Genomic DNA, 55,932 nt, shown 5'->3' on the forward strand with positions numbered 1-55,932 from the left:
CCCGCCCAGTTCGGCACCCGCCTCGGCCAGCGTGACATGGTGGCCGCGTTCGGCCGCAAGGCCCGCCACCTCCATCCCCGCAGGGCCGCCGCCGATCACCAGCACACGGCGCGCGGCCGCCACACGCGCGGGTTCGGGGTGAACCGTCTCGCGCCCGGTGCGGGGGGTGCCGACACAGCTGATGTGCCGCCCGCGGTAAAGCCGGCCGAAGCAGGCCTGCTCACAGCCGATGCAGGGGGTGATCTCTGCGGCCTGTCCCAGCCGCGCCTTGCGCGCCATATGCGGATCGGCAATCAGCGCGCGGGCGATCCCTGCCATGTCGGCATCGCCCGCAGCCAGCATCTCTTCGGCGAATTCGGCGGTATGGATGCGGGTGCCGTGGATCACCGGCACATCCACCACATCGCGGATGCGCCGCGCCACCGGGCGATAGGGGCCGGGCGGCAGGCCCATTGGCGGCTCATGCAGCATGTTGGACACCAGATCGCCGTCGGTTCCCGCGCTGACATCGACGTAATCCAGCGCCCCGGCCGTTACCAGAAGCGGCACGATGGCCGCCATATCCCCGCTGGTCAGCCCGCCAGGCACCAGCTCATCGCCCGAGCAGCGGATGCCCAGCGGAATATCCGGCCCGATGGCGCGGCGCACGGCAGACAGGATTTCCATGGCAAAGCGGGCGCGGTTTTCCGGCGGCCCGCCATAGGCATCGGTGCGGAAATTCGTCAGCGGGGACAGGAACTGCTGCACCAGAAGACCATGGCCGCAATGGACCTCGATCCCGTCCAGCCCGGCCTCAATGCAGCGGCGGGCGGCATCGGCATGGGCCTGCACGATGATCTGAATCTCCTCATGCGTCATCGCATGGGCCACCTCGGCATATTTCCCCTCGAACGTGGCCGAGGCCGACCAGAGCGGCACCGGCCGGGCCGAGGTGGCCAGCCCCATATGCGACAGATAGCCAAAGACCCGCGTGCCATGCGCCTGCACCCGCCGCGCCAGCCGTGACAGGCCCGGGATGATGCGGTCGTCATAGTTGCACAGCAACCCGGTGATGCCGGGGCTGGACGGATGCACCTGCTGCGAGCCCAGCATGATCAGCCCGGTCTCGCCCTTCGCGCGCTCTTCGTAATAGGCGATCAGCTGGTCATTCGGCGTGCCGTCCCGCGGCATGCCGGTGCCGTGCCCGGTCAGCACCACACGGTTGCGGATCTCGACCTTGCCCAGGCGGATGGGGGATAGGAGGTTGGGAAAGGCGTTCATCTCAGGCCACCGCAAGGATGGGGGCAGAGTGGAACCGCGCCAGCGCGTCCGGGTCCGTGGCATCCAGACGGTGCGGATCGAACGGCGCCAGCAGCGGGTGCCCGCCACGGGCCACATCCTCGGCCACCGCCGCCCCCACGGCGGGCGAGATCTGGAAGCCGTGGTTCGAAAACCCCGCCGCCAGATACAGGCCCGGCATCGACATGCGCCCGACCAGCGGGTTGCCGTCGGGCGATTGCGCCTCGGCCCCGGCCCAGACCTGCACCATGCGCTGCCGGGCCAGCCGCGGCATCACCGCCACGCCGGTTGACCATTGTTCCGACATATGCGTATCCACCGGCAGCGCCTGCAGACCCTGCCCCGTGGGGCGCGACATCCAGTTGCCGCCCAGCATGAACTGGCCCGACCGCAATTGCTTCAGCGACAGATTCCGCCCCACGGCGGTGACCGTGGGGGCCAGAAGCCCGGGCACCGCCATGTCCGACAGCAGCATGGTCAGCGCGCGCCAGCGCAGGGGAAGCGTCAGGCCCAGCCCGGCCAGCAGCTCAAGGCTCCATGCCCCGGCAGCCACGATCGTCAGCGGCGCCTCCAGCGCGTCGGGGCCCGTGGTGATGCCGGTCACGCCTGCTGCGCCTCGGGTCAGCCGCACCGGGGCGCCAAGCCGCGCCTCTCCGCCCGCGCGGCGAAAGGCGGCCAGCGCCGCGCGCGCCACGCGGCCCGGATGGGCCTGGCCATCGCCCGGCGTCCACGCCCCGCCCAGCGCGCGGGGGGTGACTTCGGGCGCGATCTCGCGCAGATGCGCGCCTTCGACCAGTTCGATGTCCAGCCCGGCGGCCCGGTCCGTGGCCACCCGGGCGCGGATTACCTCCAGCCCCGCTTCGGTTTCGGTCAAATGCAGGTGGCCGCCAAGGCTGACCTCCAGATCGGCGTCCAGCTCTGCCTCCATCCCGGGCCAGCGGGCGGCGGCGATCCGGGTCAGCGGCTGGTCGGCGGCGCTGCGGCCCTGACGGCGCAATCCGCCCGCACTGGCCCATGTGGCACTGCTGGCGCTGGCGGGCTGCTGGGCCGGATCGGCCAGCACGACGCGCGCGCCGTTTCGCACCAGATGCCAGGCGATCATGGTGCCGATGATCCCGGCCCCGGCGACGATCACATCCGGGCGGGTCATGCCGCCACCTCGGCATCCGCGGCCTGATCGGCAAGGATGCCGTCCGCCGCGCGCAGGGACAGCGCAAGGATCGTCAGCGCCGGATTCACCGGCGGCAGCGAGACGAAGCTGGACCCGCCCACCACCACCAGACCGGGCGTATCATGGACCCGCCCGAACCCGTCGGTGACCGAGGTTTCGGGGTCATCCCCCATTCTTGTGCCGCCGGTGTCATGGGTGCTGATCGGCCCGGTCAACACAGGACGGCGCCAGATCCGGACCGCCCCCATCTTCTCGGCGATCTGCACGGCGCGATCCTGCACATAGGGGATCATCTTCTTCTCGTTCTCGCCCACGTCAAAGGTGATGCGCACAACCGGGCGGCCATGGGCGTCCTTCACCTCGGGGTCCAGATCCAGCCGGTTGTTTCCGGAGGGCAGGATTTCCGGGTCGATGAACAGCATGGCCGTGCGGGCATAGGCGGCCACAAAGAAATCGCGCCAGGCCCGGCCATAGCGCGGCACATCCGGCGGCAGCACACCCGAAGCCTCGATCGGCAGATACTGGTTGAAGGCGGCGATCCGGCCGCCGCGAATGAAGCCAAGGCCGGTGTGGTCAAAATGATCGCAGGAGAGATCGGCCACCGCCATCGCCTGCGCGGTCGGCCCGATAAAGCGGTTGACCGGCGTGTCGAAGACCGCATGGACGGACGGCTGCTGCCGCGTCAGGTAGTGACGACCCACCTGTCCATGCGTGTTGCCAAGGCCCTGCGGATGCGCATCATCCCGGGACAACAGCAGAAGGCGCGTGTTCTCAAAGGCATAGGTTGCCACCACCACCGTCCGTGCCTTTTGCACATGGCGCTGACCGTCGCGACTGAGAAAGGCCACGCCGCTGGCCCGGCCCTCCTCGGTCAGGATTTCCATCACCCGCGCGCCGGTCAGCACGGTCAGCCGCCCGCTGGCCAGCGCCTTGGGCAGCACGGTGTTCTGGGCCGAGGCCTTGGCATCCACATGGCAGCCGAACCGCGAACAGAAACTGCAATAGGTGCAGGCGTGCCGCCCTTCATAGGGCGCGGTCAGGATCGCGGCGGGCAGCGGAAACGGATGGTAGCCGCAGCTTTCGGCAGCATCGGCGAACATCTGGCCCAGGCCGGATGTCCGCAGCGCGGGCATGGCATAGGGGCGGCTGCGCGGCGCCTCGAACGGGTTGCCGCGGTTGCGGCGGCCGAAGGCCGCCTTGCCCCCGGCATGACCCGACACGCCGAGCAGGCGTTCCGCCGTGTCGTAATAGGGTTCCAGATCGGCATAGGACATCGGCCAGTCCGCCAATGTGCTGTCCGCCGGGATGCTGTCCTCGCCATATTTCGCCACCGTGGCGGACCGGACGCGGAAATCGTCTTCATAGAACCGCATCGCCACCGCCCCCCAGGCGATGGAATTGCCGCCAAGCGCGGTTTCCAGACCCTGGCTCATCACCGCGCGGCGGGCGGGCTGGCCGGGGCGCAGGCGCCAGGTCGGCACCTCGTCATTGAACTTCTCGGCGCCCCCGACGTTGCGGAAAGCGGTGGCGGATAACTCGTCCATCGCATGTTCCCGGCCGGAGCGGCGGCCTCCCGCCTCAAGGATCACCACGGTCTTGCCCGCCTGCACCAGACGGTGCGCCATGAAGCTGCCCACGGCGCCGCCACCCACGATCAGCACATCGGGCGCCTCGACCGGGCCGGTGGCATCGGTGGTTTCGGGAGCATCGGGCAGCCGGGCATCCTGCGGCAGTTGCGCCATGGGTTGCGGGGCGCGGGTGATCGTGCGCCCGGCCTGTTGATCTTCGGCGGTATAGCCGAATTGCGCGCCCGGAAAGCCGATCAGCGCCCAACCCGCCGCATTGCGGTTGCCGCCATGGGCGGGATCGCAGAACAGCCCTTCGCGCAGATGCCGCCAGATCAGGTCAAACGCGCTGCGGTCCGGGTTCTGCGGCAGGCCGGGTAGGGTGCCGGCCTCGAAGGCTGCCAGAATGTCATCCTGCACCGCCTCTGCGGCCGCCGCATAATCACCCGCGGCCGCGGCATCCAGTGCGGACAGGACTGCGCGATATTCCGCAACGAACCCGACATAGGGTCCGGCCAGTGCCGCACAGACGTAATCCGCCGCGCCGATCTTTACCGCGCCGGGGGTTCCGTCCCGGCCCGGCGGAAAAATCCGGTCGAACAAAGCATCAAGCGTGCGGCGTTCGGCGGGGGAAAGCGGCCCCGCCTCCGGCAGGCTGGCATCCGTCATCAAGAGGTCCTCAGCAGTCTTTTCAGGAAGGCCTGGCTGCGCGGATGCTGCGGATTGCGCAGCACCTCGGCCGTCGGGCCCTGTTCGACGATGCGGCCCTGATCGAAGACCACGATCCGGTCGGCCACATCGCGGGCGAATTGCATCTCATGCGTCACGACCAGCATGGTCATCCCCTGCGCCGCCAGATTGCGCATGACGTTCAGCACCTCTTCCACCAGTTCGGGGTCCAGTGCCGAGGTCGGCTCGTCAAACAGCATCACCTGCGGTTCCATCGCCAGCGCCCGGGCAATCGCCACCCGCTGCTGCTGTCCGCCCGACAGCTCCGAGGGGAAGCGCGCTTCCTTGTCGGCCAGCCCGACCTGCGCCAGCAGATCGCGGGCGCGGGCGGTGGCCTCTTTGCGCGACAGGCCACGCACGGCCATCGGCGCCTCGATCAGGTTCTGCAGCACGGTGAAATGCGGGAACAGGTTGAACTGCTGGAACACCATGCCGATGTCGGCGCGGCGGCGGCGCAGGGCACGTTCGCCCAAAGCAGCGCCCATCTGGCGGCCATCCACGATCACCTCGCCCGAATCCGGGGGATCCAGGAAGTTCAGGCAGCGCAGCAGCGTGGATTTGCCCGAGCCGGAGCCGCCGACGATGGCCAGCACCTCGCCCTTGCGGACGGACAGGCTGACATCTTCCAGCGCGACATAGGTGCCGTAGGTCTTTTTCAGGTTGATGGCCTGAACCATCAGCCGCTCTTCCACATGATGAGGAACATGCGTCATTCAGCGCCCTCCGGGCGTCAGGCGGTAGCGCCGCCGCAGATGTCGTTCCGCCCAGGCCTGAAACAGCACCAGCGCCCCGCTGATGATCAGATACAGCGCCCCGGCGAAGAGGATGAAGGTGAACGGATCATAGGTGATGGACGAGGCCCGGCTGGCCGCGGCGGTCAGCTCCCCGACCGCCACCATCGAGGCCAGCGAGGATCCTTTCACCATGATGATCGCCCGCGTCATATAGGGCGGCACGATCAGCGGAATGGCCTGCGGAATGATGATGCGGCAGAAGATCCGCGCGGGCGACAGGCCAAGCGCGCGGGCCGCCTGATACTGGCCGCGGTCCACCGCGGACAGGCCCGCCCGGATATCCTCGCTCATATAGGCGGCGCCCATCACCGATAGGCCGATGATCGCCGCAGCCATGGGCGACAGGCTCAGCCCCAGCTGCGGGCCGCCGTAGAAGACGAAGAACAGCACGATCACCGCAGGCAGCAGACGCACTGCATTGACCGCAACGATCAGCAGGGCATTCACCACCGGCACCCGCGCCTCGCGCAGGATGGCGATCAGCAGTGCCACCGGGGTGGCAAGGATCAGCGTCGCGGCCGAAATCTGCAGGGTGACGAGCAGCCCCTCCCACAGTTGCGGCCAGTATTCGATCAGACGGGCGGGGTTCATGTGCGGCCCCCCCGGCGGCGCCGGGCGGCCCAACGTTCCCCGGCCATCTGCAGGATCAGCAGGATTGCATCCAGCACGGCGTAGATCGCCGCCGCCACGATCAGGATTTCCAGCGGCCGGTAGGTGACCACGAAGACCCGCTTCGCGGCCGAGGCCAGCTCCGGCACGGCCACCGCCGCGGCCAGGGCGGTGCCCTTCAGGATCTCGGTCGCGTGGCTGATATAGGGGGGCAGCGCGGCGGGAATGGTCTGCGGCAGGATCACCCGGATCAGCGTCCGCGTGGGCGACAGGCCAAGGGCGCGGGCCGCCTGCCACTGCCCGGCCGGGACAGAGTTCAGCCCTGCCGTGAAGGCTTCGGCAAAGTAGAAGGCCATGTAACTGGACATCGCCACGATGGCCGAGGGCAGTGGGTTCAGCTTCAGCCCGATCAGCGGCAGCGCGAAGAAGGCGAAGAACAGGATCAGCAGCGGCGGGATACCGCGGAAGATCCAGCTGAGTGTCATCAGAATGCCGCGCACCGGGGCCGAGCGGGCATTGCGCAGCAACGCCAGAACGCAGCCGATGGGTGTCGCGATCAGCAGGACGGCGACGGTCAGCTGCAGCGTGACCAGCGCCCCGCGAAGAAGCGCTGGCCAGACGGTCGGCACGCCGCTGAAATCAAGCTCCATGCCGACGCAGCCCTCAGTAACCGATGCGGTTCAGCAGGTCGACTTCGGCGGTCGAGGTGGCATGCTTGCCCACCAGTTCCGCCAGCGTGCCATCGGCGCGGTAATTGCCCAGCAGCGTGTTCACGGCCACCAGCAGGTCCGGCTCGTTCGGGTTCACGCACAGGCTTTGGGCAAAGACCTCCAGCGCGGGGCCGATCATCACCAGATCATCCTTGTTCGGCGCCGATTCCAGCGTGGACAGGGCGTTCGACAGGTTCATCACGATGACCTGTGCCTGCCCGTTCTGCAGCCCCAGCAGCGATTCCTGCAGTCCGGGAAATTCGATGGATTCAGCTTCGGGCAGCTTGGTCTTTGCGCCTTCGAAATAGATTTCGCCGCGCACGCCGCCCAGGGTAAAGCCGCCCTGATCGAAGGTGCTGATGCCCGAGGATTTCAGCGTGATCCCGACCGTGGCATTCAGCCCGGTGGGCGAGGTCATGAGAAACTGGTCCGACCCCAGACGCTCGGCATTCCAGGAGGCGCCGTCGCAGGCGATGTCAAAGCGGCCCGCGGCCAGACCGGGCAGGATGCCCGCCCATTCCAGCTGCACGAATTCGACTTCCAGTCCCAGATCCTCGGCCAGCTTGCCGAAAAGCTCGACATAGGATCCGCTCAGCTCACCCGAGACCGGATCGACGAAGGTCCGGGGCGGAGAGGCGCCGGTGGTGCCGACCGTCAGGACGCCATCCTTGATCAGATGCTTCAGCGGCCAGGGCTTGGGGTAGTTCAGGAACGGCTGCGGTGCGCCGATCGCGTCTTCAAAGGCGGTCGTGGCGGCGGACTCCTGCGCCTTTGCGGGCAGGGCGGTCAGCCCGGCCGCAAGGGCCGCGGCCGAGATCAGGGCTTTGGTCGTCTGCGCGATCATTTGTTGAAACTCCCGGTTGGTGTTTTTGTCTGGTCTTCTTCGGTGCGGGTCAGCCCGGCAAAAGCCCGGCCAGCCCCAGATGGCTGCGGTACCAGTCCCATTCGCGGTCAAGGAATGCGCGGAAGCCGGGGCCGGGCAGATAGGCATCGGCCTGCCCGTTGCGGGCCAGATAGTCCGCCCAGGCCCGGGTGCCGCGGACCTTTTCGATGATGGCATGCCAGCGGGCTTGCGCCTCAGGCGACACGCCGGGTGGTGCCATCAGCCCGCGCCACAGCTGGAACGTCACCGGCACGCCCGCCTCGCCCAGCGTGGGCACGTCGGGAAAGGCGGGCAGGCGTGCGTCATCCAGCGCGGCCAGCACCCGCAATGTGCCCGCCTCGACATGCGGCAGGATTTCGGCGGCCACGCCGCAACCCCAGTCCAGCGTGCCCTCGATCAGGCCGTTCCAGACCGCGGGTTCGCTGGGAACCACGATGAATTCCACATCCGCCCCGGCGCCCTTTGCGATGGACAGCGACAGGAGGTGGTTGATCCCGCCCAGAAAATACCCGCCCGTCCGGGTGGTGCGGCGGCCGATGTCGCGCAGGAAATCCGCCGCATCGGCCCAGGGCGCATCGGCGCGGCAGACCAGAAAGAAGCGGTCCGCCACCAGCCGCGCCACCGGCGTCAGGTCCCGGTGCGTCAGTGCCATGCCACGCAGCAGCGGGGCCTGTATGAACACGGGCGTGCAGGTCGAGATCATGGTCTCTGCCCCCGGCCTGGTGATCATCAGGTTCATGGAATCGACTCCGGGATCGTCGCCCCGCGGCACGAATTGCCAGCTGCGGTCATCCGCGGCGGCCTCTGCCACGCCGGCGGCAAAGGCCTCGGCCAGGACGGGCGGGGCCGATCCGGGCGGTCCGTGGATGATGAATTCGACAGTCTCGGGGGGCGTCATCAGCGGTCTTCCGGCAGTTCAGATTTCTTGTGATGTTACGTCTGATATTTCTTACGTCAATCCAAGAGATGCCTTTTCCCCGCCTGCTGTTCTGGCAAACGGCGCCGAAATGCGCATAAAGATGCATCTCTGTGGAAAGATTTCTGACCGGCCCGGCCATATGCCCGAAATGCGGCAATCAGCCCGGCGGCTGCCGCTTCCGCAGGCCGGCGTAACGCCCGAAAAACCGGAATCACCCGGCGGGCGGGGCCTTTGCCGTTAGAGGCTGATGCTGCCGAAGGCGCGGCTGCTGGTCAGGGCCTGCATCAGCCCCTGCCGCGTCTGGTCGTTGTGGCGGATCATGATCTGCCGCGCCTGCACCGGATCGCGCCGGGACAGCACCTCGACAATCTCATGGTGGGAGATGGTGGTTTCGCTGCTGACATCGCGCAGCTGTGCGCCAAGATAGAAGAACCGCTCCAGCGCGTCGATCTGGCGCGACAGCAGATCCTCCAGCCGCCCGTTGCCCGAGGCGCGGGCGATGGCGAGGTGGAATTCGCGGTTCGCGCTGACGAAGGGGCCAAGGCTGGGCTGTTCGCCGCGGTCATAGGCCACATCCGCCAGCTTGTTCAGCTGGTCGATCTGTTCGGCCGTCACGCGCATGCAGGCCATTTCGGCGGCCCCCGCCTCCAGAATCGTGCGGATGTCGAAAAGCTCGTTCATGTCGCCGAAGGTGATCGGCGTGATCTGATAGCCGCGGCGGGGGAAGGTGCGGACCAGCCCCTCCTGCCGCAGGTTCGACAGCGCCTCGCGCACCGGGGTTTTCGAGATCTTGAACCGTTCGGCCAGCTCGGCCTCGTTGATTTCCTGTCCGGGCTGCAGGGCGCAGGTCAGGATTTCGGACCGGAGCATTTCATAGACCTTTCCGGTCAGCGAGACGGGCTTTGCCGTCTTCTTCTGGCGCGGTTTCCTGCTTGCGGCGGCGTCCAAGGCGATCCCCCTCCCCCGGGGTGCGGTTTCAGCGTGACAGAACAGCCGTGCGGGACGGATGCGGTCTGTGACCAGACTATCTGATATTCCAGGAATATATCAAGCTTCCCTCGCAAATCCCGTGCAGATTCATCGCGGAATCCCGATATTCCCGATCTGCCGCCCCTGCCCGAGCCAGGCGCTCTGGCTTTGGCGCAGCACGATGCCGCCCGCCGGCGCGGCAATCGGCCGGGGCGGCCCGGCGGGCCCGTTCAGCACATGCAGAAGCGCGATCGTCTGCCCCGCGTCCACCCGGGCGCCCAAGGGCACGACATGTTCCACCACGCCGCGGGCGGGGGCATGGATCTGCGCGCATTCCGGTACGTCGAATTCGATCCCGTCAAAGGCGGGCACCGTCCCGGCCATCACGCCGCAGGCCACCAGCCCGTTCAGAATGCCCCCCGTCATGACCTCCAGCGCATCGCTGCGCAGGGCACCGCCGCCGCCCTCCACCTCGACCGAGGCCAGACCGTCCTGCAATGCCGCATGGCAGATCGTACCGGGAACGCAGTCCATATGCTGCACGAAGCGGTAGCCCCAGCCGTGCAGGATCGGGCGCAGCGCCTCTGGCCCGATGCGGCATCCGGCCGAGGAAAAGCCGAAGACCATGGGCACCACAGCGACATCCCGCCCCCCGGCATGAACGTCGATCAGCAGATCGGCGCCGGGGAACATGCGGGTGACCAGCCAGTCGGCAATCCGCTCGGTCAGGGTGCCATCGGGCTGGCCGGGGAACACCCGGTTCATGTTCTTCCCGTCTTCGGTCGCAACCCGCAGCCCCGCGCAGGCGGCCGGATGGTTGACGATGGGCACGATGCGCAGCCGGCCGTTCAGTCGTGCGGGGTCGATCCGCGCCGCCAGCTGGCGCAGCACGACCTGCGCCTCGTATTCGTCGCCGTGAACGCCGCCGGTCAGCAGGATCGTCGGGCCATCGCCCGACCCGATCTCGGTCCAGAGCGGCATCTCTGCGGAGGGCAGGGCGGATGGGGCGGCAAGGGATGCGGGCTGCGGGGACATGGCGGCTCCGGTCTGCTTCTGATATTTCAAATGAAATATGAGAAGCACCGCCCCCGTGCAACCCCAAACCCCGCACGGGGCCGAAACCCGGTCACGCCTCTGGCGAAAGCCAGCGCAGGGCGGGGCCGACCGGCACGATCCCCACCGGGTTCAGCCGCTTGATCGAATAATATCCGCGCTTGATATGGTCGATGTTCACCGTCTCACGCATCCCGGGAAGGGCCGATGTCCGTGCCAGATAGGCCGACAATGCGGGGTAGTCGGCAATCCGGCGGAGGTTGGTCTTGAGCAGCCCGTGATAGGCCGCGTCGAACCGCACCAGCGTCACGAGAAGCCGGATGTCCGCTTCGGTAATGCGTTCCGCCGTCAGCCAGGGTCCGCCCGCGGCCAGCTCCTCCTCCAGCAGGTCCAGTTCGGTGAACACATCGCGGAACGCCTCTTCATAGGCGGCCTGCGTGGTGGCGAAACCGGCCCGGTAGACGCCGTTGTTCAGCCGCGGATAGATCCGGCTGTTCAGGGCGTCGATCCGCGGGTTCCTTCGCAAACTTTGCCGAGCGTCGGCATAGCCTGATCTGCCGCGGCAGCTGCTGGTCCAGCAGGCTGCGCAGGGTGTTAACCCCGGTCGGACCCGTTCCCACCACCGCAATCCGCATAGCGTCCCGCCTCCGGCGCCGGCTGTTCGGCGCAGCAGGGGAACGCAGGCCCGGGCCCCAGGTTCCCGCGGACTAGGCGTAGGGCAGCAGCTTTTCGTAGTAGGGAAGCGCCTGATCCAGCAGCGGCCGGAACGCGGGGTCCAGATCGGGCAGCGGCGGTTCGGGATCGCCGAAGCCGGTGCTGGCATGGACGGCATTGTACCAATGCGGCGCCCAGGCGCCGTCATAGGGTTTCGGGCCGGCAGGCCAGGACAGCATGGCCTCGGTAAAGGGAATCCCCAGACGCGCGCAAAGATTTTGCAGCGATTCCCGTGGGTTGGCGCGGATCGCCGCGGCATCGGCGACAAGGGGGGCGGTGCCGGTCATCTGGGCCACCTGATCGAACAGCTCGGCCTGCTGGACAAAGCCGATATCGGCCAGCGTCGGGGCTTCACGCTTTTGCGCATAGCTGGCGATCACCCGGGCCGGATGGCGGATCAGGAACACATTGGTCAGCCCGCGCAGAAAGCCGCGGTCGAAGCCGGGGATCATGTGCAGCGTCATGTGCTTTTGGTAAAACAGGCTCTGTTCCTGCGGAATTGGCCCCAGACAGGCCGCGGCCACCTGCGCCGGATCGGTCTGCCCGGCGGCGATCACCTGATCCGCCATCGGATGGGCAATGCCCGTCGCAGCCAGATAGGCGGCATAGAAGGGTTCATCCCAGACCGCACAATCGCCCCGCGCGGCGAAACTGTACATCATCGCGGTCGAAAGGTTCCGAGGGCCGCTCCACATCGCTATTCGCATGGTCTTTTTCCCGTCTTCCTTGCGTCTCTACGCCGTCTCTACGCCGTCTCTACCGAACCGCCGGCTCAGCCGCCGACCAGCGCCTTGTACAGCCCGCGCAGCCGTTCGGTGACCGGCCCCATCTGCCCGCTGCCGATTACCCGCCCGTCGATCACGCCCACCGGGGTCTGCGCGCCGAATGTGCCGGTCAGAAAGGCCTCGTCGGCGCCATAGGTATCGACCAGGCTGAAATTGCGCTCGAACACGGGAATGCCGTTCGCGCGGCACAGGTCGATCACCTTCTGCCGCGTGATCCCGTTCATGCAATAGTCGCCGGTCGAGGTCCAAACCTGGCCCTTGCGCACGATGAAGAAGTTGCAGGCATTCGTCGTGTTCACGAAACCATGCACATCCAGCATCAGCGCCTCGTCCGCGCCGGCCTTTTGCGCCGCGATACAGGCCAGGATGCAGTTCAGCTTGGAATGCGAGTTCAGCTTGGGGTCCTGCGTCATCGGCAGGCCGCGCAGATGCGGAACGGTGGCAAGCGTGATCGGCCGCGGGATCTTGGGCCGGGAATGTTCCATGATGATCACCATGGTCGGCCCCTGCTGCGACAGGGCCGGATGCTGGAAGGGCCGCGTCTTCACCCCCCGCGTCACCATCAGCCGCGCATGGGCGTCGGTGACCATCGCATTGGCCTTCTGCGTCTCGAACACGGCGGAAATCACCTGATCGCGGGTCAGCCCGATGTCCAGATCAATGGCTTTCGCGGCCTCGAACAGCCGGTCCATATGCTCGTCCAGAAAGGTCCAGCGGCCGTTGTACAGTCGGATGCCTTCCCAGACCCCATCGCCCAGCATGAAGCCGGAATCATAGACCGAAACCACCGCCTCGGCCCGGGGCTTCAGCGCACCATTCACCCAGATCAGGATCTGCGCGTTGCGGCTGTCTTCTTCGGCCTGATGCGTGGACACATGTTCGGTCATCCCCTGCCCCCTTCAGCGTCGCTGGACTGGCGCCACGCTAGGATGCGGCCGCGCGAAGGGGAAGGGCCTGCCCGACAGGCGCGCTCAGGCGGCGCTGGGCTTTTGCTGATCGCCGGGATTTTCGGCAGGCTCTGCCGACAGGGGCGCGGCCTCGGCCGGGTCGGGCGCCGCCTCGGCCGGGGGGCCGGGCAGCAGCCGGTCCAGAATCCGGAACACGGCCGGGTTCAGCACGATCGAGACCAGCGCCCCGGCCACGACCAGATCGCGCGCCTCGGGCGGGACGATCGACAGTTTCACCCCCATCACGATCAGGATGAAGGAAAACTCGCCGATCTGGGCCAGGGCGGCGGCAATGGTCAGCGCCGTCACCCGGTCGCGCCCGAAGGCGCGGACGATCCAATAGGCCGCGGCGGATTTCACCCCCATGATGATCAGGATCGTCACCATGACCGAGAAGGGCTGCTGGATCAGGATATCGGGGTCGAACAGCATGCCGACCGAGACGAAGAACAGAACGGCAAAGGCATCGCGGAAGGGCAGCACATCCTTGGTGGCCTGGGCCGACAGGGTTGACCCGGCCATCACCATTCCGGCGAAAAACGCGCCCAGCGCGAAGGAGACACCGAAGATCGAGGCCGCGACGAAGGCCACGCCCAGCGCAATGGCCAGGACCGAAAGCCGGAACAGCTCGCGCTGGCCGGTGCGCGAGACCATTTCAAGCGCGACCGGAATGACCCTGCGCCCGACGATCAGCATCACCGCGACGAAGGCCGCCACCTTGGCCAGCGTGATCAGCAGCACCGCGCCGATCGTGCCGACGCCCAGCTGGGCGATTTCGGCGGTTTCGGGTTCGATCGGCTGGGCATCGCCGCCCAACAGGCCCGACAGCGCCGGAATGATCACCAGCGCCACCACCATGGCCAGATCCTCGACGATCAGCCAGCCCACGGCGATATGGCCCTGCGGGCTGTGATCCAGCCCCCGATCCTGCAGCGCGCGCAGCAGAACGACGGTCGAGGCGACGGACAGCGCCAGGCCGAAGATCACCCCGCCGCCCCAGCCCCAGCCCAGAACCAGCCCCAGCGCCGTGCCCATGGCGGTGGCGACGGCGATCTGCGCCAGCGCGCCGGGAATGGCGATGCCGCGCACCGCCATCAGCTCGCGCAGGGAAAAATGCATGCCGACGCCGAACATCAGCAGGATCACCCCCATCTCGGCCAGTTCGGTGGCGATGTCCTGATTGGCGACATAGCCCGGGGTGAAGGGCCCGATCAGCACGCCGGCCGCCAGATAGCCCGCGATCAGCGGCAGGCGCAGCCGATGCGCCAGCAGACCCAGAAGGCAGGCCAGGCCAAGGCCGACAGAGATCGTGGTGATCAGCGGAAGATCATGCGGCATCGGCGGTTTCGCGAAAGGGGGCAAGGATCAGGAGCGCCGCGCCGGCGCCCCTGCCCCAGATATATACCGCTTCCCCCGGTTCAAGGAACCGCGCGTCGGGCCTAGCCGATCCGGCAGGCCGCCAGCGCCGCCATGTTCAGGATGTCATTGGCGGTGGCCGAGGTCGAACAGATCTGGATCGGCTTCTTCACCCCGGTCAGGATCGGGCCGATCACCGTGGCCCCCGCCAGTTCCTGCATCAGCTTGACCGAGATCGAGGCCGAATGCCGGGCCGGCACCACCAGGATATTCGCGGGCCCGGTCAGCCGGCAGAACGGGTAATGCCGCATCTGATCCATGTTCAGCGCCACATCGACGGTCATTTCGCCTTCATATTCGAAATCGACCTGCATCCGGTCCAGCACCGCCGGGGCGCGGTGCATCTTGGTGGCGCGCTCGGACACCGGATAGCCGAAGGTCGAGAAGGACACGAAGGCCACCCGCGGCTCCAGCCCCAGATTGCGCGCGACGCCCGCGGCGCGGACGGCGATATTGGCCAGATCCTGCTCTTCGGGCCATTCATGCACCAGCGTGTCGGTGATCAGGACGATGCGCCCCTTGACCAGAAGCGCCGTCACCCCCACCGCACCATCGGCGGCCGAGGCGTCGAACACCGTGTTCATCAGGTTCAGCACATGCGCCGATTTCCGGGTGGCCCCGGTGACCAGCCCGTCGCCATGGCCATGCGCCAGCATCAGCGCGGCGAAGACATGGCGGTCGCGGGCGGCCAGGCGGTGGATGTCCTGCCGGTCATGGCCCTGGCGCTGCAGGCGCTGGTACAGGAAATCCTTGTAGGCATCGAGATGGCGCGTGTTCGCGGCATTGACAATTTCCAGCTCGCGCACCGCATCGGCCAGACCGGCGGCTTCCAGCTTTTCGCGCACATCGGCCTCGCGCCCGACGACCAGCGCCTTGCCATAGCCGCCGCGCTGATAGGCCACGGCCGCGCGCAGCACCCGCGGCTCGTCGCCTTCGGCAAAGATCATCCGGGCCTGGGCCTGGCGGGCGCGGGCATGCACGCCCTGCAGGATCGACGCCGTGGGATCCATGCGCGAGCGCAGGCTGGATTCATAGGCCTTCATGTCGATGATCGGCCGCCGCGCGACGCCGGTATCCATGCCCGCCTTGGCAACAGCCGGCGGGATCACATGGATCAGCCGGGGGTCGAAGGGCGTGGGGATGATGTAATCGCGCCCGAAAGACAGCTTGCGGCCATAGGCCATCGCCACTTCATCCGGCACATCCTCGCGCGCAAGCGCCGCAAGGGCGCGGGCACAGGCCAGCTTCATCTCGTCATTGATGGCGCGGGCGTGAATGTCCAGCGCCCCGCGGAACAGATAGGGAAAGCCCAGAACGTTGTTGACCTGGTTGGGGTAATCCGACCGGCCTGTGGCCACGATCGCATCGGGGCGCACGGCATGCGCCTCTTCCGGCGTGATCTCGGGATCGGGGTTCGCCATGGCGAAGATCACCGGGTTTTCCGCCATGGTCGAGACCATTTCGGGCGTCACCGCCCCCTTGGCCGACACGCCCAGGAACACATCGGCGCCCACCATCGCCTCTTCCAGGCTGCGCAGATCTGTCTTCACCGCATGGGCGGATTTCCACTGGTTCATCCCCTCGGTCCGGCCCTGGTAGATGACGCCCTTGGTGTCGCACATGATGCAATTCTCATGCCGCGCGCCCATGGTCTTCAACAGTTCCAGACAGGCGATCCCCGCCGCCCCCGCCCCGTTCAGGACGATCTTCACATCCTCGATCTTCTTGCCCGACAGCTCCAGCGCGTTGATCAGCCCCGCGGCACAGATCACCGCAGTGCCATGCTGGTCGTCATGGAACACCGGAATGTCCATGATCTCTTTCAGGCGCTGTTCGATGATGAAACATTCCGGCGCCTTGATGTCTTCAAGGTTGATGCCGCCGAAGGTCGGGCCCATCAGGCTGACCGCCTTGATGATCTCATCCGCGTCTTCGGTGTCCAGCTCGATGTCGATCGCATTCACATCGGCAAAGCGCTTGAACAGCACCGCCTTGCCTTCCATCACCGGCTTGCTTGCCAGCGCGCCCAGATTGCCCAGGCCCAGAATGGCGGTGCCGTTCGAGATCACCGCAACCATATTGCCCTTGACGGTATAGTCATAGGCGGTCTCGGGCCGCTCGGCGATGGCCTGCACCGGCACGGCCACGCCCGGCGAATAGGCCAGCGACAGATCGCGCTGCGTGGCCATCGGCACCGAGGCCACCACGTCGAATTTGCCAGGATAGGGTTCCAGGTGATAGGCAAGCGCCTCTTCGGGCGTGATCTTCGCGCGGGACATGCTGTCTCCTCCTCCGGGGCTTGGGTCATATCCGCTCATACGCGACCTGCAAAGCACGATTCGCGGCCTTTTCGCCGTCCGACGGGGCGGTTAGGGTCGGCGGGCCAAAGGGGGACGCATGACTGACGACGCCGTGACGCCGATGATGGCGCAGTATCTGGAGATCAAGGGCCGCAACGAAGGGGCGCTGCTGTTCTACCGGATGGGCGATTTCTACGAGATGTTCTTCGACGACGCTGTGGCGGCGGCCGAAGCGCTGGACATCGCGCTGACGAAACGCGGCTTCCATCTGGGCCAGCCGATCCCGATGTGCGGCGTGCCGGTGCATGCCGCCGAGGGCTATCTGCTGACGCTGATCCGCAAGGGGTTTCGCGTGGCGATTGCCGAGCAGATGGAAGACCCGGCCGAGGCGAAGAAGCGCGGGTCGAAATCGGTGGTCAAGCGCGATGTGGTGCGGCTGGTGACGCCGGGCACGCTGACCGAGGATTCGCTTCTGGAAGCGCGGCGGCACAATTTCCTGGCAGCTTACGCCGAGGTGCGCGACGAGGCGGCGCTGGCCTGGGCCGATATCTCGACCGGCGAATTCCGCGTCATGCCCTGCCCGCTGCCGCGGCTGGCGCCCGAACTGGCGCGACTGGCCCCGCGCGAAGTGCTGATTTCCGAAGCGCGCGACCGCGAGCTGACGGCGATCGTCAGCGAAATGGCCGCCGCCGTCACGCCGCTGGCCCGTGCCAGCTTCGATTCCGCCGGGGCGGAGAAGCGGCTTTGCGCGCTGTTCCAGGTGGGGTCGCTGGAAGGCTTCGGCACGTTTGACCGCGCCGAACTGTCGGCCATGGGCGCCTTGGTCGATTACCTTGACCTGACGCAGCGCGGCCGCCTGCCCCTGCTGCGGCCCCCGGTCAAGGAACTGGCCGGCGGCGCGATGCAGATCGACGCGGCGACGCGGCGCAATCTGGAAATCACCGCGGCTTTGGGCGGCGGCCGCGACGGCTCGCTTCTGGCGGCGGTCGACCGCACCGCAACCGCGGCCGGCGCCCGGCTGCTGGAGCGGCGGCTGTCGGCGCCCTCACGCGATCTGGGGGTGATCCGCGCCCGCCATGCCGCACTGGCCCATCTGCTGGAGCAAAGCGCGCTGCGCCACGATCTGCGCGAGGCGCTGCGCCGGGTGCCCGACATGGACCGCGCCCTGTCGCGGCTGGCGCTGGACCGGGCGGGGCCGCGCGATCTGGCGGCGATCCGCGCCGGGCTGAGCCAGGCCGCGGCCATCGCGCCCGCGCTGTCAGACGCGCCGCCGCTGCTGGCCGAGGCGGCGCGGGCGCTGACCGGGCATGAGGCGCTGATCGCGCTGCTGGACCGCGCCCTGGTGGCCGAGCCGCCGCTTCTGGCGCGCGATGGCGGTTTCATCGCGCCGGGCTACGACCCGGAACTGGACGACACCCGCCAGCTGCGCGACGAAGGCCGCGGCGTGATCGCGCGGATGCAGGCCGATTACGTCGAACGCACCGGGGTGCAGGGGCTGAAGATCAAGCACAACAACGTGCTGGGCTATTTCATCGAGGTCACCCCCACGCATGAGGAACGGCTGCGGTCGATGCCGGACCTGTTCATCCACCGCCAGACCACGGCCGGTCAGGTGCGCTTTACCACGCTGGCGCTGTCGGAACTGGAAACCCGGATCCTGAACGCCGCCAATCACGCGCTGGAGATGGAGCGGCGGCATTACGACGCGCTGAAGGGCCAGATCCTGGCCCAGGCGGCCGCCATTGGCACTGCCGCGCGGGGCCTGGCCGAGATCGACCTTGCCGCGGGCTTTGCCGATCTGGCCGCCTCGGAAGACTGGGCGGCGCCCCAGGTTGACGAGACCCGCGCCTTCCAGATCACCGCCGGCCGCCACCCGGTGGTGGAGCGCGCGCTGAAGCGCGCGGGCGAGCCCTTCGTGGCCAATGACTGTGCGCTGACCCCGGCCGAGACGCCAGCGATCTGGCTGCTGACCGGGCCGAACATGGCCGGCAAATCCACCTTCCTGCGCCAGAATGCGCTGATCGCCCTGCTGGCCCAGGCCGGCAGCTATGTGCCCGCCGCCGCTGCCCATATCGGGCTGGTGAGCCAGCTGTTCAGCCGGGTCGGCGCCAGCGACGATCTGGCCCGCGGCCGGTCGACCTTCATGGTGGAAATGGTGGAAACCGCGGCGATCCTGAACCAGGCCGACGACCGCGCCCTGGTGATCCTGGACGAAATCGGCCGCGGCACCGCGACTTATGACGGGCTGTCCATCGCCTGGGCGGTGCTGGAGCAGCTGCATGGCGTCAACCGCTGCCGCGCGCTGTTTGCCACCCATTACCACGAGATGACGGTGCTGGCCGGCAAGCTGCCGGGGGTGGAAAACGCCACCGTCAGCGTCAAGGAATGGGAAGGCGAGGTGATCTTCCTGCACGAGGTGCGCAAGGGTGCCGCCGATCGCAGCTATGGCGTGCAGGTCGCGCGGCTGGCTGGCCTGCCGCCGGCGGTGATCGAGCGGGCCAAGACCGTGCTGGAAAAGCTGGAACAGGGCGACCGCGAAGGCGGCAAGCAGATGACGCTGATCGACGACCTGCCGCTGTTCCGCGCCGCCCCTGCCCCGGCGCCGAAGCCCGCGCCGCAGAAGGCTTCGGCGGTCGAGGACCGGCTGAAGGACATCCGCCCCGACGAGCTGACGCCGATCGAGGCGCTGACGCTGCTTTACGAGCTAAAATCGCTGGCCTGAGCCGGTCCGGGGGCGCCGCCCCCGGGTTCGCGCGGGCTTAGCCCGGGTTCGACGACACGCCCACCTGCGCGGGGCGCAGCAGCCGGTCGTACAGCATGAAGCCTTCGGTCATCACCTGGATGATCTGCCCGGCCTTGGTGCCCGGCAGCGGCGCCTCGAACATGGCCTGATGCTGCTGCGGATCGAACAGATCGCCCACCGCCGGCGAAATCGGCGTCACGCCATGCTTGGTCATGACATTGGTCAGCTCGCGCAGCGTCAGCTCGACCCCCTCGATCAGCCCCGCCGCCGTGGTGCGGTTTTCATCCGGGATCGCCTGCAAGGCGCGCTGCAGATTGTCATAGACCGGCAGCAGATCGCGGGCCAGCCGCGTGCTGCCATATTGTTCCGCCTCGCGCCGGTCGCGATCGGCCCGCTTGCGCGAATTCTCGGCATCGGCCAGCGCGCGCATGAATTTGTCGCGGAACTCGTCACGCTCGGCCCGCAGCGTTTCCAGTTCGCCATTGTCCAGAAATTCTTCCAGCTCGGGCAGATCGCCTTCGATCCGGTCCGCCGGGTTTTCCTGCACCATCTTCTTCCACTCCAGTCTCAGCCGCGCCCGCGATCCGAAACAAGCCGGCCCACGAGCTGCGCAGTATAATCCACGATCGGAACGACCCGCCCGTAATTCAGCCGCGTAGGACCGATCACGCCGACCGCACCGATGATCTTTCGCTCGGCGTTCATATAGGGAGAAACCACGAGACTGGAACCCGAAAGTGAAAAAAGCTTGTTTTCCGAACCGATGAAGATCCGCACCCCCTCGCCCTCATCGGCCAGTTCCAGGAATTCGGCGATGTCGCGCTTGCGTTCCAGATCGTCGAACAGGCTGCGGATCCGGTCGACATCGCCTTCGGTTTCGCTGGCCAGCAGGTTCGCCCGCCCGCGCACGATCAGCCGTTCCGAGGATTGCCCGGCGTTTTCCCAGACCGCCAGCCCGCTTTCCACCAGATCGCGGGCCAGCTGGTCGATTTCCTGCCGGCGCGCGGTGATCTCGGCGCGGATGCGGCGCAGCAGATCGGGCAGGCTGCGGCCCTCGGCCATGGCGTTCAGGAAATTCGCGGCCTCGCGCATCGAACTGGGCGTCTGGCCCGGCGGCGGGCGGAACAGCCGGTTTTCCACCTGACCATCGGCAAAGACCAGCACGACCAGCGCCCGGTCGGGGCCAAGGCTGACAAATTCGATATGGCGGATCGGCGCTGATTCGTGCTTCGGCGCCAGAACGATCGAGGCGCCATGCGTCACCGCCGACAGCGCCGCACCGATTTCATCCAAAAGCCCGCCGACCCCCGGCTCGTTCGTCTGCAAGGTGGCGTCGATCTTCTGCCGGTCGGAGGCATCGACATGGCCCATTTCCAGAAAGCCATCGACGAACAGCCGCAGGCCTTGCTGGGTCGGCACCCGCCCCGCCGAGACATGCGGGCTGTCCAGAAGCCCCAGATATTCCAGGTCCTGCATGACGTTGCGGATCGTCGCGGCCGAAACCTGTTCGGGGAAGCCGCGCGTCAGCGTGCGAGAGCCGACGGGTTCGCCGGTCGCCAGATAGCTTTCCACCACCCGCCGGAACACCTCGCGGGAACGGTCGGTCATTTCGGTGAGAAGTGAAGATCCATTCGACATTCTGCCCTGCCTTGTCTGAATAAAGGCGCCCCGGCGCCCGGCGTCAATCGGGGTTGCGTCACAGGGCCCCGCAGGGGTATCCCCCGGCCCGTCAAAACCGAAAGGAAAAGCCATGCGTCCCTCGGGTCGTGCCCTGGATGAATCGCGCCTTGTCAGCATCGAGACGGGGGTGACCCGGCATGCCGAAGGGTCCTGCCTGATCAGGGTTGGCGGCACCCATGTGCTATGCACAGCGTCGGTGGAAGACAAGCCGCCGCCCTTCCTGCGCAACACCGGCATGGGCTGGGTCACCGCCGAATATGGCATGCTGCCCCGCGCCACCCACACACGGTCGAAGCGCGAGGCTGCTTCGGGCAAGCAATCGGGAAGAACGCAGGAAATTCAACGCCTTATCGGCCGCTCGCTGCGCGCCATTGTGGATCGGCAGGCCCTGGGCGAACGGCAGATCGTGGTGGATTGCGATGTGATCCAGGCCGATGGCGGCACGCGCTGCGCCTCAATCACCGGGGGTTGGGTCGCGCTGCGCCTGGCGGTGAACAAGCTGATGGAAAAGGGCGTGGTCACCAGCGACCCGATCCTGGATCACGTCGCCGCGGTGTCTTGCGGGATCTATGCCAGCCAGCCGGTGCTGGATCTGGATTATGATGAAGATTCCGTTGCGGGGACCGATGGCAATTTCGTGCTGACGGGCAAGGGCAAGATGGTTGAGGTCCAGGCCTCGGCCGAAGGTGCGCCATTTGCGGCCGAAGATCTGTCGGTGCTGCTGGCCCTGGCGCAAAAGGGCGTTGCCGGGCTTGTCGAAGCCCAGAAAGCCGCGCTGAAATGACCCGGGCGTTCACCGGCGACAGGCTGGTGATCGCCAGCCACAACCGCGGCAAACTGGCCGAATTCTCGGACCTTCTGGCGCCCCTGGGCATCACATGCGTTTCGGCGGCGGATCTGGGCTTGCCCGAACCCGCCGAAACCGAAGACACGTTCCTGGGCAATGCGCGGATCAAGGCCCATGCCGCGGCGAAAGCCTCGGGCCTGCCCGCCCTGTCGGACGATTCCGGCCTGACAGTCGACGCGCTGGATGGCTCGCCCGGGGTGTTCACGGCGGATTGGGCCGAAACGGGCCAGGGCCGCGACTTCATCATGGCGATGGAAAAGACCTGGGCGCATCTGGAATGGCTGAAAGCCCCCCTCCCCCGCCGCGCCCAATTCCGTGCCACTCTGGTCCTGGCTTGGCCCGACGGCCATGATGAATGGGTCGAAGGCGTCGCCGAAGGCCAGCTGGTCTGGCCCCGCCGTGGCGCGGACGGCCATGGCTATGACCCGATGTTCCAGCCCGACGGCTTTGATCGCACATTCGCCGAACTGACCTCGGCGGAAAAGAACGCAATCAGCCATCGCGGCAAAGCCGTGACTGCATTGCTGGCGAAGTGTTTCACGTGAAACGGCCGGAGAACTGGCAAGAGGGCGGCTTTGCGCTGTACTTGCACTGGCCGTTCTGCAAGGCGAAATGCCCCTATTGCGATTTCAACTCGCATGTGCGGACGGCGATTGACCAAAGCGACTGGCAAAAAGCCTATCTGGCCGAACTGGACCGCGTCGCGGCGGAAACGCCTGGCCGCATTCTGAGATCGGTGTTCTTCGGTGGCGGGACGCCCTCGCTGATGGAGGGCCCGCTGGTCGCGGCAATTCTGGACCGCGTGGCGCGGAACTGGCGCTTGACCAATGATGTCGAGATCACGCTGGAAGCCAATCCGACTTCGGTTGAAGCCGCGCGTTTTCACGCCTATCGCGCGGCCGGGGTCAACCGGGTGTCGCTGGGTCTGCAGGCCCTGAACGATGCCGATCTGCGCCGCCTTGGCCGCCAACATTCGGCCGCCGAGGCCCTTGCCGCCTTCGCATTGGCGCGCGAGACCTTTCCCCGGGTGTCCGGCGACCTGATCTATGCCCGGCAGGACCAGACTTTGCCGGCCTGGCGGCAGGAATTGCGGCAGTTGACGGCGCTTGGCCCCGACCACCTGTCGCTGTACCAGTTGACGGTCGAAGACGGCACGGCCTTTGGCGCCCTGGCCCGCGCCGGCAAGCTGAAAGGCCTGCCGGATGAGGATCTGGCGGCGGAAATGTATCTGGCCACCGAAAGCATCTGCACCGAAGCGGGCTTGCAGGCCTATGAAGTGTCGAACTATGCCGCTTCGGGCGCGGAATCGCGGCACAATCTGGTCTATTGGCGGATGGGCGATTACATCGGCATCGGCCCCGGCGCGCATGGACGGCTGACGCTGGACGGCTTGCGCTATGCGACCGACACGCCGAAATCACCGGAAGCCTGGCTGAAAGCGGTCGACCAGACCGGCTCGGGCGAGTTGCCGCGTGAAGTGATTTCCCGCGATGCGCAGGGAACCGAGTATCTGCTGATGGCGCTGCGCCTGTCGGAAGGCGCCTCGCTGGCGCGATATGCTGGGCTTGCGGGCCGCAAAATCGCGGAAAATCGGCTGCAGCAGCTGCAGGATGACGGGTTTCTGACCCGCGACGGGGACCGGATCGCCGCCACCGACACCGGCCGGTTGCTGCTGAACCGGCTGGTGCTGGAACTTCTGCCCGATTAACCCTCGGCCAGGGGGGATGCGCCCGAAGACAGCAGCGCACACAGCCGGTCAAGATCCTCGAAGGATCCATAGCGAATGGCCAGCGTGCCGCTGCCGCCGCGGTCTTCGATCGTCACTGCCATGCCCAGTTGCGCCGAAAGATCGCCTTCCAAAGCCCTTGTATCGGCATCTTTCTGGCCGCCGCGCTGACCATCGCGCGCCTTGCTGCGCGACGCGCCGCTGTCACGCATCAGCTTTTCGGTTTCGCGCACCGAAAGGCCCTTGGTCGCGACATGCCGCGCCAGCGATACGGCATCCGGGGCGCCGATCAGCGTGCGGGCATGGCCGGCCGACAACAGCCCATCGCGGACCATCGACTGAACTTCGTCCGGCAAGGCCAGCAGCCGCAGCAGATTGGCCACATGGCTGCGGCTTTTCGACAGGGCTTCGGCAACCTTTTCCTGCGTGTGGCCGAAGCGGTCGATCAGCGCCTTCAGACCCAGCGCCTCTTCGATCGCGTTCAGATCCTCGCGCTGGATATTCTCGATGATCGCAACTTCCAGCACTTCCGTATCGTCAAGATCGCGGATCACCACCGGCACATCATGCAGCTGGGCCAGTTGCGCCGCCCGCCAGCGCCGTTCGCCGGCCACGATTTCATATTCGTTGCCCAGGGGCCGCACGACCAGAGGCTGGATCACCCCCTTCTGGCGCAGCGATTCCGCCAGCGATTGCAGCGCATCGGAATCAAAATCCTTGCGCGGCTGATGCGGGTTCGGCCGCAGCTTTTCCACCGGCAGGCGCGTATCGGCCCGACGCGGCCCTTCGCTTTCCGGCCGAAGATTCACATCCGACATCAATGCCGAAAGCCCGCGGCCCAAGCCCTTGCGTTCCATGTCCTGCCCTTTCAAGTCTCTATTGCTGCGGAATCAGCGCCGCAGACGCCCTGCAATCTCTTCCGCCAGCGCCCGATAGGCGACGGCCCCGCGCGACGCCGTGTCATATTGCAGCACCGGCAAAGCATGCGAGGGCGCTTCCGACAGCCGCACATTGCGCGGAATGATGGTCTGAAACACCATATCGCCCAGGTTTTCGCGCGCATCGGCCTCGACCTGCTGGGCCAGATTGTTGCGCCGGTCGTACATCGTCAGCACCACGCCTTCGATCCGCAGATCGGGATTGGCGCTGCGGCGCACATCGCGCACCGTCAACAACAGCTGCGACAGGCCTTCCAGCGCGAAAAACTCGGCCTGAAGCGGCACCAATACGGCATGCGAGGCGACCAGCGCATTCACCGTCAGCAGGCTGAGCGAGGGCGGGCAATCGATCAGCACGACATCGAAGCCGCGCTGTTCGATATCGGGATGACGCAGAGCGTCATGCAGCAGGAAGCTGCGCTTTTCATTGGCCACAAGGTCGATGTCGGCCGAGGCAAGATCGGAATTTGCCGGACAAATCCACAGGTTAGGCACGGCGGTTTCGCGGATGATCAAATCCGGCTGCCCATCGGCAAGCAGCAGATCATAGGTGGTCATCTGCCGTTCAGCCGGCGTCACCCCAAGCCCGGTCGAGGCATTGCCCTGCGGATCAAGATCCACCAGCAGCACGCGAAAGCCGATCTCGGCCAGGGCTGCCGCCAGATTGATCGCCGTCGTGGTCTTGCCGACCCCGCCCTTCTGATTGGCGATGGCGATGACATGTGCGGGTTGAGGATCGGGAAGGGACAGGGGCTCAGTCGCCGGCACGGGTCAAATTCCTCAATTCCAGGATGGCTGCGCCTTTATGCCCCGGATCGTCGTGCGTCTCCAGATCGAAGCGCCAGATTTTCGCGGCCGCGCTGCATTCTGCCGCATGGGATTCACCCTTGGGAAACAGCGCCCGGCCGGCCGGCGCCAGATGGCGATGGGCCAGGGCACACAGCTGATCCAGGGGCGCCAGGGCCCGCGCAGAGACGATTCCGGCCCCAAGCGGCGCCAGGGATTCAGCCCGTTCCGCCCGGACATCCAGCCGCAAGCCCAGCTGACGCCCGGCTTCACGCAGGAATGTTGCCTTGCGTTGATCGGATTCGACCAGAATCATCCGGGTTTCTGCGCCACGGTCGGCCAGAATTGCCGCAACCACGATGCCCGGAAAGCCGCCCCCTGCCCCGAAATCCGCCCAGATCGCCGGGGCATCGGGCACCAGAAGCGCCAGCCGCGCTGAATCTTCGATATGTCGTGCCCAAAGATCGGGCAGCGTGGACTTGGCGATCAGATTGATTCGCTGGGTCCATTTCTCGACCAGCGCAGCAAAGGCCTGAAGCTGCGCGATTCCCCCGGCCGAGGTGCCTAGGGCCTGCCAAAGCTGTTGATCCATCTAGACCGCCCGCGGCAGCGGCTGGCGTTTCAGCGCGGCGATCAGCAGCAGGATCGCGGCCGGGGTCATCCCCTCGATCTGGCGGGCCTGGTGCAGGTTTTCGGGCCGCAGCCGTTCCAGTTTCAGCGTCAACTCGGCCGAAAGACCCGACAATGCGCGATAATCGAAGCCCTGCGGGATCCCCAGGGCCTCGTGCCGGCGCAGATCTTCGGCATCTTCGGCCTGGCGGCGCGCATATTGGGCATAAAGCGCCTCGATTTCAGCCTGTTTGCGGGTTTCCGGGGCCAATTCAACCAGTTCCGGCGCCAGTGCATCGAGCCTTGCGGCGTCGTAATCGGGCATGGCCATCAAATCGAAGATCGGCCGGCGCAGCCCATCCTGGCTGACCAGGATGCCGCCCGCTGCCAGTTCTTTCGGAGTAAAGCTGCGCGATTTCAACAGGTTGATCGCTTGATCGAGCGCTTCCAGCTTCTCGCTGAAGGCCCGCCCGCGCGGTTCCTTCACCAGGCCAAGGGCCAGGCCCAGCGGCGTCAGGCGCTGATCGGCATTGTCGGCCCGCAAGCTGAGGCGATATTCGGCGCGCGAGGTGAACATGCGATAGGGCTCAGTCACGCCGCGCGTGGTCAGATCGTCGATCATAACGCCAAGATAGCTGTCGCTGCGCGAAAACGCCTGGCCGTCGCGCCCTTTCGCCAGCAGCGCGGCGTTCAGACCCGCAACCAGGCCCTGCGCCGCGGCCTCTTCGTATCCGGTGGTGCCATTGATCTGGCCGGCCAGGAAAAGCCCTACCAAAGCCTTGGATTCCAAGGTAATCTTCAGCCCGCGCGGATCGAGATAGTCATATTCGATCGCATAGCCCGGCTGGGTGATGACCGCCCGTTCCAGCCCGCGAATCGTGCGGACATAGGCTTCCTGCACCTCGGCCGGCAGCGAGGTGGAAATGCCGTTCGGGTAGACCGTGGGATCGTCAAGCCCTTCTGGTTCCAGAAAAACCTGATGGCTGTCCTTGTCGGCAAAGCGCACGACCTTGTCTTCGATCGACGGGCAATAGCGCGGCCCCACGCCTTCGATATGGCCGCCATACATCGCCGAGCGGCCGAGATTGTCGCGGATGATCTGATGCGTGGCGTCGGATGTATGGGTGATGCCGCAGGAAATCTGCCGGGCGATCGGCGCGCGGTTCAGGAAGGACAGCATCACCGGATCGTCATCGGCGGGCTGCATCTCCAGCTGCGCCCAGTCGATCGTGCGCCCGTCAAGCCGCGGCGGCGTGCCGGTTTTCAGCCGGCCCGTCGTCAGGCCCAAGCCGCGAATCTGGTCGGCCAAAGCGACTGACGGCCGGTCGCCGACCCGGCCCCCCGCGCGCTTCTGATCGCCGACATGGATGATTCCATTCAGGAAAGTGCCCGTCGTCAGCACCACGGCGCGCGCGAACAGCTCGGACCCATCGGCCAGGCGCAGGCCTTCGACGGCTGTGCCCGACAGAATGAGTTCGGCCGCTTCGCCTTCGACGATGTCCAGCCCGGGCTGGGCTGACAGCAGCGCCTGTACGGCGGCACGATAGAGCTTCCGGTCGGCCTGAGTGCGCGGCCCCTGAACGGCCGGGCCTTTGCGCCGGTTCAAAAGCCGGTACTGAATGCCTGCCATGTCGCCCGCGAGGCCCATGATCCCATCCAGCGCGTCGATTTCGCGCACGAGATGGCCCTTCCCCAGCCCGCCAATCGCCGGATTGCAGGACATGACGCCGATCGTATCGGCCCGCATCGTGACAAGCGCAGTCGCAGCGCCCATGCGTGCCGCCGCAGATGCAGCGTCCGCGCCGGCATGACCGCCGCCCACGACGATGACGTCAAAATGTTTCACGTGAAACACCCTCACTTCCCGATACAGAAACTGGCGAAGATCTCGCCCAGCAAATCTTCCACATCCACACGTCCGACAAGCGCATCCAGCGCGCGGATCGCCCGCCGCAAGTCTTCGGCCGCCAGTTCCGGCAACAAGCCGGAATCCAGGCCGACAAGCACAGCGCGAATCGCTTGAGCGCCCTGGTCCAGCGCCAGGCGGTGGCGGTCGCGGATCATAATACCAGCCCCCGCCACTTTTTCCGAGAGGCGAAGCGACAGTTCGGCCAGAAGCGCGTCGATCCCTGCCCCGGTCTTGCCCGAGACGGAAAGCCCGCCCGCACTGCCCAGATCGGCCTTCGCGCCGACCAGCAAGTCCCCCGCGCGCGGCGCAACTTGGCCAGTCACCGGGCCAAGAAACAGCCGCAGATCCGCCGCTTCGGCACGGTCGACCGCGCGGCGGATGCCTTCGCGTTCCAGCGGATCGGCACTGTCGCGCAGGCCCGCCGTATCCAGCAGCGTGACGGCCAGCCCGTCCAGATCCATCCGCACTTCGATCACGTCTCGCGTCGTGCCCGCGAATTCCGAAGTGATCGCGGCTTCGCGGCCCGCCAAGCGGTTCAAAAGCGTAGATTTTCCGGCATTCGGCGCGCCGATGATCGCCACTTCAAAACCGTCGCGGATGCGTTCAGCCTTTTCGACAGCTTTCGATTCCGCAGTCAGCTCATCGAGAAGACCTTGCAGCAACCCGCGCACTTCCGGTGTCACATCGACTGGAACGTCTTCATCTGCAAAATCGATCGTCGCTTCGATCAGGGCCGCCGCCCGGATCAGCCGCGCGCGCCAATCGGCCACGCGGGCCCCGATCTGGCCCGACAGAACCCGAAGCGCCTGACGCCGCTGCGCTTCGGTTTCGGCGTCGATCAGATCGGCCAGACCTTCGACCTGCGCCAGGTCCAGCACGCCATTGTCCAGCGCGCGGCGGGTGAATTCGCCGGCCTCCGCCGGCCGCGACAGGCCGGTTTCGCCCAGAACCCGCAGCAGGGCGGACGCCACGGCCGGGCTGCCATGGATGTGGAATTCCACCACCGGCTCACCGGTAAAACTGGCGCCTTGTTCAAAGAAAACCACAAGGGCTTGATCCAGAACCTCGCCCATCCACGATATGTTGCGCAATACCGCGCGGCGCGCGGGCGGCAGAACCCCGGCCAAGGCCTGACAGACCGCCGCCGCAGCCGGCCCCGAGACCCTTACGACGCCAAGGCCGGCGCGGCCCCGCGCCGTGGCAAGCGCATGGATCGTGTCAGCCATGGCAAGGATCCCGGCCTTACGTGTTCATCGAGTCGAAGAAATCGCTGTTCGACTTGGTCTGTTTCAGCTTGGAAATCAGGAACTCGATCGCATCGGTGGTGCCCATCGGGTTCAGGATGCGCCGCAGCACATACATCTTCTGCAGATCGTTCTTGTCGACCAGCAGGTCTTCCTTCCGGGTGCCGGATTTCAGGATATCCATGGCCGGGAAGGTGCGCTTGTCGGCAACCTTGCGGTCCAGCACGATTTCGCTGTTCCCGGTGCCCTTGAATTCTTCGAAGATCACTTCATCCATGCGCGATCCGGTGTCGATCAGGGCGGTCGCGATGATGGTCAGCGACCCGCCCTCTTCGATGTTCCGCGCCGCCCCGAAGAAGCGCTTGGGGCGCTGCAGGGCGTTGGCGTCGACACCGCCGGTCAACACCTTGCCCGAGGACGGCACGACGGTGTTGAAGGCGCGGCCCAGACGGGTGATCGAATCCAGCAGGATCACCACATCGCGCTTGTGTTCGACCAGCCGCTTGGCCTTTTCGATCACCATTTCCGCCACCGCGACGTGCCGCGTCGCCGGTTCGTCGAAGGTCGAGGACACGACCTCGCCCTTCACGGACCGCTGCATGTCGGTGACTTCCTCGGGCCGCTCGTCGATAAGAAGGACGATCAGGTAGCATTCCGGGTGATTGGTCGCGATGGAATGGGCAATGTTCTGCAGCAGAACGGTTTTACCCGTGCGCGGCGGCGCCACGATCAGCGCCCGCTGGCCTTTGCCGATCGGCGCCACCAGGTCGATGATCCGGGCCGAACGGTCCTTGATCGTGGGATCGTCGATTTCCATCTTCAGCCGCTCGTCCGGGTACAAGGGCGTCAGGTTGTCGAAATGGACCTTGTGCTTGGCCTTTTCCGGGTCGTCGAAGTTGATCTTCGTGACCTGGGTCAGGCTGAAGTATTTCTCGTTTTCCTTGGGCGCGGCGATCACACCTTCGATCGTGTCGCCGGTGCGCAGGCTGTACTGGCGCAGGATGTCGGGCGAGACATAGATGTCATCCGGGCCGGGCAGATAGTTGGCCGAGGGGCTGCGCAGGAAGCCGAAGCCGTCTTGCAGCACTTCCAGAACCCCGTCGCCGCCGATTTCATAGCCTTCTTCGGCATGCTCTTTCAGGATCGAGAACATCATCTCGCCCTTGCGCATCGAAGGGGCGTTCTCGATTTCCCACTCCTCGGCCATGGCGAGGAGATCGGCAGGCGTCTTTGCCTTGAGGTCGGCGAGGTTCAAACGTTCGGTCATGGAAGATCCCGGGGCCCGGTCGCAACAGACCAGGACAGAAGCGAGGAAAGGGGAAGTGCCTGGGCCGGACGGCCCTGCTGATCGCGCAGATAGTCGGCCGGGCAGATAAAGTCAACTGCGGTCTGGGTCGGGGGGCGGATGGGCCACCGTCCTCTTCTTCTTAATAAGAAAAGAATCTTGAAAGGATGATGATGTAGGGGCGGTGGATAACAGGATTGTCGCCAAAGCCCCCGGACTTTCCCCCAGACCAGCCGCCCGTGGATAAGCCGGGGATAAAACTGCAGAACCTGGAATTCATCGAAAATAATCATTTTCTGTCAGAGGCTTGTGCTGATCCGCGCCGGTGGAAAAGATCTGCGGCGCAGGGGCGGAAAACCCCCGATGGCAGGCTTTCCCACAGGCTTGGGACAGCCCCATCCCCTTGCGGATAACCCGCGCGGGGCTTGACAGAACCGGCCCTCGCACCGCTTTCTGGCAGCCGAGGCCGGGTTTACCCTTGCCGACTTCGCAGGAACGAAACCGGATTTTCCACAGATTCCCCCCATGCTTCTTCTCGCCTCCGCCTCTGAGACGCGGCTCGCCATGCTGCGCGCCGCCGGTCTGACCGTCGATGCCCTGCCCGCGCGGGTCGATGAAGACGAGGTGCGCCGCGGGCTTGAGGCCGAGGGCGCCTCGTCCCGCGACGTGGCCGATGCGCTGGCCGAGCTGAAGGCGGCCAAGATCTCGGCCCGCCGGCCCGAGGCGCTGGTTCTGGGCGCCGATCAAGTGCTGGATCTGGGCGGCAAGATCTATGCCAAGCCCGAAAGCCCGGAACAGGCGCGCCAGCAGCTGCAGGAGCTGCGCGGCCGCACCCATATGCTTCTGTCGGCGGCGGTGCTGTATCAGGGCGGGCAGCCGCAATGGCGCCATGTCGGCGTGGCGCGGCTGACGATGCGCGACGTCTCGGACAGCTATCTTGACGATTATCTGGCGCGGAACTGGGAAACCATCCGCCACAGCGTCGGCGGATATCGGCTGGAAGAGGAAGGCGTGCGGCTGTTCAGCGCGATTTCCGGCGACCACTTTACCATACTGGGCCTGCCGCTTCTGCCGCTCTTGTCCAATCTGTCCGAGCGAGGGATCATCCCGGCATGACCGACCATCCACGTATTCCGCTTGCTGGCGTCCTTGGCCATCCTGTCGCCCATAGCCGCAGCCCGGCGCTGCACGGCTATTGGCTGCGGCGCTATGGGCTGAAGGGGTTCTACATTCCCATGGACATCGCGCCCCTGGATCTGGCCGAGGCGGTGCGGATGCTGCCGAAGCTGGGCTTTGTGGGCGTCAATGTGACGATCCCGCATAAAGAGGCGATGCTGCAGATCGCCGATATCATCACCGATCGGGCGGCGCTGATCGGGGCCGCGAATACGCTGATCTTCCGCAAGGATGGCAAGATCCATGCCGACAATACCGACGGGATGGGCTTTGTCGCCAACCTGCGCCAGAACGCGCCGCATTGGCAGCCCTCGGCCGGGCCGGCGGCGGTGCTGGGCGCGGGTGGCGCGGCGCGGGCCGTGGTGGCGGCGCTGATCGAGGTGGGGGTGCCGGAAATTCGCATCGCGAACCGCACAAGGCCGCGTGCCGATGCACTGCGGTCGGATTTCGGCGCGAAGGTGGTGGTGCAGGACTGGTCGCAGGCCGGCGCGATGATGGAAGATTGCGCGACGGTGGTGAACACCACCTCGCTGGGCATGACCGGCAAGTCGGACCTGCATCTGTCCTATGACGCGCTGTCGCCGCAGGCCCTGGTGACCGACATCGTCTATACGCCTTTGCAGACCCAGTTCCTGATCGAGGCGGCGGCCCGCGGCTGCACCACGGTCGATGGTCTGGGCATGTTGCTGCATCAGGCTGCGCCGGGGTTTGAACGCTGGTTCGGCCAGCGCCCCGAAGTCGACGAGGCCACCCGTCAGGCCGTGCTGTCGGCATGAGCGCCTTTCGCCTTGGCCTGACCGGCAGCATCGGCATGGGCAAATCCACCACCGCTGGCTTCTTTGCCAAGGCCGGGATTGCGGTCTGGGATGCCGATGCGGCGGTGCATCGGCTATATGCGCCCGGCGGGGCCGCGGCGGCGGTGTTAGAGCCGCATTTTCCCGCTTCCGTGCGGGATGGCGCGGTGGACCGCGGCGCGCTGAAGGCGGCGCTGGCGGCCGATCCGGCCGCGCTGAAAGTGCTTGAGGCGCTTGTGCATCCGCTTGTGGCCAAAGACCGCGCGGCGTTCCTTGCCACCGCCACCAGCGACATCGTGGTGCTGGATATTCCGCTCTTGTTCGAAAAGGGCACCGAGGCCGAATGCGATGCCACGCTGCTGGTGACCGCCCCGCCCGCCGTGCAGCGCGACCGTGTTCTGGCGCGGCCCGGCATGACCGAAGACCAGTTCCGCCTGATCCTGTCGCGGCAGATGCCCGACGCTGAAAAGCGTTTTCGTGCAACTCATGTGGTGGAAACCCTGTCGCTGGACAGCACGCAGGCCTATGTTCAGGCCCTGATCGCCCATCTGAGGTCTGCCCATGCGTGAGATCGTTCTGGATACCGAAACCACCGGCTTCGACCCGGCCGAGGGCGACCGGATCGTGGAAATCGGCGGGGTCGAGCTGTTCAACCACCTGCCGACCGGCCGCACCTATCACCAATACATCAACCCCGAACGCGACATGCCGCAATCGGCCTTTGAAGTGCATGGGCTGAGCGCGGAATTCCTTAGCGACAAGCCGGTCTTTGCCGCGGTTGGCCAGGCTTTCCTGGATTTCGTGGGCGAGGCGAAGCTGGTGATCCACAATGCCAGCTTCGACATGAAATTCCTGAATTTCGAGCTGAAGCGCATCGGTCTTCCGGCCCTGCCGAACGATCGCGCCATCGACACGCTGATGATCGCCCGGCAGCGGTTTCCCGGCTCGCCCGCATCGCTGGACGCGCTGTGTCGGCGGTTCGGCGTCGACAATTCGCGGCGGGAAAAGCACGGCGCTCTTCTCGACAGCGAGATCCTGGCCGAGGTCTATCTGGAACTGATCGGCGGCCGGCAGCCCGATCTGGTTCTGGCCCCCGCGGGCGGTGCCCGCGCGTCGCGCGAAACCGTTCAGCAGCAGGAGGCCTGGCGCCCGCGGCCGCGGCCCGTGCCGCTGGCCCCGCGGCTGAGCGCCGAAGAAGCCGCCGCGCATGAGGCCTTTGTCGCCGGTCTGGGCGAGGCGGCGCTGTGGCGCAAACGGGTGTGATCTGCCCCCGCCGGATTGCGGCAGGATCGTGAAACTCGCCTAAAACCCTGAAGGTTAAGCCGATCTTCACCCGCGGCGCGCTAGCTTTGGCCTGGGTGTGACGATGGGTGACGGGATGGCAGGGCAGACGAATGCCGCGCCAGTCATCATCAAACGGAAGAAGGTTGTCGCGGGCGGCGGTCACCACGGGGGGGCGTGGAAAGTGGCCTATGCCGATTTCGTGACGGCGATGATGGCCTTCTTCCTGTTGATGTGGCTGCTGAACGCGACGACGGAAAAACAGCGCAAGGGGCTGTCGGATTACTTCAACCCCTCGATCCCGGTGAACCGGGTCTCGGGCGGGGGCGATGGCGCGCTGGGCGGCGAGACGCTGTTTACCGAAGACACCAAGGTGCATAACGGCAAGGGCGGCACCGCCAATGACAAGGGCAGTTCCTCGGGCGAGGCATCGGATACGCTGGCCGATGACGGGGCCTCGGAAAAGCTGCAGGCGGTGGAAAAGGCGCTGTTCGACCGCGGCGGCGAAAGCCGCACGATGGAGCAGATGCTGCGCCATGTGGTGACGCGGATCACCGATGAAGGCCTGGTGATCGAGATCTTCGATCTGCCCGACGCGCCGCTGTTCGATGCCGATACCGCGACGCCTCAGCCCATCACCGTGGCGCTGGCGGCCCTGCTGACCGAGGTGATGAACCTGACCACCAATGAAGTCGCGGTGAACGGCCATGTGCGCACCTATCCGGTGACGCTGGCGCAGAACCCGGTCTGGGACCTGTCGACGGCGCGGGCGCAGAACATGCGGCTTCTGCTGCAGGCCCAGGGTCTGCCCACGGCGCGGGTGCAGCGCATCGGCGGCTTTGCCGATCGTCAGCCCGCCGTGGCCGATCCGGCCGCGATCCGCAACAATCGGATCGAGATCATCCTGCTGCGCGACGACAGGTAAAGTCGGAAAAATCGAAGACGTTAGGGGGTTGTTAGACCTTTGGGCGCCAGTCTGGTTGCAAATGTCGATGCAGCAGAAGGGTGCAAACGATGTCGATTTCCTCGGCGCTCAGCGCCGGTGTTGCCGGGTTGAACGCGAATGCAACCCGCCTCGCCACGATCTCGGACAATATCGCCAATTCGGGAACCTATGGCTACAAGCGGGCCACGGCGGATTTCTCGTCGATGGTCATCACCACCACACGCGGCGCCGGGGTCTATTCCGCCGGCGGCGTCCGTGCCCAGGCCGGCCGGCTGATCGAAGAACGCGGCGGGCTGGTCGGCACCGCCAATGCGCTGGATCTGGCGGTCTCGGGCCGCGGCATGCTGCCGGTGCTTCCCGAAGTTGCGCTGGGCAATTCCGTGTCCGACATGCCGCTGCGGATGACGACGACGGGGTCTTTCCGCACCGATTCCAACGGGGTGCTGAAAACCGATACCGGGCTGGTGCTGCTGGGCTGGCCCGCAACCTCGGATGGGGTGATCCCCACCTTCCCGCGTGATACGATGACCGGGCTGCAACCTGTCGTCATCAACACCAACCAGACCGCGGGCGATCCCACGACCACGATCACGCTGGGCGTCAACCTTCCCGCGACCGAAACCGAAGTGGGCGCCAGCGGCGACGACCTGCCGCTGTCGGTCGAATATTTCGGCAATCTCGGCACATCGGAATCGCTGGATTTCACCTTCACCCCCACGGTTCCGGGCGCCGGGTCATCGAATGAATGGACGATGAAGATCTTCGATTCCGCCAGCGGCGGAGTGCAGATCGGCGAATATGTCCTGACGTTTGATGACAGCCGCACCGCCGGCGGCACGCTTGCCTCGGTTACCGAAGTGTCGGGCGGCGCCTATGACGCCGCCACCGGCAGCCTTGCGCTGACGGTCTTTGGCGGCCCGCTGGATGTCAGCATCGGCAAACTGGGCGATCCGAACGGGTTGACCCAGCTGTCCGACAGTTTCGCCCCGGTCTCGATCGTGAAGAACGGCTCGCCGGTTGGTAATCTGACCACGGTGGAAGTCGATGAAAACGGTCTGATCCATGCCACCTATGACACCGGCTTTACCCGTGTGCTGTATCAGATCCCGCTGGTCGACGTGCCCAATCCCAACGGGCTTCTGTCGCTGTCCGACCAGACCTATCAGGTCTCGCCCCAGTCCGGTTCGTTCTTCCTGTGGGATGCCGGCACCGGCCCGACCGGCGCGATCGAAGGCTATGCGCGCGAAGGATCGACCACCGATGTGGCGGCCGAGCTTACCTCGCTGATCCAGACCCAGCGCGCCTATTCCTCGAATGCCAAGGTGATCCAGACCGTCGACGAAATGCTGCAGGAAACCACCAATATCAAACGCTAGGGATAAACGCCGATGAGCGTGACCTCCGCCCTGAACAGCGCCCTGTCCGGCCTTGGTGCCAATGCTCGGCAGGCGCAGGTCCTGTCGTCGAATGTCGCCAATGCCACCACCCCGGGCTATGCGCGGCGCGAGGTTTCGCTGTCGGCCGCGGTGCTGGGCGGCACCGGCCAGGGTGTCATGGTGAACGGCGTCCGGCGCGATGTCGATCTGTTCCTGCTGAACGACCGCCGCTCTGCCCAGGCCGGCGCCTCGGACACCTCGACCCGCTCGGCCTTCCTGGCGCGGCTGGAAAAGATCGTCGGCGATCCCGAAGATGACGGGTCGCTGTCGTCGCGGATCAGCCTGCTGGATCAGCGCCTGATCGAAGCGGCCAGCCACCCCGAATCCGAAGCGCGCCTGGCCGCGGCGGTCAATGCCGCGCGGTCCCTGGCCCACGGCCTGAACGAGGCGAGCGATGCAGTGCAGCTGGAACGCCAGCGGGCGGATCGCGCCATTGCAACCCAGGTCGATCAGCTGAATGTCTCGCTGCGGCAGGTGCGCGATCTGAACAGCCAGATCCGCTCGTTCAGCGGCTCGGGCCGCGATGTCGCGTCGCTTCTTGACCAGCGTCAGCAGATCGTCGACCGGATCGCCGATATCGTGCCGATCCGCGAAGTGCCGCGCGATTTCGATCAGGTCGCGCTGATGACGACCGGCGGCGCGATGCTGCTGGACGGGATGGAATCGGAATTCGGCTTCACGGCGGTGAACACGATCGTTCCGGACATGACGCTGGACAGCGGCGCCCTGTCGGGCCTGACGCTGAATGGCCGGCCGATGGCCACGTCGGGCGCGGCCAGCCTGATCCAGGGCGGTTCGCTGGCGGCGTCTTTCGCGCTGCGCGACGATCTGGCGGTGACGGCCCAGGCCAAGCTGGACGCGCTGGCGCTGGATCTGTACCAGCGCTTCGCCGACAGCGGCGTCGATCCGACACTGACCGCGGGAAATCCGGGCCTGTTCACCGATGGCGGCGCCGCTTTCACTGCGCCGGATGAGGTGGGGCTTTCGGCCCGCATCAGCCTGAATGCGCTGGTCGATCCGCAACAGGGCGGCTCGGCGCTGCGGCTGCGCGACGGGCTGGAGGCCGCGGCGCCCGGCCCGACCGGCGATGCCACGCTTCTTCTGGCCTTGACCGGCGCGCTGAACACCGCGCGCCTGCCCGCTTCGGCAGCCGTCACGGCCACCGCGCGGTCTTTGCCGGGCCTGGCGGCCGACATCCTGTCTGCGATCTCGACCGACCGGCTGGCCGCTGAATCGAAAACCGCTTTCACCACGGCGCGGCATCTGGCGCTGACCGATCTTGAGGCGGCGCAGGGCGTCGATCTTGATGCCGAGATGCAGAACCTTCTGGTGATCGAGAAGAATTATGCCGCCAATGCCAAAGTAATCGCGACCGTCGACGAGATGATCTCGACGCTCCTGGGGTTGTGACATGACGGGTGTGCTTTCGACATCGGGTTTCCTGACCGCCGCGCTGGCCCGCCAGGGCAACAGCCTGCGCGCTGACCTGCAGCGCGCCTCGACCGAGCTGACGACCGGAAAGAAGGCAGATGCCGGCAAGGCGGTTGGCGGCGATTTCTTCGCGCTTGCCGCGCTGGATCACAGCCTGTCGCGGTTGGCGGGCTTCAAGGCCACCACGGCGGAAACCGCGTTGCTTGCCGATACGATGCAGGTTGCGCTGGGGGTGATTTCCGACGGCGCCACCAGCGTCAGCAGCGATCTGTTGCGCAACACCGGGTTGAACCTGCCTGAACAGCTGACAGCCGTGGTCACCGATGGGCGCCGCCAGTTCGACTCGGCGATTTCGGCGCTGAACACCCGCTTTGCCGAACGCGCGGTCTTTGCCGGCACAAGGGCCGAGTCGTCGCCCCTGCCGGGCTCCGAAACGATCCTGGCCGCGCTGGATGGCGTCACGGCCGGGGCAGCGACCGTGGCGGATGTGGTCACGGCGATTTCCGATTTCTTCGACGATCCCGCCGGTTATGAGGCGCTGTATTCTGGCGGGCCGGCCCGCGCCGCCCTGCCGGTCAGCGAAGGCGAAAACGTGGATCTGGGCGTGACCGCCCTGGATCCGGCGATCCGCGAAACGCTGAAGGGGCTGGCGATGGTGGCCATGCTGGACCGCGGCATCCTGTCGGGCCAGGACGCGGCGCGCAGCAACCTGGCCCGGGCGGCGGGCGAACAGCTTCTGTCCTCCAGCGAGGCGCGGGCGGTTCTGGCGGCGCGGATCGGCACCGCCCAGGCCCAGATCGAGGATGCCGCCACCCGCAACGGGGCGCAGGACACCGCGCTGACCATTGCCCGCACCAATATCATGGCCGCCGATCCCTATGACGCCGCCGCGCGGCTGGAAGATCTGCAATCGCGGCTCGACTCGCTTTACACGCTGACGGCGCGGCTGTCGTCGCTGAACCTGACCACGTATCTGCGATGATCCGGCTGTTTCTGTGCCTGTTCCTGCTGCTGCCAGGCCTTGCCGGGGCCGAGCCGATCCGGCTGAAGGATCTGGTCGAGGTGGATGGCGTGCGGGGCAATGACCTGGTGGGGTATGGGCTGATCGTCGGGCTGAACGGCACCGGCGACGGGCTGCGCAATGCGCCCTTCACCGAAGAGATCATGACAAACATGCTGGAACGGCTAGGGGTCAACATCACGGGCGAGGACTATCGGCCCAAGAATGTTGCGGCGGTTTTCGTCACCGCCACCCTGCCGCCCTTCGCCCGGGCCGGATCGCGGATCGACGTGACGGTCTCGGCGATCGGCGATGCCAGCAGTCTTTTGGGCGGTACGCTGGTGATGACGCCGCTGAACGGGGCCGATGGGCAGATCTATGCCGTGGCGCAGGGCACGATCATCGCCGGCGGGATCTCGGCCCAGGGGCAGGCGGCGCGGGTGGTGCAGGGTGTGCCGACGGCGGGCACCATCCCGTCGGGCGCGCGGGTGGAACGCGAGGTGCCCTTCGATTTCAGCCAGGTCAGCACGCTGCGGCTGGCGCTGAAGACGCCCGATTTCACCACCGCCGCGCGGATCGAAGCAGTGATCAACGCCGAATTCGGCGCCCGGGTCGCGGCGATGGAGGATTCGGGCACGGTCACCCTGACCCTGGGCCGCACCGGGCAGACGCCGGCCCATGCCATCGCCCGGATCGAGGGTCTGCGGGTCGAGCCTGAAACCCGGGCGACGGTGGTGGTCGATCAGCGATCCGGCACGATCGTGATGGGCGCGGATGTGCGGATCAGCCGGGTCGCGGTGGCGCAGGGCAATCTGACGCTGCGGGTGGAAGAGGCGCCGATTGCGGTGCAACCCAGCCCGTTCGGCGAGGGCGAGACCGTGGTGGTGCCGCGCAGCTCGGCCTCGATCACCAAGGACGGCACTGGCCTGGCCGAAGTGCCGGGCGGCACCAACCTGTCGGAAGTCGTGGCCGGGTTGAACGCCCTGGGCGTGGCACCGAATGACATGATCGACATCCTGAAAAGCATCAACGCGGCCGGGGCCTTGCATGCGGAATTCGTGATCCAGTAGGGGTCGGGCCCGGAACCGCCCCGATCGGGCAGGCTGGCGAGGGTCGCGCGGGCTGCGGCCGGCAGCGTATCGTGCGGCGTCAGGGTGCGCACAACCGGCTTGCGCGGCGCGAAACGGCCGACCGGCGGCGGAGGCGGTGGTGCGGGCCCCGCGGGACTTTCCGGAATTGCGGCGTGGCGCGGTCTGGCATGACCGGATCGTGGGCGCTGGCGAAATCCGGGTGACTGAAGGCTTCGGCCTCAGATCAGCCGGTGCAGCAGCCGCAGGAAGGTTTTCCGCTCGGCCGGGCGCAGCGGCGACAGGGTGGCGCGCGTGACCTCTTTCGCCGCCAGACAGGCCGCCGCGACCGCCTCGGCCCCGGTCTCGCTAAGCGAGATCAGATGGCGCCGCCGGTCCTCGGGATCGGGCGCGGTCCGCAGCAGGCCGCGCGCCACCAGCCGGTCGACAACGCCCTTGGTCGTCGCGCCATCCATTGCCACCGAGCGGCCCAGAAGGTTCTGCGACATCGGCCCCTGGTCCTGCAGCCGGACCATGACCGCAAACTGCGTGGTGGTCAGATTGCCCGGCACCAGCTCGGAAAAGATCAGCGAGTTGCGCTGATAGGCCTTGCGCAAGAGATAGCCGACCTGCTCGTCCAGCAGATAGTCCTGCCCGGCGTCGATCTTCGCCTGATGATCCTGCGCCACCTGTCGCCACCTTTGCCGCTTGCCCGTGCCGCCCAGTCTGCGGCATGGCGCCAGGACAGTCCAGAACGGCACGCGGGGGGCCGGGCTGGGAACTGTCCGGCTGGCGGACAGATTGGCGCCCCCTGTCGCCCCGCCGCCCGTGGCGCGGCTAAAGCTGAATGTGGGAGTTGGCGTTCGTCCGGGAGGGGGCAATGCAAAGAAGGGCACGCGAAGCGTCAGGCGGGCGGCATCGGCCGCGTCGGGGCGGCGGATGAGACGGCGGCCGATCCTGCGCCGGCTGCAGCCGGGTCTTCTGGGCCTGGCGGCGGCCTGTTTCCTGGCCGGCGCGGCCGTCACGGTCGCCGATGTCCTGCTGCGGCGCCTGGCGGGCGCCAATGTGCCGGGCGCGATCGAGCTGACCTCGTTCCTGATCGGCTTCGGCGCGCTTGTGTCGATGCCGGTCTGCTATGCGCGGCGCTGCCATGTGACGGCAAAGCTGCTGTCGGAAATGGCCCCGAACCGCTTTGCCCTTCCGCTGGGCCGGCTGGGCGCGCTGGCATCGCTGGGCTTTGCGGGGCTGATGCTGTGGAGCGTCGGCAGCAATGCCTGGGAGAAGATCGGCTCGCCCGAGACCTCGCGCGATCTGGGCTTGCCGATGCCGCTTCTGCTGGGCGCGGTCAGCCTGATCCTGGCGGCCGCCGTGCTGGGCGCGCTGGTCGGGCTGCGGCGGCATGCCCGCGGATCGGAGGTCTGAGATGAGCGGGCTTCTGGTCGGGGGTCTGGGCTTTGTCGCCGCGATCCTGATGATCCTGCTGGAAATTCCGGTTGCCGTTGCGCTGGGCCTGGTGGGGCTGGCGGGCTCGGCGCTGATCATCGGCTGGACGGGCGCCGTGGCCATCGGCGCGACGACCTTCTGGGACAGCGTGACCAATTACACGCTGACGATGCTGCCGCTTTTCGTGCTGATGGGCAATCTGGCGGCGCATTGCGGGTTGTCGGGGCGGCTGTATCGGTCGATGGCCACGCTTCTGGGCCATCGCCGCGGCGGGCTGGCCCTGGCCACGATCGGCGCCTCGGCCGGGTTCGGGATGATCTCGGGCTCGTCGCTGGCGACCACCGCCACCATGGGCCGGATCGCCCTGCCCGAGATGCAGGTGGCCGGCTATTCGCGGTCGCTTTCGGCGGGGTCGGTGGCGGCGGGCGGCACGCTGGGCATCCTGATCCCGCCCTCGACCGTGCTGGTGATCTATGCCTTCATCGCGGAACAGTCGATCCGGTCGCTGCTGCTGGCGACGGTCGGGCCGATCGTCATCGCGATCACGCTCTACTGCCTGGCGATCTGGCTGCCCCTGTGGCTGGGCTGGTCCAGCGCACCAGAGCGCGCCCGGGCCGTGGGTGCCGAACGCCGCCAGGCGCTGGCCGAGCTTTTGCCGCCCCTGGGCATTTTCGGCCTGATCATGGGCGGGCTGTACACCGGGCTGTTCACCGCCAACGAAACCGCAGCCATCGGTGCGGCCGTGGTGCTGGCCTATGGCATGCTGTCGCGCCGCCTGTCCTGGCCGGGCTTTCTGGATGCGGCAATGGACACGGCGATGACCTGCGGCGCGCTGTATCTGGTGCTGGTGGGCGCGAACCTGTTCAACTTCTTTCTGGCCCTGTCGGGCCTGCCCTTCAGCCTGACCGGGATGTTTTCGGGCCTTCTGGACCAGCCGCTGCTGGTGATCCTGCTGATGCTGGCGATCTATCTGGTGCTTGGCACGCTGATGGACAGCCTGGCCATGCTTTTGCTGACCGTTCCCTTGTTCGTGCCCATCGCCCAGGCGGCCGGCATCGACCTGATCTGGTTCGGCATCTTCGCGGTCATGGTGGTCGAGATGGGCCTGATCACGCCGCCCGTCGGGATGAACCTGTTCGTGCTGAAGACCACCAATCCCGAAATCGAGATGATCGAGCTTTGGCGCGGGGTCATGCCGTTCGTTCTGGCCGATCTGGTGCGCGTCGGGCTGATCATTGCCCTGCCGGCTTTGGTGACCTGGCTGCCGCTGCACGCCTTCTGACATTGACATTCCAGGGAGGACTTCATGTTCACGTCACTGCTGAAACCCGCGCTTCTGGCGCTGGCTTTGACCGCGCCTTTCGCCGCCCAGGCGCGCGAGCTGCGCGTATCGGTTCATGAGCCGCCGCAAGGCTTTTATTCGGCGAAGATCCTGCAGGCCTGGATCGACGAGATCGGGCCGAAGCTGGCCGGCGGCACAAGCTTGCGGCTGTATCCGGGCGCAATCCTGGGGGCCCCTCCGGCCCAGGCCGAGCTGGTCAAGGCTGGCGTCGCCGATATTGCCCTGGTCGTGCCGACCTATACGCCGGGCCTGTTTCCGCTGTCGGGCGTGGTCGAGGTGCCCGGTCTGGTCGCCAGCTCGGCCGATGGCACGGCGATCCTGAACGCGCTGGCCGAAAGCGGCGCGCTGGACGGGGAATATGCCGATTACCAGGTGCTGGCGCTGTTCTCGACGCCCGGCTACCGCTTTCTGATGGCGGGCGACGGTGTCACGAAACCTGCCGATCTGGCCGGACTGAAACTGCGCACGCCTTCGCCCTTCGGGTCCGAGTTGCTGGCGATGCTGGGCGCCTCGGGCGTCGCGATCCCGGCGCCGCAGGTCTATGAAAACCTGGAACGCGGCGTCGTGTCGGGCGCGGTCTGGGTGATGGACGCCTACAAGACCTTCCGGCTGGACGAAGTGGCCCCCTCGGTCACGACCCAGCGCTTCACCGCGCAGCCGATGGCGATCCTGATGAACAAGGCGGCCTGGGACAGCCTGCCCGAGGAAGACCGCAAGGTGTTCGAGGCGGAAACCGGCCGCGTCCTGGCGGATTGGATCGCGGGCGTGGTGGATGCGACCGATGCCGAGATCGAAAAGGGCTTTCGCGAGGGCGGCAAGGTGACGTTCATCGATCCGGACGCCGCCACTGCCGCGGAATGGACCGCCGCGCTGGCCCCGGCGGCCGAGGCCTGGATCGCGGGCCAGCCCGATCAGGCCGCCGCGACAGCCGCGCTTGCGGCCGCCCATGCGGCGGTGGGCAAGTGACAGCGCCCTGACGGGACGGGCCCTGTCCGCCCTGCGGACGGGCGGGGCCCGAAGCCTGTGACCCCGCCGCCGGGACGGGCAGGACGGAATTTCCGAAACGCGAAGCGAAAGGGACGACCATGGCGATCAATGCTCTGGGCTATCTTGGCGTGCGCTCTGACCGGCTGGAGGACTGGTCCGAGTTTGCCGGCACACTTCTTGGCATGCAGAAGATCGACCGCGGCGGCAGGGCCGTGGCCTTCCGCATGGATGACCGCGCGCAGCGGCTGCTGGTCTCGGACGAGCCGGGCGAGACGCTGGCCTTCCTGGGTTTCGAAGTCGCGGCGCGCGACGATCTGCAGGCCTATGCCGCACGGCTGGAGACGGCCGGGGTCGCGGTGCATCCGGGCCGCGGCGGGCTGGCCGACCGGCGGCTGGTGGGCGATCTGATCTGGTTCCACGATCCGATGGGCAACCGGGTGGAGCTGTTCCACGCGCCGATGCTGGCAAGCGATCCTTTCGTGCCCGGCCGGCCGATCGACGGCTTCAGGACCGGACCCCTGGGCATGGGCCATGCCGTCCTGCATGTGCAGGAGATCGACATCATGATGCCCTTCTACCGCGACCTGCTGGATTTCCACGTCACGGATTACGGGCTGGAACCCTATGGTCTGTATTTCTTCCACCTGAACGACCGCCACCATTCCTTCGCCATGGTCGGCTCGGGCCAGCGCGGCTTTCACCATTTCATGGTCGAGTTTCAGAACCTGGACGATGTCGGGCAGGGCTATGACCTTGCCCAGCAACGCGAAAACGGCGTCGCCTATACACTGGGCCGGCATACCAACGATTACATGACCAGCTATTACGCGCATTCGCCCTCGGGGTTTTTCGTCGAGAACGGCTGGGGCGGGCGGTTGATCGACCCGGCAACCTGGGCGCCGCATGAAACCCATGACGGGCCCAGCTTCTGGGGGCATGAGCGGCTGTATCTGACCGAGGAGGGCGGCCGAAAGCGGCTGCGCGACATGCGGCTTGAGGCGGCGGCAAAGGGGCGCCGCGCGCCGCCGGTGGCGGATTGCCCCTGGCTTTACGGTGAACTTGCAAAGGCGGGTCGGTAGGAATGGAACGGTTCGATGTTGCGGTGGTGGGCTATGGCCCGACCGGCGCCACGCTGGCGCATCTTCTGGGCCAATGCGGGCTGAAGGTTCTGGTGCTGGAACGCGAAAGCGCCGCCTATCACCTGCCCCGCGCGGTGCATTTCGATGCCGAGGTGATGCGCGTGCTGCAATGGATCGGCGTGGCCGAAGCGATCGAGCCGCTGACCGCCCGCCATCCCGGCATGCGCTTTGTCGATCCCTCGGGCAAGCTGCTGCTGGATTGGCCGCGCCCGCAGGATGTGGGTCCGCAGGGCTGGCGGTCGAACTTCCGCTTTCACCAGCCCGATCTGGAGCGGCTCTTGCGCGACGGCATGGCGGCGCGGCCGAGCGTGACCGTGCGCAGCCGCTGCGATCTGTTCCTGGTCGAGGACGGGCCCGAGGCGGTGACCCTGCGCTATGAAGACATGAGCCGCGGCAAGGTCGAGCGGGTTCAGGCGACCTATGTCGTGGGCTGCGATGGCGCGCGGTCGCTGATCCGCCGCTTCATCGAGACGGAGATGGAGGATTACGGTTTCCACGAACGCTGGCTGGTGATCGACGCGATCCTGAAGGCCGAGAAGCCTGAACTGGGCGACCATTCGATCCAGTATTGCGTGCCCGAGCGCCCGGCCACCTATGTGCGCGGCCCGGGGCTGCGGCGGCGCTGGGAAATCACCGTCCGGCCCGGCGAGGATGCGGCCGAAATCGCCCGGCCGGCCCGGGTCTGGCAGCTGCTCTCACCCTGGCTAAGCCCGGACGAGGCCGATCTGGAACGGACGGCGGTCTATGTCTTCCACTCGCTGGTGGCGCAGGACTGGCGCCGGGGCCGGCTGTTTCTGGCGGGCGATGCCTGCCACCAGACGCCGCCCTTCATGGGCCAGGGCATGTGCGCGGGCATTCGCGACGCGGCGAACCTGTATTGGAAACTGGCGCTGGCCTGTCAGGGCAAAGTCACGGGCGCGGCGGCCGAGCGGCTGCTGGACAGCTACGACTCCGAACGCAGGCCCAATGCCCGCGACTATATTCAGACCGCCGTGCGGCTGGGCGGGCTGATCAACACCGCCGGCACGGAAACCGCGCTGCGCGCCGCGCTGCCCGGGGCCGATGGCACTGCGCGGATGGAAAGCATCGCGCCGCCCCTGGGGCCGGGCCTTGGCATCGGCGACAAGGCGGGGCGGCTGTTCGGCCAGCCGCGTCTGGCGGATGGGCAGCTGATGGATCGCGTTTACCCGCACCAATGGGTGCTGGTGGCCGATGCGGATCTGGCCTCGGCCGTGCCCCTGCCCAAGGGGGTGGCTCTGGTCACCGCTGACAGTTCGGCCGATGCCGCCGCGCATCTGGCCCGGCTGGCCACACGCGCCGTGCTGCTGCGCCCCGACCGCCACACGCTGGGCGCCGCCGAAACCCCGGCCGACCTGGCCGCGCTTCTGGCGGCGGCCCTTCCAAACCCTGTCGATCCGCAAGAACCAAGGATGGTTGCCCCATGAGATTCTGTTCCTTCACCACCGCGGCCGGCCCCAGCTGGGGCCTTGTGACCGAAGCCGGGATTGTCGATCTTGGCAAACGCGGTCTGGCGCCCAGCCTGCGCGGTTTCCTGGCCCAGGGCGACATGGCGCCCGCCGCGGCTTTGGCGGCCGAAAAGCCCGACCATGCCTTTGACGCCGTGACCCATGCGCCGGTGATCCCCGATCCCGACAAGATCATCTGCGTCGGGCTGAACTACCATGACCACATCAAGGAAACCGGCCGCGAGGAAACCCCGAACCCGGTGCTGTTCGCGCGCTATGCCGGCAGCCAGATCGGCCAGGGCGCGGCGCTGGTGAAGCCGCTGGACTCTGATCAGTTCGACTATGAGGGCGAGCTTGCGGTGATCATCGGCCGCGAAGGCCGTCGCATCGCCGCGGCCGAGGCCCTGTCTTATGTGGCGGGCTATGCCTGCTACAATGACGGGTCGGTGCGCGACTGGCAGAAGCACACGCATCAGTTCATGCCTGGCAAGACCTTTGCCGGCACCGGCGCTTTCGGGCCCTGGATGGTGACGGCGGATGAGATCGGCGATCCGTCCGCGCTGCATCTGCAGACCCGGCTGAACGGGCAGGTGGTGCAGGATACCGACCTGTCCCTGATGATCACGCAGGTTCCCCGGCTGATCGCCTATTGCTCGACCATCCTGCCGCTTTTGCCGGGCGATGTGATCGTATCCGGCACGCCCGGCGGGGTGGGTGCGCGGCGCAACCCGCCCTTGTGGATGCGCGACGGCGATGTCTGCGAAGTGGAAATCTCGGGCATCGGCACGCTGACCAACCCGGTCCGGGCCGAGGGCTGACCCCCTTTCCCCGCCGGGCGCCGCGTGCCAGTCTGCCCGCCATGACCGGCCGCGCCGAGACCGAACGAAAACCCGAGGCCGTGCGCGCCCTGACGCGCGGCCTTGCCATCCTGCGGCATGTGAATTCCGTGGGCGAGGCGCGCCCGGGCGAGATTGCCCGCGCGCTGGATATTCCCCGGCCCAGTGTCTACCGCCTGCTGCAGACGCTGGAAGAGGCGGGCTATGTGGTCTTTTCCGGCAGCTCCAACCTGGTGCGGGTCACGCGGCTTGCGGCCTCGCTGGGCGATGGCACGGCCCTGACCTCGGATCTGTGCCAGGCGGCGGCGCCGCTTTTCGCCGAATATGGCCCCAGGCTGGTCTGGCCGCTGGACCTGTCGGTCTATCACAATGCGGCGATGATCATTCAGGAAACCACGCATGGCCGGTCGCCGCTGTCGATCGACCGGGCGATGGTCGGCTACCGGCTGCCGGTGCTGCGCACCTCGGCCGGGCGGGCCTATCTGGCCTTTTGCGGCGATGAGGAGCGGGCGCTGATCATCGCCCATCTGCGCCGGCTGGGCGATCCGGTCGATGCGCCCTATCTGGAACCGGAATGGCTGGCGCGGATGATCGAGGAAACCCGTGCCCGCGGCGTGGCGCTGCGCGATGCGGGCGAGTTTCGGCCGCAGACCTCGTCGATTGCCGTGCCGATCCTGTCGGGCGATCTGGTGCTGGGCTGCGTGTCGATGATCTGGATCCGCAGCGCGATGACGGCGCGCAAGGCGCTGGACAGCTGCGCCACGCCGCTGGCCGAGATCGCGGCCCGGCTGGCCCTGGCCCTGCCCGGCTAAAGCGGCGCCGCTGCCAGTTCGGCGGCCACCGCATCGTCAATCGGTGTGCCATAGGTCATCAGCAGATAGCCCAGCACCGAATAGAAACCCACCAGCGCCAGAAGGTCGATCACCGCCTTGCGGCCAATGGCCCCGGCCAGTTCTGCCTCCAGATCCGGCGGCAGGCGGCGTTGGTCGAACAGCGCGTCGACCGCATGGGCGATCAGCGCATCTTCACCCTGGGGCCTGTCGCGCAGCGCGGCGATCCGGGCATCGGAAAAGCCCAACGCCCGGGCCCGGCTGACGTGATGCGCCCATTCATAGGCCGACCCCATCCGATGCGCCGCCCGCAGGATCACCACCTCCGAGCGTTCGGGGCCAAGCGCGTTTTCCCGGACCAGATGCTGCCGCAACGGCGCCCAGGCGCGCAGCAGCGCGGGATGATGCGCCATGGTCCGGTACACGTTCAGCGCCCCGGCAAATCCCGATTGCAGATCGGCGATCTCGGCGGGCCAGTCCGCATCGGTCAGGGGCGGGCAGGGTGAAGGCCTGGGTTCGGGCATGATATCCTTGCTTCGGAGTCGGCCGGTCGGATGGCGCGCGCCTAATGCCTTGCGTCGGGCAGCAGGAAGGCGAACAGGCCGAAGGCCGGCAGGAAGGCGCAGATCTGATAGACCGTGGTGATGCCCACATAGTCGGCCAGCACGCCCAGCCCCGCCGCCCCCAGCGCCGCGATGCCGAAGCCGAAGCCGAACAGCAGCCCCGCCACCATGCCGGTATGCTGCGGCATCAGATCCTGCGCATAGACCACCATCGCCGGGAAGGCCGAGGCCATCACCATGCCGGCCAGGCCGGCGACGATGACCGTGGGCACCAGCGGCAGAAGCGGCAGCATCAGCGACAGGGGCAGCGTGCCCAGGATCGACCACAGGATCACCCGGCGCCGGCCGATCCGGTCGCCAATCGGGCCACCGATGATCGTGCCCACCGCGACCGCGGCCAGGAAGATGAACAGGCAATTCAGCGCCTGGCTTTCGGTCAAATCGTAACGCTCGATCAGGTAGAAGGCGTAATAGCTGGAAAAGCTGACCTGATAGATGAATTTCGAAAACATCAGCACCATCAGCAGCCCCATGCCGAAGCGCACCGCATCGGCCGGCAGCACCGCGGCCGAGCGCGCCCGTGCCTTGCGCGCCTGGGCCCGCTCGGCCCCGGCGCGGATGTACCAGCGGCCCACCAGCGTCAGCACCAGCATGCCCAGCATCGCGACGGCGGCAAACCATTCGATGGTGATCTGCCCGTGGCGCAGCACGATCCAGCCCGCGGCCAGGGGGCCAAGCGCCGTGCCGGCATTGCCGCCGACCTGGAACACCGATTGCGCGAAGCCGGGCCGCATCCCGGCCGCAAGCCGGGCAATGCGCGAGGCTTCGGGGTGGAAGATCGACGAGCCCAGCCCGATCAGCGCCACCGAGATCAGCACCGCCGCGAAACTGGCCGCCTGGGCCAGCAGCACCAGCCCGATGCCGGTCATCGCCATGCCCACGGCCATTGCATAGGGCAGCGGCCGGCGGTCAGTATAAAGCCCGACCAGCGGCTGCAGGATCGACGCGGTGCCCTGAAAGACGAAGGTGATCAGCCCGATCTGGGTGAAGCTGAGCGCCAGATTGGATTTCAGCAGCGGATACGAGGCCGGGATCAGCGATTGCATCAGGTCATTCAGGAAATGACCCGTCGCGACCGCAAGAATGATTGAGATGACGGTGGATTCGGCCGAAGCCGGCGGGGTCGAACTGGCAGGAGATGGGGCAGTCATGGCGTATCCGTGAAACGGCTGACGGCGCGGACCATGCCGCGCCGCCTGACAAAGTGCAATCTCATATCCGACTTTACACGGCCGGAAGCGCCGGCAATGCCGGATCAGCCGTAGACGGCTTCCTTGCCGAAATGCTTGACCAGCAGGTAATAGAACGGCGCGCGATATTTGTTGCGTTCGGATTTGCCGTAGGTTTCCACCGCGGCCATGATGCCTTCCATCAGCGCCGGCCCGTCCTTCAGGCCCAGCTTCTTGATCAGGAAATTGACCTTGATCCGCTCCAGCTCTTCCGGATCCGAAGCGGCGACGGTCTGGGCGTCATTGTCATAGATCGCCGGGCCGCAGCCGATGGTGACCTTGGTCAGCAACTCCAGATCGGGAACCACGTTGCACTTGGCTTTCAGATCCTCGGCATATTTCGCGATCAATTCGTCCCGTTTGCCCATCTTACCCTCGTTCCCATTTTACATCCCCCCAACCGGGGCGGCGCAGAAACCTTAGGCCATCGGGCCGGTGGTTCAATGGGGAAAAAACGCCGCCCCGCCGCAGGATCGCTGCGACGGGGCGGACAAAGGGCGGAAATGCCCGCGTGGGGGCAGGATCAATAGCGGTAGTGATCGGCCTTGTAGGGGCCTTCGACCTTGACGCCGATATACGAGGCCTGTTCCGGTTTCAGCTCGGTCAGTTTCACGCCGATCTTCTTCAGATGCAGGCGCGCCACCTTTTCATCCAGCGCCTTGGGCAGGATGTAGACACCGGGGGCGTAATCCTGGCCCTTGGTCCACAATTCGATCTGCGCCAGCGTCTGGTTGGTGAATGAGGCCGACATCACGAAGCTGGGGTGGCCGGTGGCATTGCCCAGGTTCAACAGCCGGCCTTCGGACAGAAGGATGATGCGGCTGCCCGAGGGCATCTCGATCATGTCCACCTGGTCCTTGATATTGGTCCATTTGTGGTTGCGCAGCGCCGCGACCTGAATCTCGTTGTCGAAATGGCCGATATTGCCGACGATCGCCATGTCCTTCATCTCGCGCATATGCTCGATGCGGATCACGTCCTTGTTGCCGGTGGTGGTGATGAAGATATCGGCCGAGGCGACTTCGTCTTCCAGCACGGTGACTTCGTAGCCGTCCATCGCCGCCTGCAGCGCGCAGATCGGGTCGACTTCGGTGACCTTCACCCGCGCGCCCGCACCGCGAAGCGAAGCGGCCGAGCCCTTGCCGACATCGCCATAGCCGCAGACCACGGCGACCTTGCCGGCCATCATCGTGTCGGTGGCGCGGCGGATGCCGTCGACCAGCGATTCCTTGCAGCCATATTTGTTGTCGAACTTCGACTTGGTGACCGAGTCATTGACGTTGATCGCCGGGAAGGGCAGCTGGCCCTTCTTGTGCAGCTCGTACAGGCGATGCACGCCGGTCGTGGTTTCTTCCGACACGCCCTTGATCGCGGCGCGCTGCTTGGTGAACCAGCCGGGGCTGGCGGCCAGGCGCTTCTTGATCTGGTTGAACAGGCAGACCTCTTCGTCGCTGGTCGGCACCGCGATCAGATCGGTTTCGCCGGCTTCGACCCGCGCGCCCATCAGAATGTACAGCGTCGCGTCGCCGCCATCGTCAAGGATCATGTTGCAGGTGCCGCCTTCGCCGCCGAACTGGAAGATGCGGTCGGTGTAATCCCAATATTCCTCAAGGCTTTCGCCCTTGATCGCGAAGACCGGGGTGCCCGAGGCGGCGATCGCGGCGGCAGCGTGGTCCTGGGTCGAGAAGATGTTGCACGAGGCCCAGCGCACATCGGCGCCCAGCGCCTTCAGCGTCTCGATCAGCACGCCGGTCTGAATGGTCATGTGCAGCGAGCCGGCAATGCGCGCGCCCTTCAGCGGCTGGCTGGCCCCGAATTCCTCGCGGCAGGCCATCAGGCCCGGCATTTCGGTTTCGGCGATGGTCAGTTCCTTGCGGCCGAAATCGGCCAGGGCAATGTCTTTGACGATGTAATCGGCCATGTCGCCGCTGCTCCACGATTGCTGCTTGGCAGCGCACTTAGCATCAAGGGCGCTTTTCGGCAACGCTGCGGGCCGCGGGTGGGCGGCGACAATCCGTTCAACTTGCGAGATCGACCTTGGCAAACACCATGTCGGGGGTGGCCGACGCGGTCCAGCCGGTGCCCGAGCTGACAATGCAGGCAATCCCGTCATTGCCCTTGTGAACCAGCGTCCAGGTGCCCATCAAGTCGGAGGCGTAAAGCTCCATCATCAGGCCGTCGGCCTTCACTTCGGTCTCGACCAGGCTTTCGGCGAAATCGTGGTCCAGCCCGGCAACCATGGTGGCATGCGCCTCGCAATGCGGGCGGTCATAGGCTTCGGATGCGGCAAGCCCGTCCATGCCGTAGATGGCCAGGTCATCGGTGCCCGCGCCCGAAAAGGCCGGATAGGCGGTGATTTCCGCGGCAGGTGCGGCCAGGGCGGCCGAGCGCGAGGTGTCGGCATCCAGCGAGCCGACCATGGCGGCATAACCCGAGGCAATCATTCCAAGGGCCAGGAAAGGGATCGGATTCATCCGTGCTGTCTCCTGCTTTCCGGCGCGCTGCGGCGCCTTGACGTTCGGGTCAACAACGCGCGGCAGCGCTTTGGGTTCCCTGCGGCACGGGACGGGCGCTTTACAGGCCGGCGGCGGGCGCGCTATCGGCGGGCCAGGACAGGGCGGATGACGGCGCAAAGGAACAGGGCGATGGCGCGACAGGCGCGGGCATGGCAGCGGATGCTTTCGGGGCGGCGGCTGGACCTTCTGGACCCCACGCCCATGGATATCGAGATCGAGGATATCGCCCATGGTCTGGGTTTCGTGGCGCGCTGGAACGGCCAGACCCGCGGCGACTGGCCCTATTCGGTGGCCGAGCATTCGCTGCTGGTCGAGGAAATCTTCCTGCGCGCCAATCCGGGCATTGCGGTGAAATGGCGCCTGGCGGCCTTGCTGCACGATGCGCCGGAATATGTGATCGGCGACATGATCAGCCCGGTCAAGGCGGCGGTGGGCGCGGCCTATGGCGCGCTGGATGAAAGGCTGACCGCGGCGGTGCATCTGCGCTTCGGCCTGCCGGCCGCGCTGCCCGTGGCGGTGAAAAAGCAGATCAAGGCGGCCGATCGGATCTCGGCCTGGCTTGAGGCGGTGCAGATCGCCGGGTTTTCCGAAGCCGAGGCGAACCGGCTGTTCGGCAAGCCCGATCCGATGCTGATCCGCGGGTTGACGATCAAATTGCGTCCGCCCGTCGCGGTGCGGGCGGACTATGTCGCGCGGTTCAACACCCTGCTGGCGGGCTGCTAGACCCCAGGGCTAGCGCAGAAGCCCGGTCAGCCCGAACCAGCGGCAGCGGGTTTGTTCGTCGCTTTTCGCGTCGCGGCGATACGGCCGGCCCTGATCCGGCAAGGGCTGCATCCGCGTGGCAATGAGCAGCGCGTCGGCAAAAATATGTAACATTTCCTGCTCCTCTTCTGGATGGATCATGCCATAGTAATGGCAGAAACAGCGGTGTTCCTCGAGTCAGCAAGTTTTCCAAACTATAAGGTGATCTAACATATGCCCATCGCCTGGAACCGCCTTCCGCCGCTGACGGCCCTGCGCGCCTTTCAGGCCGTGGCCGAGCTGGGCGGGCTGTCGGCGGCGGCGCGGGCGCTGAATGTGACCCATGCCGCAGTGGCCCAGCAGATCCGCGCGCTTGAGGCGCATCTGGGCGTGGCGCTGGTGCTGCGCGCGGGCCGCGGCATGGCGCTGACGCCCGAAGGCGCCGATCTGGCCCGCAGCCTGGGCGAGGGCTTTGCCGCGATCCAGTCGGGGGTCGAGGCCTTGCAGGCCGGCGGGGCGGATCGCCCGGTGAAGATCACCCTGACGCCCAGTTTCGCCACCCAATGGCTGATGCCGCGGCTGAAATCGTTCTGGGACCGGCACCCTGACATCGCGCTGGCGCTGCATCCCGATCCGCGGGTGTCCGATCTGAAGCGCGAGGGCATGGATCTGGGCATCCGCTATGGCAATGGCAGCTGGCCGGGGGTCGAGGCGCGGTTCCTGACCTCGGCCCGGATGGCGGTGGCGGCCTCACCCGCGCTGCTGGCCGGGCGTCCGACCCTGACGGCGGACGAGATGCAGGCCGAAGACTGGATGCTGACCCGCGACTGGCCCGAGCAGGAGAATTACCTGCGGGCGCTGGGCCTGCAGCCGGAAAGCCTGAGCCGCACCGAATTCCCCGATGAAAGCCTGTCGCTGGCCGCGGCGCGTCAGGGGCTTGGGATCGTTCTGGAAAGCATGGCGCTGCTGGAAGACGACCTGAGCGCAGGCCGGCTTGTCCTGCTGCGCGACAGCCGGCACAGCCTGCCGGCCTATTTTCTGGTCACTGTGCCCGGGCCTCAGCGGGCGCCGGCCCGGGCTTTCGTCAGATGGCTGTTGCAGGCGGCCTGACCCCACATCGGGCCGCTGCATTCGCCCCCGACCTTAGGCCGCCATTTCTTCGGGCGATTTGCCGGCCTTGATCGCCGCCGCGTACCAACGCGGTTGGCGGCCGCGGCCGGTCCAGGTTTCCGACGGATTCTCGGGGTTGCGGTATTTCGCAGCCGAGACCGTGCGCTTGCGGCCGGCGGAAACGCCGGTCAGTTCCGCCAGCGAGAAACCCATGTCACGCGCCTTCTCTTCCAGCGCGGCCAGGGCTTCTTTCTTCTTGCGGTCCGCAAATCCCGAGATCGCCTTCGCAACCTGGGCCTGCAGATCCTTCAACTCTTTCAGGGAGAGGGTGTTTAGATCAATATCCATTGCGGGTCCTTCCGATTTACCCAAATCTCTGATCTAGGCAAAACGGCACAAATCCGCAACTCGGAAACGGTTATTTCGGGCTGCGCTTGGCCAGAATACGCTGTAGCGTACGCCGGTGCATGTTCAAGCGGCGCGCCGTTTCCGAAACATTGCGATCGCACATCTCATAGACGCGCTGAATATGCTCCCAACGCACGCGATCGGCCGACATCGGATTCTCGGGCGGCGAGGGCAGGGCGTCGCCACGCGCCAGCAGCGCATTCATCACATCATTGGCATCTGCCGGCTTCGACAGGTAATCAATCGCGCCAACCTTGACCGCCGCCACGGCCGTGGCAATGGCGCCATAGCCGGTCAGCACGACGATCCGGCAATCGGGGCGCTTGTCGCGCAGCGTCTCGACCACATCCAGCCCATTGCCGTCTTCCAGCCGCAGATCGACCACCGCATAGGCCGGCGGCCGGCTTTGCGCGATCAGCTTGCCCGCGGCAACGCTTTCGGCCGTTTCCGGCAGGAAGCCGCGCTTCTCCATTGCCTTGGCCAGACGCTTGACGAAGGGCTCGTCATCATCGACCAGAAGCAGGCTCCGGTCGGGCCCCAGATCCGGTGCCGTGTCTTCCGTCATACGCATGTCCCCCGTTCGCCGTTCGGCCGAGATTAAGGTCAATCCAGGAAGGGGTCAATTTCCGCGCGGTGCCGCGTCAAGGAAGCAGCCCACGCCCTGGGCAACCTCTTCCGCCGAGGCGCCGTGCTTGTAGAAATCGGCAAAGCCCGATCCCGGCAGCATCAGATAGCTGAAGGCCGAGTGATCCATCAGATAGTAATTCGGATCGCCGTCTTCCTGTTTCTTGAAATAGACCCGGTAGGCCTTGGCGGCCGCCGCGATCTGCGCGTCGCTGCCGGTCAGCCCGATCGCGCGCGGGTGGATATTGGCGGCGAAATCGCCCACCGCCTGCGCGGTATCGCGCGCCGGGTCGATGGTGATGAAGACCAGATTGATGTCCTGGCCCTGCTCTTCCAGGATGTCGGCCGCTTCGGCGTTGCGCGACATGTCCATCGGGCAGACATCGGGGCAGAAGGTATAGCCGAAATAGACCAGCGTGGGCTTGGTCATCACCTCGGCATCGGTCACGGTCTTGCCGTCCTTGTCGACCAGGGTGAACGGCCCGCCGATATCGGCGCCGCCGGTCTGGCCCTGGCGGCATTGGGCGAAGGGGTCGGCCGGCTGCAGCGACGACTTGCCCACGATGTATGCGCCGGTCGCGATAAGACCCAGCGCGACAACCGCCGCCGCCACTGTCGCATAGAGTTTCACCATCTCGGCACCCCCGGTTTTCGTTGCGGCGCCATTGATTGCCCGGATCGCCGCCCGTAACAATGCCGAAAAGACCCCAGGAACGGCAGGAAGATGCGGCAGGACGGCACACAGGGCATCTGGTCGGCCGAGGCAGTGGGCAATTGGGTTCGGCTGCGGACGCTGATCTTCCTGCGCTGGATGGCGGTGATCGGCCAGCTGGCCGCCATCACCGTGGGCGAGCGCTGGTTCGGCCTGCAGCTGCCCTTGGGCCTGTGCTATCTGGCG

At 66.4% G+C, this 55,932-nt stretch carries 56 protein-coding genes (1 of these 56 only partly in view); 23 read left to right on the forward strand and 33 right to left on the reverse strand.

Annotation, left to right across the window (positions count from 1 at the left end; translation table 11 throughout):
* The 15 genes from K1Y73_RS06710 to K1Y73_RS06780 form a co-directional block, all read right to left on the reverse strand.
* The coding region (locus K1Y73_RS06710; RefSeq protein ID WP_225027385.1) for an oxidoreductase at positions 1-1,260 on the reverse strand (1,260 nt) is incomplete at its 3' end.
* A 1-nt stretch (position 1,261) separates the two neighbouring features.
* The gene (locus K1Y73_RS06715; RefSeq protein ID WP_225027387.1) at positions 1,262-2,428 is read right to left on the reverse strand and encodes an NAD(P)/FAD-dependent oxidoreductase; all 1,167 of its coding nucleotides are present in this window, start codon (positions 2,426-2,428) and stop codon (positions 1,262-1,264) included.
* Positions 2,425-4,683, reverse strand: a complete 2,259-nt coding sequence (locus K1Y73_RS06720; protein WP_225027388.1) for a GMC family oxidoreductase — start codon at positions 4,681-4,683, stop codon at positions 2,425-2,427. The genes K1Y73_RS06715 and K1Y73_RS06720 overlap by 4 nt, the downstream gene beginning before the upstream one ends.
* Entirely contained in the window at positions 4,683-5,456 is a 774-nt protein-coding gene (locus K1Y73_RS06725; RefSeq protein WP_318248221.1) for an amino acid ABC transporter ATP-binding protein, read from the reverse strand. Before K1Y73_RS06725 ends, K1Y73_RS06720 begins: the two co-directional genes overlap by 1 nt.
* Positions 5,457-6,128: an amino acid ABC transporter permease gene (locus K1Y73_RS06730; RefSeq protein WP_225027389.1), complete on the reverse strand. Its 672-nt coding sequence runs from the start codon at positions 6,126-6,128 to the stop codon at positions 5,457-5,459.
* Entirely contained in the window at positions 6,125-6,796 is a 672-nt protein-coding gene (locus tag K1Y73_RS06735; protein WP_225027390.1) for an amino acid ABC transporter permease, read from the reverse strand. Before K1Y73_RS06735 ends, K1Y73_RS06730 begins: the two co-directional genes overlap by 4 nt.
* A 13-nt stretch (positions 6,797-6,809) precedes the next feature.
* Entirely contained in the window at positions 6,810-7,700 is an 891-nt protein-coding gene (locus K1Y73_RS06740) for a substrate-binding periplasmic protein (RefSeq protein ID WP_225027391.1), read from the reverse strand.
* Positions 7,701-7,749: 49 nt separating this feature from the next.
* The gene (locus K1Y73_RS06745) at positions 7,750-8,637 is read right to left on the reverse strand and encodes a tripartite tricarboxylate transporter substrate-binding protein (protein ID WP_225027392.1); all 888 of its coding nucleotides are present in this window, start codon (positions 8,635-8,637) and stop codon (positions 7,750-7,752) included.
* A 258-nt stretch (positions 8,638-8,895) separates the two neighbouring features.
* Positions 8,896-9,606: a GntR family transcriptional regulator gene (locus K1Y73_RS06750; protein WP_225027393.1), complete on the reverse strand. Its 711-nt coding sequence runs from the start codon at positions 9,604-9,606 to the stop codon at positions 8,896-8,898.
* Between the two features lie 129 nt (positions 9,607-9,735).
* A complete protein-coding gene (locus K1Y73_RS06755) occupies positions 9,736-10,662 on the reverse strand; it encodes a succinylglutamate desuccinylase/aspartoacylase family protein (protein WP_225027394.1) in 927 nt (308 codons plus the stop codon).
* Between the two features lie 91 nt (positions 10,663-10,753).
* Complete coding sequence (locus K1Y73_RS06760) at positions 10,754-11,206, reverse strand: glutathione S-transferase C-terminal domain-containing protein (RefSeq protein ID WP_225027396.1); 453 nt, start codon at positions 11,204-11,206, stop codon at positions 10,754-10,756.
* Positions 11,207-11,387: 181 nt separating this feature from the next.
* Positions 11,388-12,101, reverse strand: a complete 714-nt coding sequence (locus K1Y73_RS06765; RefSeq protein ID WP_225027398.1) for a sulfotransferase-like domain-containing protein — start codon at positions 12,099-12,101, stop codon at positions 11,388-11,390.
* A 65-nt stretch (positions 12,102-12,166) separates the two neighbouring features.
* Complete coding sequence (locus tag K1Y73_RS06770) at positions 12,167-13,066, reverse strand: D-amino acid aminotransferase (protein ID WP_225027400.1); 900 nt, start codon at positions 13,064-13,066, stop codon at positions 12,167-12,169.
* Between the two features lie 84 nt (positions 13,067-13,150).
* Positions 13,151-14,464: a cation:proton antiporter domain-containing protein gene (locus K1Y73_RS06775; protein ID WP_225027402.1), complete on the reverse strand. Its 1,314-nt coding sequence runs from the start codon at positions 14,462-14,464 to the stop codon at positions 13,151-13,153.
* Between the two features lie 101 nt (positions 14,465-14,565).
* Positions 14,566-16,821: an NADP-dependent malic enzyme gene (locus K1Y73_RS06780; protein ID WP_225027403.1), complete on the reverse strand. Its 2,256-nt coding sequence runs from the start codon at positions 16,819-16,821 to the stop codon at positions 14,566-14,568.
* A 118-nt stretch (positions 16,822-16,939) separates the two neighbouring features.
* On the opposite strand from K1Y73_RS06780, the gene mutS reads away from it, so the two are divergent.
* Positions 16,940-19,564 carry a DNA mismatch repair protein MutS gene (gene mutS / locus K1Y73_RS06785; RefSeq protein ID WP_225027405.1) on the forward strand — a complete coding sequence of 875 codons (2,625 nt, stop codon included), beginning with the start codon at positions 16,940-16,942 and terminating at the stop codon, positions 19,562-19,564.
* 37 nt (positions 19,565-19,601) lie between these two features.
* Here the strand turns inward: mutS and K1Y73_RS06790 are convergent, their stop codons facing one another.
* Positions 19,602-20,135 (reverse strand): nucleotide exchange factor GrpE, encoded by a 534-nt coding sequence (locus tag K1Y73_RS06790; RefSeq protein ID WP_225027407.1) that lies wholly within the window; start codon positions 20,133-20,135, stop codon positions 19,602-19,604.
* Between the two features lie 17 nt (positions 20,136-20,152).
* Positions 20,153-21,223 (reverse strand): heat-inducible transcriptional repressor HrcA, encoded by a 1,071-nt coding sequence (hrcA, locus tag K1Y73_RS06795; protein WP_225027409.1) that lies wholly within the window; start codon positions 21,221-21,223, stop codon positions 20,153-20,155.
* A gap of 112 nt (positions 21,224-21,335) precedes the next feature.
* Between hrcA and rph the strand changes: the two genes are divergently transcribed.
* The 3 genes from rph to hemW are packed head-to-tail and all read left to right on the forward strand — an operon-like array spanning position 21,336 to position 23,820.
* On the forward strand, positions 21,336-22,049 hold the full coding sequence (gene rph / locus K1Y73_RS06800; RefSeq protein WP_225027411.1) for a ribonuclease PH: 714 nt from the start codon (positions 21,336-21,338) through the stop codon (positions 22,047-22,049).
* Entirely contained in the window at positions 22,046-22,657 is a 612-nt protein-coding gene (locus K1Y73_RS06805; RefSeq protein WP_225027412.1) for a non-canonical purine NTP pyrophosphatase, read from the forward strand. The genes rph and K1Y73_RS06805 overlap by 4 nt, the downstream gene beginning before the upstream one ends.
* Positions 22,654-23,820, forward strand: coding sequence for a radical SAM family heme chaperone HemW (hemW, locus tag K1Y73_RS06810; protein ID WP_225027414.1), 1,167 nt, complete (start codon positions 22,654-22,656; stop codon positions 23,818-23,820). The genes K1Y73_RS06805 and hemW overlap by 4 nt, the downstream gene beginning before the upstream one ends.
* Here hemW and K1Y73_RS06815 read toward each other — a convergent pair.
* From K1Y73_RS06815 to rho, 6 genes are read right to left on the reverse strand one after another with little or no spacing between them, the layout of a single operon-like run.
* Positions 23,817-24,695, reverse strand: coding sequence for a ParB/RepB/Spo0J family partition protein (locus tag K1Y73_RS06815; RefSeq protein WP_225027416.1), 879 nt, complete (start codon positions 24,693-24,695; stop codon positions 23,817-23,819). The two genes, hemW and K1Y73_RS06815, sit on opposite strands and share 4 nt — an antisense overlap.
* A gap of 33 nt (positions 24,696-24,728) precedes the next feature.
* Positions 24,729-25,544 carry a ParA family protein gene (locus tag K1Y73_RS06820; protein ID WP_225027418.1) on the reverse strand — a complete coding sequence of 272 codons (816 nt, stop codon included), beginning with the start codon at positions 25,542-25,544 and terminating at the stop codon, positions 24,729-24,731.
* Positions 25,531-26,154 (reverse strand): 16S rRNA (guanine(527)-N(7))-methyltransferase RsmG, encoded by a 624-nt coding sequence (locus K1Y73_RS06825; protein ID WP_225027419.1) that lies wholly within the window; start codon positions 26,152-26,154, stop codon positions 25,531-25,533. Before K1Y73_RS06825 ends, K1Y73_RS06820 begins: the two co-directional genes overlap by 14 nt.
* Positions 26,155-28,017, reverse strand: a complete 1,863-nt coding sequence (mnmG, locus tag K1Y73_RS06830) for a tRNA uridine-5-carboxymethylaminomethyl(34) synthesis enzyme MnmG (protein WP_225027421.1) — start codon at positions 28,015-28,017, stop codon at positions 26,155-26,157. It lies immediately after the preceding gene.
* 11 nt (positions 28,018-28,028) lie between these two features.
* A complete protein-coding gene (mnmE, locus tag K1Y73_RS06835; protein WP_225027422.1) occupies positions 28,029-29,306 on the reverse strand; it encodes a tRNA uridine-5-carboxymethylaminomethyl(34) synthesis GTPase MnmE in 1,278 nt (425 codons plus the stop codon).
* 16 nt (positions 29,307-29,322) lie between these two features.
* Positions 29,323-30,591, reverse strand: a complete 1,269-nt coding sequence (gene rho, locus K1Y73_RS06840; RefSeq protein WP_225027424.1) for a transcription termination factor Rho — start codon at positions 30,589-30,591, stop codon at positions 29,323-29,325.
* Positions 30,592-31,134: 543 nt separating this feature from the next.
* On the opposite strand from rho, the gene K1Y73_RS06845 reads away from it, so the two are divergent.
* From K1Y73_RS06845 to K1Y73_RS06885, 9 genes are all read left to right on the forward strand, one after another.
* Positions 31,135-31,725 (forward strand): Maf family protein, encoded by a 591-nt coding sequence (locus K1Y73_RS06845; RefSeq protein ID WP_225027425.1) that lies wholly within the window; start codon positions 31,135-31,137, stop codon positions 31,723-31,725.
* The gene (locus K1Y73_RS06850) at positions 31,722-32,561 is read left to right on the forward strand and encodes a shikimate dehydrogenase (protein ID WP_225027427.1); all 840 of its coding nucleotides are present in this window, start codon (positions 31,722-31,724) and stop codon (positions 32,559-32,561) included. The genes K1Y73_RS06845 and K1Y73_RS06850 overlap by 4 nt, the downstream gene beginning before the upstream one ends.
* Entirely contained in the window at positions 32,558-33,148 is a 591-nt protein-coding gene (gene coaE, locus K1Y73_RS06855; protein ID WP_225027429.1) for a dephospho-CoA kinase, read from the forward strand. Before K1Y73_RS06850 ends, coaE begins: the two co-directional genes overlap by 4 nt.
* Entirely contained in the window at positions 33,141-33,842 is a 702-nt protein-coding gene (gene dnaQ / locus K1Y73_RS06860) for a DNA polymerase III subunit epsilon (protein WP_225027431.1), read from the forward strand. Before coaE ends, dnaQ begins: the two co-directional genes overlap by 8 nt.
* 115 nt (positions 33,843-33,957) lie before the next feature.
* Positions 33,958-34,785, forward strand: a complete 828-nt coding sequence (locus K1Y73_RS06865; protein ID WP_225027432.1) for an OmpA/MotB family protein — start codon at positions 33,958-33,960, stop codon at positions 34,783-34,785.
* An 89-nt stretch (positions 34,786-34,874) separates the two neighbouring features.
* Complete coding sequence (locus tag K1Y73_RS06870) at positions 34,875-36,182, forward strand: flagellar hook protein FlgE (protein ID WP_225027434.1); 1,308 nt, start codon at positions 34,875-34,877, stop codon at positions 36,180-36,182.
* A gap of 12 nt (positions 36,183-36,194) precedes the next feature.
* Complete coding sequence (gene flgK / locus K1Y73_RS06875) at positions 36,195-37,652, forward strand: flagellar hook-associated protein FlgK (protein WP_225027435.1); 1,458 nt, start codon at positions 36,195-36,197, stop codon at positions 37,650-37,652.
* Position 37,653: 1 nt separating this feature from the next.
* Complete coding sequence (locus K1Y73_RS06880) at positions 37,654-38,655, forward strand: flagellin (RefSeq protein ID WP_225027437.1); 1,002 nt, start codon at positions 37,654-37,656, stop codon at positions 38,653-38,655.
* Positions 38,652-39,743 (forward strand): flagellar basal body P-ring protein FlgI, encoded by a 1,092-nt coding sequence (locus tag K1Y73_RS06885; protein WP_225027438.1) that lies wholly within the window; start codon positions 38,652-38,654, stop codon positions 39,741-39,743. The genes K1Y73_RS06880 and K1Y73_RS06885 overlap by 4 nt, the downstream gene beginning before the upstream one ends.
* 239 nt (positions 39,744-39,982) lie before the next feature.
* On the opposite strand, the gene K1Y73_RS06890 is transcribed toward K1Y73_RS06885, so the two are convergent.
* On the reverse strand, positions 39,983-40,429 hold the full coding sequence (locus tag K1Y73_RS06890; protein ID WP_225027440.1) for a MarR family winged helix-turn-helix transcriptional regulator: 447 nt from the start codon (positions 40,427-40,429) through the stop codon (positions 39,983-39,985).
* A 250-nt stretch (positions 40,430-40,679) separates the two neighbouring features.
* Here K1Y73_RS06890 and K1Y73_RS06895 point away from each other — a divergent pair, with 250 nt between their 5' ends.
* The 7 genes from K1Y73_RS06895 to K1Y73_RS06925 all read left to right on the forward strand — a co-directional run bounded on the left by K1Y73_RS06895 (position 40,680) and on the right by K1Y73_RS06925 (position 47,765).
* Positions 40,680-41,162 carry a TRAP transporter small permease gene (locus K1Y73_RS06895; protein ID WP_225027441.1) on the forward strand — a complete coding sequence of 161 codons (483 nt, stop codon included), beginning with the start codon at positions 40,680-40,682 and terminating at the stop codon, positions 41,160-41,162.
* A gap of 1 nt (position 41,163) precedes the next feature.
* On the forward strand, positions 41,164-42,465 hold the full coding sequence (locus K1Y73_RS06900) for a TRAP transporter large permease (protein ID WP_225027442.1): 1,302 nt from the start codon (positions 41,164-41,166) through the stop codon (positions 42,463-42,465).
* A 24-nt stretch (positions 42,466-42,489) separates the two neighbouring features.
* Positions 42,490-43,491, forward strand: a complete 1,002-nt coding sequence (locus tag K1Y73_RS06905; protein ID WP_225027443.1) for a TRAP transporter substrate-binding protein — start codon at positions 42,490-42,492, stop codon at positions 43,489-43,491.
* 119 nt (positions 43,492-43,610) lie between these two features.
* Entirely contained in the window at positions 43,611-44,591 is a 981-nt protein-coding gene (locus K1Y73_RS06910) for a VOC family protein (protein ID WP_225027444.1), read from the forward strand.
* 2 nt (positions 44,592-44,593) lie between these two features.
* Positions 44,594-46,096 (forward strand): bifunctional 3-(3-hydroxy-phenyl)propionate/3-hydroxycinnamic acid hydroxylase MhpA, encoded by a 1,503-nt coding sequence (mhpA, locus tag K1Y73_RS06915; RefSeq protein ID WP_225027445.1) that lies wholly within the window; start codon positions 44,594-44,596, stop codon positions 46,094-46,096.
* Positions 46,093-46,935: a fumarylacetoacetate hydrolase family protein gene (locus tag K1Y73_RS06920; protein WP_225027446.1), complete on the forward strand. Its 843-nt coding sequence runs from the start codon at positions 46,093-46,095 to the stop codon at positions 46,933-46,935. Before mhpA ends, K1Y73_RS06920 begins: the two co-directional genes overlap by 4 nt.
* Before the next feature lie 41 nt (positions 46,936-46,976).
* Positions 46,977-47,765, forward strand: a complete 789-nt coding sequence (locus K1Y73_RS06925; protein ID WP_225027447.1) for a DNA-binding transcriptional regulator — start codon at positions 46,977-46,979, stop codon at positions 47,763-47,765.
* Here the strand turns inward: K1Y73_RS06925 and K1Y73_RS06930 are convergent.
* From K1Y73_RS06930 to K1Y73_RS06950, 5 genes are all read right to left on the reverse strand, one after another.
* The gene (locus K1Y73_RS06930) at positions 47,762-48,307 is read right to left on the reverse strand and encodes a carboxymuconolactone decarboxylase family protein (protein WP_225027449.1); all 546 of its coding nucleotides are present in this window, start codon (positions 48,305-48,307) and stop codon (positions 47,762-47,764) included. The genes K1Y73_RS06925 and K1Y73_RS06930 overlap by 4 nt on opposite strands.
* 41 nt (positions 48,308-48,348) lie before the next feature.
* Entirely contained in the window at positions 48,349-49,557 is a 1,209-nt protein-coding gene (locus K1Y73_RS06935) for an MFS transporter (protein WP_225027450.1), read from the reverse strand.
* A 104-nt stretch (positions 49,558-49,661) separates the two neighbouring features.
* Complete coding sequence (locus tag K1Y73_RS06940) at positions 49,662-50,003, reverse strand: DUF2853 family protein (protein WP_225027452.1); 342 nt, start codon at positions 50,001-50,003, stop codon at positions 49,662-49,664.
* 155 nt (positions 50,004-50,158) lie between these two features.
* Complete coding sequence (gene ahcY / locus K1Y73_RS06945) at positions 50,159-51,556, reverse strand: adenosylhomocysteinase (RefSeq protein ID WP_225027455.1); 1,398 nt, start codon at positions 51,554-51,556, stop codon at positions 50,159-50,161.
* A gap of 97 nt (positions 51,557-51,653) precedes the next feature.
* Positions 51,654-52,109: a hypothetical protein gene (locus K1Y73_RS06950; protein ID WP_225027456.1), complete on the reverse strand. Its 456-nt coding sequence runs from the start codon at positions 52,107-52,109 to the stop codon at positions 51,654-51,656.
* A gap of 171 nt (positions 52,110-52,280) precedes the next feature.
* Here K1Y73_RS06950 and K1Y73_RS06955 point away from each other — a divergent pair, with 171 nt between their 5' ends.
* Complete coding sequence (locus K1Y73_RS06955) at positions 52,281-52,874, forward strand: HD domain-containing protein (protein ID WP_225027458.1); 594 nt, start codon at positions 52,281-52,283, stop codon at positions 52,872-52,874.
* A gap of 9 nt (positions 52,875-52,883) precedes the next feature.
* Here K1Y73_RS06955 and K1Y73_RS06960 read toward each other — a convergent pair whose 3' ends face one another.
* Positions 52,884-53,054 carry a hypothetical protein gene (locus tag K1Y73_RS06960; protein ID WP_225027459.1) on the reverse strand — a complete coding sequence of 57 codons (171 nt, stop codon included), beginning with the start codon at positions 53,052-53,054 and terminating at the stop codon, positions 52,884-52,886.
* Positions 53,055-53,126: 72 nt separating this feature from the next.
* Here K1Y73_RS06960 and K1Y73_RS06965 point away from each other — a divergent pair, with 72 nt between their 5' ends.
* Complete coding sequence (locus K1Y73_RS06965; RefSeq protein ID WP_225027461.1) at positions 53,127-54,002, forward strand: LysR substrate-binding domain-containing protein; 876 nt, start codon at positions 53,127-53,129, stop codon at positions 54,000-54,002.
* Positions 54,003-54,035: 33 nt separating this feature from the next.
* Here K1Y73_RS06965 and K1Y73_RS06970 read toward each other — a convergent pair whose 3' ends face one another.
* From K1Y73_RS06970 to K1Y73_RS06980, 3 genes are all read right to left on the reverse strand, one after another.
* The gene (locus K1Y73_RS06970; protein ID WP_225027473.1) at positions 54,036-54,350 is read right to left on the reverse strand and encodes an H-NS histone family protein; all 315 of its coding nucleotides are present in this window, start codon (positions 54,348-54,350) and stop codon (positions 54,036-54,038) included.
* A gap of 70 nt (positions 54,351-54,420) precedes the next feature.
* Complete coding sequence (locus K1Y73_RS06975) at positions 54,421-54,975, reverse strand: ActR/PrrA/RegA family redox response regulator transcription factor (protein ID WP_225027474.1); 555 nt, start codon at positions 54,973-54,975, stop codon at positions 54,421-54,423.
* A 54-nt stretch (positions 54,976-55,029) separates the two neighbouring features.
* The gene (locus K1Y73_RS06980; RefSeq protein ID WP_225027462.1) at positions 55,030-55,668 is read right to left on the reverse strand and encodes an SCO family protein; all 639 of its coding nucleotides are present in this window, start codon (positions 55,666-55,668) and stop codon (positions 55,030-55,032) included.
* Between the two features lie 90 nt (positions 55,669-55,758).
* Here K1Y73_RS06980 and regB point away from each other — a divergent pair, with 90 nt between their 5' ends.
* A protein-coding gene (regB, locus tag K1Y73_RS06985) for a sensor histidine kinase RegB (RefSeq protein ID WP_225027464.1) crosses the window boundary here: on the forward strand, positions 55,759-55,932 show its 5' end (the start). It continues 1,218 nt past the right edge of the window; the window shows 174 of its 1,392 coding nt (coding positions 1-174); its start codon is at positions 55,759-55,761; its stop codon lies off the right edge, out of view.

This window comes from Xinfangfangia pollutisoli (assembly GCF_020179405.1).
Classification (GTDB): Bacteria; Pseudomonadota; Alphaproteobacteria; order Rhodobacterales; family Rhodobacteraceae; genus Pseudogemmobacter; species Pseudogemmobacter pollutisoli.

Excerpts from the sequence above, each read along its gene's own strand:
- K1Y73_RS06715 (WP_225027387.1), bottom strand. The coding sequence starts at position 2,428 with ATGACCCGCCCGGATGTGATCGTCGCCGGGGCCGGGATCATCGGCACC.
- K1Y73_RS06720 (WP_225027388.1), bottom strand. The coding sequence starts at position 4,683 with ATGACGGATGCCAGCCTGCCGGAGGCGGGGCCGCTTTCCCCCGCCGAA.
- K1Y73_RS06725 (WP_318248221.1), bottom strand. The coding sequence starts at position 5,456 with ATGACGCATGTTCCTCATCATGTGGAAGAGCGGCTGATGGTTCAGGCC.
- K1Y73_RS06730 (WP_225027389.1), bottom strand. The coding sequence starts at position 6,128 with ATGAACCCCGCCCGTCTGATCGAATACTGGCCGCAACTGTGGGAGGGG.
- K1Y73_RS06735 (WP_225027390.1), bottom strand. The coding sequence starts at position 6,796 with ATGGAGCTTGATTTCAGCGGCGTGCCGACCGTCTGGCCAGCGCTTCTT.
- K1Y73_RS06740 (WP_225027391.1), bottom strand. The coding sequence starts at position 7,700 with ATGATCGCGCAGACGACCAAAGCCCTGATCTCGGCCGCGGCCCTTGCG.
- K1Y73_RS06745 (WP_225027392.1), bottom strand. The coding sequence starts at position 8,637 with ATGACGCCCCCCGAGACTGTCGAATTCATCATCCACGGACCGCCCGGA.
- K1Y73_RS06755 (WP_225027394.1), bottom strand. The coding sequence starts at position 10,662 with ATGTCCCCGCAGCCCGCATCCCTTGCCGCCCCATCCGCCCTGCCCTCC.
- K1Y73_RS06765 (WP_225027398.1), bottom strand. The coding sequence starts at position 12,101 with ATGCGAATAGCGATGTGGAGCGGCCCTCGGAACCTTTCGACCGCGATG.
- K1Y73_RS06770 (WP_225027400.1), bottom strand. The coding sequence starts at position 13,066 with ATGACCGAACATGTGTCCACGCATCAGGCCGAAGAAGACAGCCGCAAC.
- K1Y73_RS06775 (WP_225027402.1), bottom strand. The coding sequence starts at position 14,464 with ATGCCGCATGATCTTCCGCTGATCACCACGATCTCTGTCGGCCTTGGC.
- K1Y73_RS06780 (WP_225027403.1), bottom strand. The coding sequence starts at position 16,821 with ATGTCCCGCGCGAAGATCACGCCCGAAGAGGCGCTTGCCTATCACCTG.
- mutS (WP_225027405.1), top strand. The coding sequence starts at position 16,940 with ATGACTGACGACGCCGTGACGCCGATGATGGCGCAGTATCTGGAGATC.
- K1Y73_RS06790 (WP_225027407.1), bottom strand. The coding sequence starts at position 20,135 with ATGGTGCAGGAAAACCCGGCGGACCGGATCGAAGGCGATCTGCCCGAG.
- hrcA (WP_225027409.1), bottom strand. The coding sequence starts at position 21,223 with ATGTCGAATGGATCTTCACTTCTCACCGAAATGACCGACCGTTCCCGC.
- rph (WP_225027411.1), top strand. The coding sequence starts at position 21,336 with ATGCGTCCCTCGGGTCGTGCCCTGGATGAATCGCGCCTTGTCAGCATC.
- K1Y73_RS06805 (WP_225027412.1), top strand. The coding sequence starts at position 22,046 with ATGACCCGGGCGTTCACCGGCGACAGGCTGGTGATCGCCAGCCACAAC.
- K1Y73_RS06815 (WP_225027416.1), bottom strand. The coding sequence starts at position 24,695 with ATGGAACGCAAGGGCTTGGGCCGCGGGCTTTCGGCATTGATGTCGGAT.
- K1Y73_RS06825 (WP_225027419.1), bottom strand. The coding sequence starts at position 26,154 with ATGGATCAACAGCTTTGGCAGGCCCTAGGCACCTCGGCCGGGGGAATC.
- mnmE (WP_225027422.1), bottom strand. The coding sequence starts at position 29,306 with ATGGCTGACACGATCCATGCGCTTGCCACGGCGCGGGGCCGCGCCGGC.
- rho (WP_225027424.1), bottom strand. The coding sequence starts at position 30,591 with ATGACCGAACGTTTGAACCTCGCCGACCTCAAGGCAAAGACGCCTGCC.
- K1Y73_RS06845 (WP_225027425.1), top strand. The coding sequence starts at position 31,135 with ATGCTTCTTCTCGCCTCCGCCTCTGAGACGCGGCTCGCCATGCTGCGC.
- K1Y73_RS06850 (WP_225027427.1), top strand. The coding sequence starts at position 31,722 with ATGACCGACCATCCACGTATTCCGCTTGCTGGCGTCCTTGGCCATCCT.
- coaE (WP_225027429.1), top strand. The coding sequence starts at position 32,558 with ATGAGCGCCTTTCGCCTTGGCCTGACCGGCAGCATCGGCATGGGCAAA.
- dnaQ (WP_225027431.1), top strand. The coding sequence starts at position 33,141 with ATGCGTGAGATCGTTCTGGATACCGAAACCACCGGCTTCGACCCGGCC.
- K1Y73_RS06865 (WP_225027432.1), top strand. The coding sequence starts at position 33,958 with ATGGCAGGGCAGACGAATGCCGCGCCAGTCATCATCAAACGGAAGAAG.
- K1Y73_RS06870 (WP_225027434.1), top strand. The coding sequence starts at position 34,875 with ATGTCGATTTCCTCGGCGCTCAGCGCCGGTGTTGCCGGGTTGAACGCG.
- flgK (WP_225027435.1), top strand. The coding sequence starts at position 36,195 with ATGAGCGTGACCTCCGCCCTGAACAGCGCCCTGTCCGGCCTTGGTGCC.
- K1Y73_RS06880 (WP_225027437.1), top strand. The coding sequence starts at position 37,654 with ATGACGGGTGTGCTTTCGACATCGGGTTTCCTGACCGCCGCGCTGGCC.
- K1Y73_RS06885 (WP_225027438.1), top strand. The coding sequence starts at position 38,652 with ATGATCCGGCTGTTTCTGTGCCTGTTCCTGCTGCTGCCAGGCCTTGCC.
- K1Y73_RS06895 (WP_225027441.1), top strand. The coding sequence starts at position 40,680 with ATGAGACGGCGGCCGATCCTGCGCCGGCTGCAGCCGGGTCTTCTGGGC.
- K1Y73_RS06900 (WP_225027442.1), top strand. The coding sequence starts at position 41,164 with ATGAGCGGGCTTCTGGTCGGGGGTCTGGGCTTTGTCGCCGCGATCCTG.
- K1Y73_RS06905 (WP_225027443.1), top strand. The coding sequence starts at position 42,490 with ATGTTCACGTCACTGCTGAAACCCGCGCTTCTGGCGCTGGCTTTGACC.
- K1Y73_RS06910 (WP_225027444.1), top strand. The coding sequence starts at position 43,611 with ATGGCGATCAATGCTCTGGGCTATCTTGGCGTGCGCTCTGACCGGCTG.
- mhpA (WP_225027445.1), top strand. The coding sequence starts at position 44,594 with ATGGAACGGTTCGATGTTGCGGTGGTGGGCTATGGCCCGACCGGCGCC.
- K1Y73_RS06920 (WP_225027446.1), top strand. The coding sequence starts at position 46,093 with ATGAGATTCTGTTCCTTCACCACCGCGGCCGGCCCCAGCTGGGGCCTT.
- K1Y73_RS06925 (WP_225027447.1), top strand. The coding sequence starts at position 46,977 with ATGACCGGCCGCGCCGAGACCGAACGAAAACCCGAGGCCGTGCGCGCC.
- K1Y73_RS06930 (WP_225027449.1), bottom strand. The coding sequence starts at position 48,307 with ATGCCCGAACCCAGGCCTTCACCCTGCCCGCCCCTGACCGATGCGGAC.
- K1Y73_RS06935 (WP_225027450.1), bottom strand. The coding sequence starts at position 49,557 with ATGACTGCCCCATCTCCTGCCAGTTCGACCCCGCCGGCTTCGGCCGAA.
- K1Y73_RS06940 (WP_225027452.1), bottom strand. The coding sequence starts at position 50,003 with ATGGGCAAACGGGACGAATTGATCGCGAAATATGCCGAGGATCTGAAA.
- ahcY (WP_225027455.1), bottom strand. The coding sequence starts at position 51,556 with ATGGCCGATTACATCGTCAAAGACATTGCCCTGGCCGATTTCGGCCGC.
- K1Y73_RS06950 (WP_225027456.1), bottom strand. The coding sequence starts at position 52,109 with ATGAATCCGATCCCTTTCCTGGCCCTTGGAATGATTGCCTCGGGTTAT.
- K1Y73_RS06955 (WP_225027458.1), top strand. The coding sequence starts at position 52,281 with ATGGCGCGACAGGCGCGGGCATGGCAGCGGATGCTTTCGGGGCGGCGG.
- K1Y73_RS06960 (WP_225027459.1), bottom strand. The coding sequence starts at position 53,054 with ATGATCCATCCAGAAGAGGAGCAGGAAATGTTACATATTTTTGCCGAC.
- K1Y73_RS06965 (WP_225027461.1), top strand. The coding sequence starts at position 53,127 with ATGCCCATCGCCTGGAACCGCCTTCCGCCGCTGACGGCCCTGCGCGCC.
- K1Y73_RS06970 (WP_225027473.1), bottom strand. The coding sequence starts at position 54,350 with ATGGATATTGATCTAAACACCCTCTCCCTGAAAGAGTTGAAGGATCTG.
- K1Y73_RS06975 (WP_225027474.1), bottom strand. The coding sequence starts at position 54,975 with ATGACGGAAGACACGGCACCGGATCTGGGGCCCGACCGGAGCCTGCTT.
- K1Y73_RS06980 (WP_225027462.1), bottom strand. The coding sequence starts at position 55,668 with ATGGTGAAACTCTATGCGACAGTGGCGGCGGCGGTTGTCGCGCTGGGT.